Here is a 54572-nt window from a genome sequence, read left to right as displayed (position 1 = left end):
CCGTCCAGGTGCCGGCCTGCGCGGCGGTCACCGTCCGGGTCACGGACTGCGTGCCGGCCAGGCCGCCGATGCCGACCGACGGCAGGTTGAGGTCGGACGGGTCGACCGGGGTCACGCCCAGGTCGCCCGCTCCCGAACCCTGCACGTAGGCCTTCCAGTCGTCGAGCCCGGCGAGGTAGAGCAGGCCGGGACGCAGGTAGGACGCCGGGACCACCTGCCCGTTGCCCTGCGCCGCGGGGTCGGGTTGCGGCGCGCCGTCGGGACCCACGGTGTCGACGGCAGAGGTCATCAGGGCCGACTTCACCTCCGCGACCGAGGCCGTGGGTCGTTCCCCGAGGTACAGCGCTGCCAGGCCCGCGACGTGCGGCGACGCCATCGACGTGCCGGACATGAAGACGTGCGCTCCCGGCGCGCCCGCCGGGTTGGCGCCGGCGGCCAGCACGTTGACGCCGGGTGCGGCGACGTCGGGCTTGACGAGGTCGCCGCCGTCCACGGTGACGGGACCCCGCGACGAGAACCCGGCCACCTGGGGCACGGGGGTGGTCTCCTGACCGGTGGTGTTGCCGTCCTCCAGGGTCACCGTGGCGTCCCCGGTGGCCGCGTACTCGCTGAGCGCCGCGAGGGCCGAGCTGTCCACGTGGACCGTCGGCACGCTGTGGGCGTCCAGGTCGAGCGAGCTCGGCTCGGGGTTGACGAGCACCATGCCGATGCCGCCCGCCCGCGCGACCTCGGCCGACTTGGCGACGCGGTCGACCGTGCCGCGCCGGCACAGGACGACGGCTCCCGCGGTGCGCCGCGGGTCGAGCGTGCCCGGACCGCAGAGCTCCGGCTCGTCGGCACCGGCCAGGGCGACGTCGGCGGCGTCGACGAGAGGCCCGGTGACACCGCCCTCGGGGACGGTCACCGAGGCGCCGACGAACGCGTCGCCGCTGCCGGTCCGCACCGTGGCCTCGGACGACGGGTACGTGGTCGCGGCGACCGTCGTGATCCACGGGGCGAGGTTGTCGACCGTCGACTCGTCGGGTCCGGAGTTGCCCCCGGCCGCGGCGACGAAGACGCCGGCCGCCGACGCGGCGAGGAACGCCTGGTCGGTCAGCGAGAAGGTGCTGCCCGGCGCGCCGCCGATCGAGTAGTTGAGGACGTCGACGCCGTCGGCCACCGCGTCGTCGATCGCGGCGAGCAGGTCGGCCGTCGCGCAGCCGTCGTCGTCGGTGGACGCCGGGTCCGGGCCGGACCAGCACGCCTTGTAGACGGCGATCCGGGCGGCCGGTGCCACACCTGAGACGACGGCGGGGACGGGCGAGGTCACCTCGACCCCCGCGTTGCCCGCAGCGGTGCTCGCGGTGTGCGACCCGTGTCCGGCGCCGTCCCGCGGCGACAGGTACTCCGCCACGGACTCGTCACCGATGAAGTCGGCGCCGAAGCCGTCGACGTAGTACCGGGCGCCGATCACCTTGGTCGAGCACGCGTCGGCGTCGAACTGGGCTCCGGTGGTGCACCGCCCGGTGAACGTGCCGCCGTCGGACCGCTCGTACGTGACGGTGTCGCCGTCGAGGTAGGGCTCGTCCCCCGGGTCCGTGCCCAGCGGCTCGCCCGCGAACGACGGGTTCTCGGGCGCGATGCCGGTGTCGACGACGCCGACCACGGTGCCGGCGCCGGCCTCGTCGGGGCCGCCGACGGAGGCCCACACGCCGTCGTCCCCGGACAGGCCGAGGTAGTCGGTCGAGGTCGCCATGCCGGACGCGCCGGCGGCGCCCGCTGCCTCGTCCGCGACGTGCAGGATCTCGTTGGGCACGACGTCGGCCACCCGCGGGTCGGTCAGCAGCGCCGCGGCCTGCTCTCCCGTGAGCTCGGCCGCGAAGCCGTTGGTGGTCGTGGTGTACGACGCGAACGCCTCGACGCCCAGGTCGCGCGCCACGTCCTCCTGACGGCCCGTGAGGTAGCGGTCGTAGGCCTGCACGTCGGGGCTGCTCGCCCGCAGCCGGGCGCCCTCGGGCACCGCGGTCGCGCGCAGCCCGGCGATGCCGCCGTCGTAGGTCGCGGCGGCCGGGTCGCGCAGGACCACCACGTACCGTCCGTCGCCGAGGTCGGGGTCCTGGTCGCCTGCGGCCCCGGCGGCGGACGTGCCCACGGCGTCGTGGGGCGGCTCGGCGTCGTCGTCGAGGCCCGCGGCCGGCACCGCGGCGCCGCTCAGGACCAGCGCGGCGGGCAGCACGGCGGCCGCCAGACGGGTGAGGAGGTGCCGGGAGGGGGGTGGTGGTACGCGCACGCGGAGTCGTCCTTCGCAGGGGGGTGCGGACGGCGGTGCTCGCCGTCGCTCGACTCGTTGGTACAGATCGCGACACTGCGGGCGCAATGCCCCGGCGTGTCCGGTACCCGACGCTGGCAGGGATCGGCCACGCGCGAAACACTGTCGTCACCGCGGGGAAACCGGCCGCGGCGGACCGGCGGCCGGGCTAGATCCAGCCGCGCCGGGCCGCCTCCGCCCCGGCACGGAACCGGCTCGTGGCCCCGAGGGCGTCCATCAGGTCGCGCAGCCGGCGCCCGAGCGTCCGCACCGAGATCCCCAGCTCGCGGGCGATCACGTCGTCCTTGACCTCGGCCGTCAGCAGGGCGAGCAGCTCCCGCTCCTCGGCCGTGGGGGCACGGCCGTCGCGGGCGCGGCCGGTACCGGGCCGAGGTTCGTGCGCGACGTCGGACCGCCACTGCCGCAGCGGCTGCGCCCGCTCCCAGTAGCTCTCGAACATCAGGCACAGCGCCTCCACCAGGGGCGGCGACTCGGTCAGGAGCGCCTCGGGCGCCTCCTCCGACAGGTTGAGCGACACGAGCGCGAGGCGCCGGTCGATGATGGCGAGCTTGACCGGCACCGCCGCGGTCACGCGGGCACGCTCCCCCATCGCGACGTCCCGGCGCACCCGGTCCAGCCGGCCCGGCAGGTCGAACGACGCCGCGCCGTAGACCGAGCGCCACACCACGCCGCGCGAGATCGCGAGCTCTTCCAGCGCGTCGGTGGGGGTGACCACGTACGGTGGCCGGTCGAACCCGAGGAACTCCTGCTCGACCTCGTGCCCGAGCCGGCCGTACCAGTCCGCGATGTCGCTGTGCCCCGCCAGCAGCCGCGTCAGCGTCGGGGCGTCCGAACCCCGGCGGGCGTCCTCGAACACCGACGCGAGCTCCGGGATGTGCTCGCGCAGCCGGTTGAGGTCCATGGTGTGGCTGTCGGTGAGCGAGCGGAGCGCGCTGCGCGGATCGACGGACGCGAAGCAGGTGGTGCCGTCGACGGGCAGGATCAGCCCCAGGTCCTGGAGGCGCTCCAGCCAGGCCGCCGCCACCGGCTCGGCCACCTCCATCGCCGCGGCGAGCTGGGTGACGGTGACGGAACCGACGGACAGGACGTGCCGGTAGGCGAGCTCCTGCGTCGGGTCGAGGCCGAGGACGCCGAACAGGCCGGAGGTCGTGCTCAGCCGGCGTGCCATCGTTCGCTCCTGTCCGCGGCCACGTTCCCGTGCGCCCGCGGGCGTCGACTCTATCAATGTGCATACAGTTCTCGGAGCCGCCGAATCTGTTTTCACCCCACCCCGGCCCGCCCGGCCCCGGGCGAGACCTGGCATCCCGCAGCCGCGTGCCCCCGCAGGCTCTACGCTGCCTGTCGTGTCGGACAGAGCGCTGGAGAAGCTGGAACCGGTCCCCGTCATCGAGACCGCGCGGCGCCTGTGCGACCGCATCGGCGCGCGGTTCCCCGACCGGGGGATCCACCGGGTCGCCCAGGAGCTGGCCGCACTCACCGAGCAGGTGGCGGACACGTCCGCCGAGTCGCGCCGGCGCAGCCGCCTGGTCCGGGCCGGGTCGCACGGGCTGATCACCCTCGTGGTGCTCGTCGCGCTGGTCGCGTTCGGCTTCGCCGTCGACTCGGCCTTCACCGAGGCCCCGGACAACGGCCTGGACTGGCTCCCGCTCATCGAGAGCGCCGTGAACGACCTCGTGTTCGTCGCGATCGCCGTCGTGGTGCTGCACTCCATGCCCCAGCGCGTCCAGCGGTCCGACCTGCTCACCAAGCTGCACCGCCTGCGCTCCCTGGCGCACATCATCGACATGCACCAGCTCACCAAGGAACCTGAGAGCCTCCGGGACGCCTACGCGGGCAGCCTGGACGAGCACGACGTCGACCTCACGCCCGAGCAGATCGAGTACTACCTGGAGTACTGCACCGAGCTGCTGTCCATCGTGGGCAAGGCGGCCGCGCTGTGCGCCGAGGAGTCGCAGGACGACATCGTGCTGAACACGGTGTCCACCATCGAGACGCTCACCATGAGCATGTCCCGCAAGGTGTGGCAGAAGATCTCCGTGCTCAACGACGAGCGCACCGAGCCCTGACCGGCTCGGGGCCGGCCGGGCGCCCGTCAGGCGCCCGTCGCGACCTCGCGGACCGGGTCGTTCGACCACTGCGACCAGGATCCCGGGTACAGCGCGGCGGGCACGCCGGCGACCGCGAGCGCAGCCACCTCGTGCGACGCGGTCACGCCCGAGCCGCAGTACACGCCGACGGACGCGCCGCCCTCGTCGCCGCCGCTGACCCCGAGGTCCGCGAAGCGGCGCCGCAGGTCGGCCGTCGAGAGGAACCGCCCGTCCGGGCGCAGGTTCTCGGTGGTGGGCGCGCTGACCGCGCCGGGCACGTGCCCGGCCTGCGGGTCGACGGGCTCCACCTCGCCGCGGTACCGCTCGCCGGCGCGCGCGTCCAGCAGCACGCCCTCGCCGTCGGCCAGGGCGGCCGCCTCGTCGGCGTCCAGCACGGGCATCCCACCGGGGCGCACGACGACGTCGCCCGGCTCCGGCGTCACGTCGCCCGGCTCGAGGGCGAGCCCCTGCGCGGTCCATGCGGCGAGCCCGCCGTCGAGGATCCGCACGTCGGCGACGCCGAAGTAGCGCAGCAGCCACCAGGCGCGCGCCGCGGACGTGCCGCCGACGGAGTCGTAGACGACGACACGCGAGCCCGCCGACACACCCCAGCGCCGCGCGGACTCCTGGAACGCGGCCGACGACGGCAGCGGGTGCCGGCCCTGCGCGGGTGACGCGTGTGCGGCGAGCTCGGTCTCGAGGTCGACGTAGACCGCGCCGGGGAGGTGCCCCGCGCGGTACCGGTCGTGGCCGTCGGTCATGCCGAGCGCCCAGCGCACGTCGAGCACGACGGGGCGCCCCTCGGCGGGGTCCGCACCGGCGCCGACCTGCAGGTCGGCGGCCAGCGCCGCGACGTCGACCAGAACTCGTTCCCTCACGCCGCGTCCCCTGCCCGGTCGTCCGGTCCGTCCGCCGTCGTGTCCGGGGCGGCCGAGAGGTCCAGGCGCATCGTGTAGGCGTCCTTGTCCTCCGGCTGGTAGTAGCGCTTGCGCACGCCGAGGACCTCGAACCCGAAGTCGCGGTACATCTCGATGGCGGGCTGGTTGTCCACGCGCACCTCGAGCAGCACCGCACCCGCCTTGAGCGTGCGGGACCGCTCGATCAGGGCGGTCATGAGCTGCCGGCCCACGCCGTGCCGCTGGACCGCCGGGTCCACGCCGATGGTCATGATCTGCGTGACGTCGCCGTCGAACCAGAGCCCGGCGTAGCCGACCACGGGCTGGTCGCCCGCACGGTCGAGCCGCTCGGGCTCCGCCACGACGTACCAGCGGCCGAGGCCGGCGAGCTCGTCGGCGAGCATGCCGTAGGTCCAGGCGCCCGCTCCGAAGATCTGCCGCTCGAGCTCCAGCACCCGGTCGAAGTCGGCGCTGCGCAGGGGGCGCAGGCGCACCTCGGTGATCACGCTGCGCCTCCCGCCGCGGGCGGCACCGGGGTCGCGCGAGCCGGCTCGTGCACGTCGGGGCGGCGCAGGTAGAGCGGTTCGGACGGCTGGTCCTCGCCCGCGGCCCGGCGCACGAGCGCCAGCCGGGCCAGGACGGTCGCGTCGGGGACCACGGGGGCGTCGTCCGCCGCGGAGAGGAACTCGGGGTAGAGCATGGCCCCCTCGCCGACGACGACGGGCTGCTCCCCCGTCTCGGTGCCGGCCCCGGAGAGCTGGGCCTGGGCGACGAAGCCCGCACGGTCGACGCCGGGGCCCGCGAGCCGCTCCACGACCGGGACGCCGTGCGGGCCCTCGTGCGCGACCACGCGGTACCGGGCCCAGTAGACCTCCTTGCGGCGTGCGTCCGAGGTCGCGAGGACCTCCGTGCCGGGCCGCAGGCCCAGGTCGCTGACCGCCTGCGCGGCGAGCGCGTCCAGGCTGGGCACGCCCAGCACCGGGATGCCCAGCGACAGCGCGAGCGTCCGGGCGGTCACGAGCCCGACCCGCAGGCCCGTGTAGGGCGCGGGCCCGGTGCCCGCGACGACCGCCGTCAGGTCGGTCCGCTCGGTCCCCGCCTCGGCGAGGACCTCGGTGATCAGGGGCGCGAGCGACTCGGCGTGCCGGCGGCGCTCGTCCGACGAACGGGACGCGAGGCGCGCGCCGTCCTCGTCGACGAGCGACACGGCGACGGCTGCTGAGGTGTCGAGAGCGAGTACGGCCACGTCACCAGGGTATTACGGCGCCGGGTCGACCCGGCCCGTCACGCACCGAGCGTGCGCAGGTCCACACCGGCCCAGCGGGGGCCGACCGCGCGCAGCGTCGCGGTCCGCGTCCCTGCCTCGGGGTCGTCCGCCGGGTCGTCGCCGTCGACGGCGCCCCCGCGGGGACGCTCCAGGTCGATCTCCAGGCGGTCCTCCGCCAGCGCCTCGGCCAGGCCCCGGCCCCACTCGACGACGGTCACGGAGTCCGCGAGCGACGAGTCGAGGTCGAGCGCGTCGAGCTCGCCGAGTCCGCCCAGCCGGTAGGCGTCCACGTGCACGAGGCCTGGGCCGCGGGTGCCGTCGGCGTGCGGCAGGGGCGGGTGCTCGCGCGCCACGATGAACGTGGGCGAGGCCACCTGGCCGCGCACGTTCAGCGCCGCGCCGATGCCCTGGGTCAGGGTGGTCTTGCCGGCGCCGAGGTCGCCCGTGAGGATCACGAGGTCTCCGGCGCGCAGCAGCCCTGCGATCGCGGTGCCGAGCGCGCGGGTGGCGTCGGCGTCCGGCAACCGGAGCGTGATGTCGGTGCTCGTGGTGGTGCTGACCGGTTCAGTCACCGGTGGTCTCCCTTCCTGCCGTGCCCGCGTAGACGCGGGGCACGCGCGCCCCGAGGCGCGTCACGATCTCGTAGCTGATGGTCCCCGCGGCCTGCGCCCAGTCCTCGGCGTTGGGCGCCCCGGCCCGGGTGAGCCCGTCCGAGGCCCCGAACAGGGTGACCACGTCACCGGCCTGCTCCGGAGCGTACGGGCCCAGGTCGAGCACGATCTGGTCCATGCACACGCGCCCGGCGATGCGCAGCACGCGGGCGGTGCCGAGCCCGGCGTCGGGTGCGGCGACGTCGCCCACGCCGCCGCCGACGAGGACCGGCCCGCCCGGGCCGAGCGTGCCGCCGGAGGCGTGCCGGGGGATCCCGTCGCCGTAGCCGAGCGGGATCACACCGAGCACGGTCTCCTGCGCGGTCGTGTAGAAGTGGCCGTACGAGACGCCGTGGCCCGCCGGCACCCGCTTCACGGTGGCGAGGCGGGCCTCCAGCGTCATGGCCGGGCGCAGGCCGTAGTCCCCCGGGGCGCCGAGCTGCGGCACGGGCGAGAGCCCGTAGACGGCGATGCCGGGGCGCACCAGGTCGTGGTGCGTCGCGGGGTTGGTCAGGGTGGCCGCGGAGTTGGCGATGTGCCGCACCTCCACCGGCAGGCCGGCGGCCTCGACGGCGCGGATCGCCTCGTCGAAGGCGTGCGACTGCATCTTGACGGACGGGTCGTCCGGCTCGTCCGCGAGCGCGAAGTGGGACATGACGCCGACGACGCTGACCGAGCCCTCGGCCTGCAGCGCGGCCGCCCGGTCGAGCACGCCGGGCAGGTCGCCGGGCATGATGCCGTTGCGGCCCAGGCCGGTGTCCACCTTGAGGTGCACGCGCGCGCCGCGGCCCGCGGCGCGGGCGCCGTCGGCCACCTCGTCGAGGGCCCAGGCGGCGGCGACGGCGATGTCGACGTCCGCGCGGACCAGGTCCTCGAAGGGCGCGCCGGGTGCGTAGAGCCAGGTCAGCACCCGTGGTCCGGGTCCGACGGCGGCGCGTGCCGCGAGCGCCTCCCGGGTCTGCGCGGCGCCCAGCCAGGTCGCGCCGCCCGCGAGGGCCGCCCGGGCGGCGGGCGCGAGCCCGTGCCCGTACGCGTCGGCCTTGACGACGGCCATGACCTGCGCGGTCGGCGCGATCGTCCGCAGGGCGCGCACGTTGTCGCGGATCGCGTCGAGGTCGACGACCGCGCGGGCGGGGTAGACGGGGGTGGTGCTCATCCGTTCGATTCTCGCACCAGACCCGCCCACTCGGAGAGCGTGCGGCGGGACTCGAAGCGCCGGGGCCGTCCGGACAGCGGGTCGGTGAGCTCGAGGGAGCGGGCCAGGAGCTGCAGGGGCCGGTCGTGGTCGTCGGGGTCGGTGGCGCGCAGCTCGGGCCAGAACGGGTCGTGCAGGATCGGCAGCCCCAGGGACGCCATGTGCAGCCGGAGCTGGTGGGTCTTCCCGGTGCGGGGTTCGAGGCGGTACAGGCCCAGGCCGCGGGCCTGGTCGGCGGCGGCGAGGGTGACCACCGACTCGGCGTTGGGCTGGCCGGGCTCCTCCTCGGCGCGGGTCACTCCGCGGTGCTTGACGATGCGGCTGCGCACGGTCAGCGGTTCGCCCGGGGCGACCGGGACGCCGTCGGGCAGCGAGCCGCCTGCCGAGACGAGGGGGGCGACCGCCTCGTAGACCTTGCGGACCTGCCGGCGGGCGAACGCCTCCTGGTAGGCGCCGCGCACCTCGCGGCGCACGGTGAGCACGAGCACGCCCGCCGTGCCGCGGTCGAGGCGGTGGGCCGGGGAGAGCTCGGGCAGGTCGAGGGCGGTGCGCAGGCGCACCAGGACGGTCTCGCGGACCCAGCGGCCGCGCGGCGTCGTGGCGAGGAAGTGCGGCTTGTCCACGACCAGCAGGTCGTCGTCGCGGTGCAGCACCTCGGGCTCGAACGGGATCCGCTCCTCGTGGGCGGGCGGGTCCCGGTAGAGGTAGAGGAAGCCGCGCGGCTCGTACGGGGTGGTGGGGCCGACGGGCTCCCCGTGGCCGGTGACGACCTCGCCCTGGGCGAGCTTCTCGCGCAGGCGCACCTCGTCGGCGGCGAACCGGTGCAGGAGGTAGTCGAGCGCGAACGGGAACCGGGCGACGGTGCCCGGGTCGTGCGGCAGCACGATCCGCGTGGGGTTGAGGCCGTCGCGCACCGGGAGCGGGGGCCGGTGGGGGGCGGGGCCGCGACGGGAGACGGTCACCGGGCCACGGTAACCCGCGCGGTGGCACAGGGTTCCGCAGGCCTGTCGTCGGGTGGAGGATGGGCGGGTGACCCTCTACGACATCCCGTTCAAGACCATGGACGGCACCGAGATCTCACTGGCCGAGCACAAGGACGACGTCGTGCTCGTGGTCAACGTGGCCTCGCGGTGCGGTCTGGCACCGCAGTACGCGACCCTGGAGGAGCTGCAGAAGAAGTACCAGGACCGCGGGTTCACGGTGCTGGGCTTCCCGAGCAACCAGTTCCTGCAGGAGCTGAGCTCGAACGAGAAGATCGCCGAGTTCTGCTCCATGACGTACGGCGTCACGTTCCCGGTGCTCGACCGGATCCGCCTCAACGGCCGGCACACGCACCCGCTGTACGCCGAGCTCAAGAAGACGGCGGACGACACGGGGCACTCGGGCAAGATCCGCTGGAACTTCGAGAAGTTCCTCGTGCTGCCGGGCGGCGAGGTGCGGCGGTACGCGCCCAAGACCCTGCCGGACGACCCGGCGATCATCGGCGAGATCGAGACGCACCTGCCGCGCTGACACGGCACGTACCCGGCACCCCGAGACCGGGCGCGGCTGAGCGCGGGCGCCGCGCTCAGCCGTCACCCGCCGCCACCGTGAGCCGCATGGTGACCGGGGCGACGTCGGACGCCTCGCCGAGCCACCCCGTCCACACCCGGGTCAGGCCCAGCTCCCGGCCCGGCTGAGGGTCCTGCTCGACCAGCCGGTGCCGCCGAACCAGCTCCGCGGCCGTGAGCTCCGAGATGGTCAGGACGTCGATGACCAGCACGTCGACCCGGTCGAGGCCGAACGCGAGCCAGTCCTGGCTCACCCGCAGGGAGAGCGTGTCGAGTGCCGACAGGCGGGACATCACCGCGCCGAATGCTGTATCCGTCATGCACCCTTGACGCACGAACCGCGCCGAGGTCACAGCACTTCGCGAGAATGTTGCACATCACTTCGCATGGACCGTGCGGGCGGCCGTGCCGTGCCGTGCCGTGGGCCTGCCCGTAGGCTGAGAGCATGGACCCCGACCGGTTCCGGCAGGCCACTCCCGAGGACGCCCCCGCGCTCCTCGACGTCGAGCGTGCCGCCGGGATCGCGGCGCTCGGCCACATCTTCCCGCCCGGTCTGTACCCGTTCCCGGCGGACGAGGTCCTGGCCAAGTGGCAGACGGCGCTCGCCGAGCCGGACGTCCGGGTGCTGGTCCTGGACGACGACGACACCGGGCGGCTGGCCTGCTTCGTGGCCCACGACCGGCGGCTGCTGCGGCACCTGGCCGTGCACCCGTCCCGCTGGGGCTCCGGCCTGGCCCGCGCCGCGATGGACGCGGCGGTCGCCGGGATGGAGGACCCCCGGCTGTGGTGCCTCGCCGACAACGACCAGGCCATCGGCTTCTACGAGCACCTCGGATGGCAGCGCACGGGCCGCAGGCAGGCGGCGGAGTACCCGCCGTTCCCCGACGAGGTCGAGATGGTCCTGCCCCGCGGCTAGAGCTCGACCAGACCCGCCCGGTACCCGAGCACCACGGCCTGGGTACGGTCCCGGGCCCCGAGCTTGGCGAGCACGGACGCCACGTGCGTGCGCACCGTCTCGACCCCGACCACGAGCTCGGCCGCGATCTCCGCGTTCGTCATCCCCTCGGCCACCAGGCCCAGCACCTCCCGTTCGCGCGGGGTCAGCGCGGGCGCGCCGGCCGCGGCCCGCGGCCGCGTCCGGACCAGCTCGCGCAGCGCCTGCGGGTACAACAGGCTCTGCCCGACGGCGACCGTGCGCACCGCCTGCACCATCTCGTCGGCGCCGGCGCGCTTGAGCAGGAACCCCGACGCCCCCGCGGTCAGCGCGTCGAGCACGTAGCCGTCGTGCTCGAACGTGGTGACCACCAGCACGCGCGGCGGGTCGGGCAAGCGCAGCACGAGCTCCGTGGCCCGCAGCCCGTCCACGCCCGGCATGCGCACGTCCATGCAGACGACGTCGGGCCGCAGGGCGCGGGTCAGCTCCACCGCCCGCGCACCGTCCCCGGCCTCACCGACCACCTCCAGGTCGGGCTCGGCGTCCAGGATGAGGCGCAGGCCGCTGCGGACGAGGGGTTCGTCGTCGGCGACGAGCACCCGGACCGGCGCGTCAGGCATCGGGGTCCTTTCTCACGGGGGCCGGTCTCACGGGCGCGGGGGCAGGCAGCGTGGCCCGCAGCACCCAGCGGTCGCCGTCGGGACCTGCGGTGACCGTACCGCCGAAGAGCGCGACCCGTTCGCGGACGCCGGCCAGGCCCCGTCCGCCGGACGGACGGCCGCCGCCGCGCGCCGCGAGCGGGTTCGCCACCTCGACCCGCACCTGGTCGCCGTGCCGGTCCACCTCGAGCGTGACGGGACCCGGCCCGCCGTGCCGGTGGGCGTTGGTGAGCGCCTCGGTGACGATCCGCCGCACGGTCCGGCCAAGCAGGGCCGGCAGCCCGGGCGGCAGGTCGACGCGGTCGCGCACGTCGAGCCCGGCCCGCCGGTGCGCCTCCACGACGTCGCCCAGGGCGGGGCCGAGGCGCATCGGCGCGTCGTCGGCGGCGTCGTCCCGCAGCACCGCCAGGAGCTGGTCGAGCTCGGCGAGCGCCGTCCGGGCGGTGTCCTCGATCGCGGCCAGGGCGCCGGCCGCCGCGTCGGGGTCGGCCGCCACGACGCGCCGTCCGGCGGCCGCCTGCACGCTGACGACGGTGAGCGCATGCCCGATGCCGTCGTGCAGCTCGCGGGCCAGGCGCGTGTGCTCCGCCTCGCGGCGCGCGCGGGCCAGGGCGGTCTCCATCCGGTCGTGCGCCGTGGGGCCGAGCACCCGCCGGGCGAGCGTTCGGGCCGCCACGCCGAGGGGCCACGTGGCACCCGCGGCGAGGAGGCCGCCCGCGACGCACAGGGCGAGCCGCGCGACGACCTCGCCCGCACCCGACGGCAGCGGCAGCCCGGAGCCCAGGGACCGGCCGGCGACGGCCTCCAGGCCGATCAGCACGGCGGCCGGCACCAGGCCGAACAGGCCGAACGCCACCACGAGGCCGGTGACCAGGTGCAGCACCACCCAGGCGGCGGTCCGGGCCCGGTGCGCGAGGCGGGGCTCGTCCGGCGCCACGAGCTCCGCGTCCACGTCCAGCAGGGCACGCGCCGCCGTGACCTCCAGCTCCCGCGCGCCCGGTACCAGGCCGAGCGCGACGGCCGCCGCCACGGCGACGGCCGCCACCACCCACTCCGGGACCCCGCCGGTCGCCGTGCTCAGCAGGCCGTGGACGAGCAGCACCAGAGCCAGCCCGATCGCCGCGCCCAGCATGTGCCAGGCGAACCTCCGGGCGAGGGCTCGCACCAGCCGCCGCGTCGTCGCCATGACGTCATCCTCTCCGCTCGCCGGGGGCGCCCGCCAGGGCGGGGTCCTGCGTCCGACCCACGGCCCGCTCGGCCCGCACGCGGTGCGCCACGTACCCCCAGACGGCGAGCGCCAGGGCCGGACCCCAGTACCAGCAGGGGAACACCAGGGCGCCGACCACCGCCTGGGTGGGCGTCTGGCTGCCGAACAGCACGAGCATGGGCACGATCGAGAAGATCAGGGTCACGGCGATCAGGCCGCCGGGCACGGCAGCCGCCGCGACCGGCACGCGGCGGCCGGCCAGGCCCGGCATCCACCGCGGGAAAACCTCGCCCCAGGGCCGGATCAGGCCGAGCGTGAGGATCGCGCCGAGCCAGGCACCGCTGGACAGGGTCAGTCCCCAGATGCGGGTCGACAGGTCCAGGTCGAAGCCGAGCTGGGGCCACGGCGTGAACCAGGTGAGGCGGACCAGCGCGTACGGGAGCGGCCCGGTGGCGGCCACGACCGTGAGGGCGGTGCGGTGCCGCAGCACCCAGCCGGTGGCACGTGCGGCGGCGGACGTCCCGGCGAGCGCCTGCACCCCGACGGCCGCCCACAGGGTGCCGGTCACCAGCACGAGGAGCGAGAGGAGCAGGCCGGCGCGGTGCTCGGCGAGCCCGGCGCCGAGCATCCGGACGATCCCGGCGAGGGCGTCCCGGGCCACGAACCCGCCCACGAGCAGCAGGGCCAGGCCCGGGACGCCGATGGTCCAGCGCGCCACGCGGTAGCGGCGTACCACCTGCACGAGCAGCACCACCACGGCGGCGGGCATCGCCATGGCGACCAGGTAGCCCATGGTGGACAGCGGCCCGGTGCCCTGCAGCACGAGGCCGAGCACGACGAGCTGGAGCACGGCCGTCGCCGCGCGGCCCCGCGCGCCGAGCGCCCCCGCGAGGGCGGCGATACCGGCGGCGACACCGGTCAGCGTGGTCACGACGTGCACCACGGTGGCGACGTCGGGACCGGCCAGCTGGGCGAGGAGCGCGGCCCCCGTGACGGCATAGGCGTTGGGCCCGAGCCCGAGCAGCCAGGCCAGGCCGAGCAGCGCGGTGGCGCCGCTCGCGACGGTGGCGCCGACGAGCGTGGCGCGGGTGAGGTGTGACATGACGATCCCTCTCGGTCGGTCGTGCGGTGTGCCTCCACACTTCCGCCGGCCGCCCGCGCGCCCCTCCCCCGGCCGGGGGATATCGGCTGGCACCCGGGGGATCCCGGTGGTTAGCGTCGCCGCATGACGATCGACGCCACCGGGTTCGAGGCTGCCGGGTTCGACGCTGCCGGGTTCGAGGCTGCCGGGTTCGAGGAACAGCTCGCCGAGGGCGCGGCCGTACCCACCGACGGCTGGGACTTCTCGTGGTTCGCGGGCCGGGCCACCGAGGAGCGCCCCGGCTGGGGCTACGTGGGCCTGTGCGGCGAGCGGCTCGGCCGGGCAGGAGCGGCGCTCGACGTCGACACCGGCGGCGGCGAGGTCTTCGCGGAGGCGCTGGGGCGCGCCGGGCGGGTGCCCGCCGTCGTGCGGGCCACCGAGGGCTGGGCGCCCAACCACCGGCTGGCCGCCGCGGCGCTCGCGCCGTTCGGCGGCGAGGTGGCCCTGGTCGACACCGCCGGTCCGCGCCTCCCGTTCGACGACGGCACGTTCGACCTGGTCACGAGCCGCCACCCGGTCTCGTTCCCCTACCGCGAGGCGGCCCGGGTGCTGGCCCCGGGCGGCACGCTCCTGGTGCAGGAGGTGGGCGCCGGCTCCAACCGCGCTCTGTACGAGTTCCTCATGGGGCCGCAGGAGAACCACGACGCCGGCTACGTCGACGCCCTCCGCGCGCGGGTGACCGGGGCCGGCCTGGACGTGGTGCGGGTCGAGGACGCGCTGACCCGGGTGGAGTTCTTCGCCCTGGCCGCCGTCGTGCACTTCCTGCGCAAGGTCCTGTGGACGGTGCCGGACTTCTCGGTGGACCGCTACCGGGAGCGCCTCCGCGCGCTCCACGACCACATCGAGGAGCACGGCTCCTTCGTGTGCCACAGCCGCCGCACGCTGCTGGAGGCCCGCGCAGCCGGATCCGGCGGGGCGTGAGTCAGCGGGGCGGCGACGGCCGGCCGTTGACGTCCTGGCGAGCCGGCGGCGGGTCGGCGCGCTGCGCGGTCAGGTCGCGCGGCGTCAGGGTGAAGCCCTGCCAGTGCATCTCCATGGGGCTCTGGTCCTCGTCGCGCGCCACGTGGTGGAAGCCGACGGCGACCCAGGTGACGACGTCGGACAGCGCGGCCCCGTCCTGCGCGAAGTCGAGCACGCCCGCCCCGCAGGTGCCCTCCTTGTTGGACGTGGCGAACAGCTGGCAGTCGTCGGCCTCGGTGAACGCGACGGCGTAGCCGGCGGCGTCGTCGCTGCCGCCGTCGGTGTGGTGGTGGTCCTGCGTGAGCTGGAACGGCGTGGTCGCACCCAGGTCCACCTGGTACGAGATCGGGTGCCCGTCCTCGTTGAGCACGTCCGGGTTGACGACGCGCCACCAGCGGCGGTCGGCCGCGCGCGCCGTGCCCTCGTGCGAGATGCGGGTCAGGCCGCCCTCGACGAGGGGCGCGCGCGGCCCCTGCTCACCGGTCGGCGCGGCGTCGTACTGCTCGACCACCTGGCCGCCCGGCCCGCCGAGCGCCCAGTGCACCCGCCACACCGCGTTGTGCGAGTGGCTGGTGGCGTAGTCCGACTCGCCGGGGCCGACCGGCCAGCCGTGCGCCGGGTCGTCCGCGTAGTCCTCGGGCGAGAGGTCGCCCGTCGCGCCCAGGTCGGACCGGACGGTGCCGTCGCTGCCGAACGAGTACTGGCTCACGTACTCGTACCAGCCCACCTTCGAGACGGTCGCGAGCCGCAGCTCCGTGCGCCGGGCCACCTCGGTGGCGGCACCCGTGCCGTCGTCGCTGCGGTAGGCGATGCCGCCGTCGACCTCCTCCTGGCAGAGCACGGGCCGCCGCTCGCCCCCGCCGCCCACCGAGCCGTCGCCGATCTTCGGCACGTACGTCTCCAGGCGGTCGCCCAGGCACTCGGTCTCGCTCAGCGACATCATGTGGCTGCCGCCGAACCCCTGCGTGGTAATGTCCTCGGTGTTGCGCAGGCCGGTGTCGTACGGCACCTCGAGCTGCCCGATCGACAGCTCGGCCAGCACCTGCACGGGCCGGGCGCCTGGAGGCGTGAAGTGCACGTCCTCGAGCACGAGCCCGCGTGCCGCGTCGACCCGCCAGCACATGGTCCACGTGGCACCGTTCCCCAGCTCCTGCGCCACCGGGTCGTTCTCGGCGCAGTCCACGTCGGCGGCACCCGAGGCCGCCGGGTCCTGCACGCGGGGCGCCGGCGCCGCGGGTATCGCGCGCTCCACGATCAGCACGGCGGTCACGACGAGCGCGAGGATCGCCGCGGCCGCGACCACCGTCGGCAGCATCCTGCGCCTCGGCGAGAGCTCTGGCACGTCCCTCTCCCCCTTCGGTCTGGTCCCCTACGGAAACCGGCCCGGTGCGACGAGGTCGCACCGGGCCGGCCTTGCTGTGCCGGGTTCACCGGGTCAGCGACCCGGTGAACCCGACGGGATCACGCGGAGCGCGAGTCGGTGAAGCGACCCATCGCCGTGGCGAACGCCTGGCTGATCTCCCGGCGACGCTTGATCATGACCGCACCGGCACCGAGGAGCAGGACCGTGGCGGCGATGAGGGCCGTCACGTTGGCGCCCGTGCTGGCGAGCGGGCCGTCGCCGGCCCCCGCGCCGTCACCGTCGCCGTCGCCGTCACCGACGCCCGCGGCAGCGGCGACCACGTCGAACGTGGCCATCGCCGAGTCGCCGGCGACCGTGCTGACCGCGAGGCCCTGGTGGCGACCGACGTCGAGCCGCTCGTCGACCGTGAAGGTCCACTGGACGTTGCCGTCCTCGTCAGCGGCCTGCGCCTGCAGCGCGAAGGACGTCGAGTTGATGAGACCCACGACCTCCTCGCCCGGCTCGAAGCCCGACGCGTAGAACGTCTGCTCCTCGCCCTGCGTGACGGTCGGCTTCTCGAAGCGCGCCGTCAGGTCGCGGCCGTCGCCGCCACCGGTGTTCTCGGTGACCACGATCGGGGTCTGCGCGCCCTCGCTGCCGTCCTCGGGCTCCGCGTCGACGATGATGACGCCGGGCTCGGTGCCCTCGGGGACGGTGATCGGGGTGGTGAAGCCGCAGTCCTCGTCCACCTTCACGGTGACCGGCTCGCCGATCTTGTTGCCCTCGGTGTCGAAGAGCTGCACGACCACGTTCACGCCGGCCGGGAAGCCGGTGCCCGTGACCTGGACCTCGTCGCCCGCCTGGACGACGGTCGGCTCGGCCGTGATGGTCGGGTCGGTGCACTCACCCGGGTTGTTGGTGTTCGGGTCGAGCACCTCGAGCGGCGCCTCGGCACCCTCGCTGCCGTCCTCCGGCTCGGCCTCCACCGTGTGGTCGCCGGGCTCGGCGTCCTCGGGGATGGTCAGGTCGGTGATGAAGCCGCAGGCCTCGTCCGGGGTGACCGTGATCGGGTCGCCGACCGGGTTGCCCTCGGCGTCGCGCAGCTGGACCGTGACCGGCACGCCGGCCGGGAAGCCCTGGCCCACGACGGAGACGGTGTCGCCCGGGTAGCCCGCGCTCGGCTCGACCGTGAGGGTCGGGTCCATGGCGCAGATGTCCGAGCCGGCGACGACGGCCAGCGGAGCCTCGGCGGCCTCGCCCGTCGTGTCGTCGGTGCCGACCACGGTGTAGTCACCGAGCTCGGCGTCCGCCGGGACCGTCACCGGGGTGCTGAAGCCGCCCTCGGAGTCCGTCTCGACCGGGATGGGGTCGCCCACGGGGTTGCCCTCGGGGTCGACGAGCTGGACGGTCGCGGTCGAGTCGGGCGTGTAGCCCTCACCGGTCGCCACGGTCGACTGGCCGGGGGCCACCGAGTCGGGGTTCACGGACAGGGTCGGGTCGATCTCGCCCGGGCCGCTGCCGTCGCCACCGATGCGCACGGCGGCGTTGCCCAGGTTGATCCGGGCGACCTCGTTGGCGGGCAGCAGCGCGATGCTCAGCGCCGACAGCTCGAACGACGTCTCCGCGGCCGCGGCGGCGGTGGAGGTCTGGGTCACGCCCTCGGAGGTGACCTGACGGTTGATCGTGATCGAGAGGACCTGGGCCAGCACGTCGAAGACCGGCGAGAGCAGCTCGCGGATCGGGGCGGTGACGGAGTCCGTCTTCAGGTCGTTGATCAGCAGCTCGAAGATGTTGTCACCCTCGTCGCTGATCACCAGGTCGTACACCGGGCCCAGGATCGGCGCGAGGGCCGGGCCGAGCGTGTTGATGGTGTTGACCAGGACCGTGGCGACCGGCGCCATGGTGCCCGTGCTGTTGTCGACGACCTCGGGGAAGTTGCCGTTCACGGCGTCCGCCAGGGGCAGCGACCACGACACGTCGAGGGTGCCGAGCGGGCCCTCCTCGTAGAACGCGATGTTGACCGTCACCGAGTTGAGGGAGTCCTCGATCGCACCGATGAGGATGCGGGTGACCTCCTGCATGAGCTCGTGCACGGTCTCCGCGATCAGCGGGTAGGTCGTGTCGTCGATGAGCTCGAAGTTCGGGGGCAGCTCGTTGAGGCCGCCCTCGGTCTCGTCCGGGTTGTCCACCAGCTTGTCGAGGTGGATCTCCAGCTGACCGGTCGACAGGTCGATCGTGATGAGCTGGTTGGCCGAGGTGATCGGCTCACCCACGACGGACTGGAAGAGGTTCTCCTGCATGTTGCTGTCGACGGTGATCGACGGCGTCGGGACGCCGGGGACCGCGTCGAACAGGCCCGTCAGGGCGCTGTCGTCGAGGTTCTCGTTGATGAGGTTCTCGACGGCGGTGTCGATGCTGCCGCCGATGTCGTAGATGGAGGACGCGGCGTCCTCGATCACCGGGGAGTGCAGGAAGAGGTCCAGGTCGGCCACGCGGTACTGGCCGAGGCCACCCACGCCGTCCTGGTCCAGGATCACGCCGTTCTCGGCCTTGACCTCGGCCGCACCGGCGCCCGCCTCCAGCAGGAGCTGGTCGACGATCTGGTCCGTGAGGCCGTCGACGCCCAGCAGGCGCGCGACCGACAGGACGTCCACGGACGCCTTGCCGAAGTCCTCGGTCTCGCCGTCCAGGGTCACGCCGCCGTCGGCGCCGGCGAGGCCGGACACCGCGTACGCGTCGAGCGAGGACGACGCCTCGCTCTTGCTGGCGAGCGCGCCGAGCTGACCGAAGTCGAGGATCTCGTCGAGGGGGACCTCGACGTCACCGAGACGGATGAGCTCCGAGCCGAGCAGCTCGACGTTGAGGTTGCCCTCGTTGGGGCCGGGGTTCGACTCCGAGCCGGCGTCCGAGTAGGCCGCTGCGAGCAGGGCCTTCTGGAAGAGCGTCGAGTCCAGCACGCTGGCGGCGGCCTCGGCCGGCTCCTCCGGGTAGTTGTCCACAGCAGCGACCGCGGGAAGTCCGGTGGCCGTGACCACGACTGCCGATGCCGCGGCCGTCGCCAGGGTACGGCGCCACGGGACGCTTCCCCTCCGGCGCCGGGACGGTACTTGCGTTCGGTTCAAAAGAACTCACTCCTCCATATTCACGCTTCAAGAAAAGCGTCCGGATCGGTACGTGATCACGTCCGGATCGGTCGGGGCGGTGGCACGTGCACACCGAAGGCCCGGGGTTCAGGGAACAGTGGTTCACAGGGACCTGCCAGGCAGGGCGGTAATCGTGCGTTGACGCAACACAACGCACATCCGGGTGCGTTCAGGACATACCGAGGCGTGACAAAGACATTGATCGGTGCGAGTGCGCAAGAAGTGAGTCTCGTCCGGAATGCCGGGTGAAATCCGGACCTGGCCGCGGGTGAAAAATCTGCGTTGCGGCGGCGGTCAACTACCGGCGAGCCACGCCGGCGGACGTGTCTCGGCGAGCCGCACGAGGTCCCGGCGGTCCCGGATCCCCAGCGTCGCGTAGGCCCGGCGCAGCCGGTTCACCACGGTCCGCTCCGAGACGAACGTCGCCTGGGCGATCTGCGAGTTGGTCGCGCCGTGCACCGCGAGCCGCACCATCTCCCGTTCGTGCCCGCCGAGCACCTCCCACTCGGGGCCGGCTCCGCCGTTCGCCTCGGTCTCGGCGAGGAACGTGTCGATGCCCTTGATCCACCCGGTCATGCCGGCCAGGCGCACCAGGGTGCGGGCCTCGTCGAGCATGGCGACACCTGCGGTGCGACCGCCGCGCGTCACGGCGTACCGGCCGTACGCGACGAGCATGCGCACACGCTGCCACGGCGACATCGGCGCCGGAGGCGTGTGCAGCGCGGCCTCGAACGCGGTCGAGCGCGCGCCCTCGTCGGCGAGCAGCGCGCAGAGCCGGGACCAGGCGGCGGCCACGTCCGGCGCGGCGCGCTCCTCGGGGGCGACGGGCGGGTCGATGAGCCGCTGGGCCCGCGGGCCCACCTGTCCGGGCGGCGTCGAGGTCAGGACGGCCTCGACGAGGTCGCAGCGCACCTGCACCCGGCCGCGGTACGGCCAGGCGCAGTGCTCGAGCGCGATGGTCAGCAGCGCCACGGCGCCCTCGGCCTGCCCGACGACGAGGTGCGCCGCGCCGAGGTCCGCCGCGTACTCACCAAGGGCGCGCGCCGACCAGCTGCCCGCCTGCGCCGGCATCGTGCTCACGGGCACGGTCCCGTCGACGACGGCGTCCGCCGCCGCGCGCATGCCGCGCGCGGGCAGCCACCCGTCGACCGACGGACGCAGCTCGGCCGCGTGCGCGAGGTGCGCACGGACGTCGGCCGCCCGGCCGTCGAACGCGGCCACGCGGGCCGCCGCGAGGTCACGGGCGACGATCTCGGCGACCGTCCGGTCCGCGGCCGGGCCGGAGTGGTCGGCGAGCAGCGCACGGGCGCCCACGACGTCCCCGAGCAGGAGCAGCGCGCGCACCTGGGTCTCGACGCCCACCCAGTCCTGACCCGGCGTCGGTCCGATCAGCCGCAGGTCGGCCCGCAGCGCGGCGGGGTCGGCCAGCGAGCCGGACTCCTCCAGCCGCAGCAGCGCCGCCGCGGCTCGCGCGCCCGCGGCGCGCACCGGCTCGGCGATGCCGTCGGGATCCCGCCACCAGAGGTGGTCGGTCCACTCGGGGCCGACGCCGGACGGCACCAGCGGGCCGGCGGCGTGGTCGGTCCACGCGCGGCCGGTCAGCAGGGACACCCCGACGGCACGCGCGGCCACGCGCGGGCGGCGCGACGCCGCCACCACGGCCCAGGTGCGCGCGGGCAGCTCGTCGAGGTGCAGGCCGTCGAGCGCGTCCTGGGCCACGCGGGGCCGGCCGGCCACCGCGACGGGGGTCTCCGCCTCGCGTGCGCCGAGGCTGTCCGCCTCCCGGGCCTCCCGGCAGAGCAGCGCCAGCAGCGGGTGCCGCACCGCCCGCTCGTCCCGGTGGGCGGACGTCGGGCTCAGCGGGGCCGCCGCCAGGGCCGCCGTCGTGGCCGGGTCGAGCCCGGCCAGCAGCGCCCGGTAGGCACGGCGCGCTGCCGAGCCCACGCCGTCGGGACCGGCCCAGGCGGCGTCCCCGCGCAGCTCGGCGGGGCTCAGCGACCCGGCGAGCTCGAGCGCGAGCCGCGGGTTGCCGGCGCTCCACCAGCGCAGGTGCTCGACGACGTCGGCGGCCACCGGGGTGCTGAGCTCCAGGTCGAGCACCCGGCGCAGGGAGACCCGGTCCAGGGGGCCGAGCTCGAGCACCTCCACGTCGTCCGAGAGCGGCTCGGCGGCGATGCTCCGCACGGCGGCGATCACGCGCCAGTCGAGGCTGTACGCCTCGTCGGCGAGGTGCTGGAGCCAGCGCGCGCGGTCGGCGGTGAGCACCCCGACGTCGTCGACGAAGAGCACGCGCGGGCCGGAGGTGCCGTCCGTGGCCCCGGCCGAGACGGCGCGCAGGAAGCCCGCCGCGTCGAAGTCGGCGTCGTGCTCCAGGTGGTCCGGCACGGACCACGCGGACAGGTCGATGCGGCGGTTGTTGTCGAGGTCGTGGGCCGAGGGCCGGGTCGAGCACGGCCGGACGACCCGCACCGCCGACGACCCGGCGCCGACCTGCCTCAGCGCCTGCAGCACCGTCGCGGTCTTGCCGATCCCGCTCAGCCCGCGCACGACCAGGACCGTCGGGTCCAGGTCGGTCGCGAAGTGCCCGATGACCCGCAGCTCTCGATCACGCCCGTGGACCACGTGGTCCCTCCCCCTGCTTCCTCCCTGGACCGCGACGTTCTCCGGCAATGCCGGGGGCACGGCCACGGAAGGCCCGTAGCTTGATGGCACGCAAACCCCAATTCGCGACTTCCATGAATATTGATGAGCAGCGCGTCAGGAGTCTATGGCAGGAGATGAATCGTGCAGATTGTGACTGTGGTACGGAAGTAATTCCGGAATGCCCTTTTCATTACATCAAACGAGCGGGCCCGGCATCTTCAACCGGGGCCCGCTCGTGTCTCGCCTGATCAGTCCGGTCAGGCGGGGTCCGCTCCGGCCAGCAGCTCCGCGACGACCGCGGGCACCGCCCGGGCGATCTCCAGGGCGGCCACCGGGCCGCCGGCGGACGCGCGGGCGGCGGCCCGCCCGTGCACCAGCACGGCGGCGGCCGCGAGGCGCGCGGCCAGCGTCTCGTCCTCGACCACGGCCCGCGACCGGCCGGCGAGCAGCGTCCCGAGGATGCCCGCGAGCACGTCGCCCGCACCCGCAGTGGCGGTCCACGCGGGCGCGTCGGCCTGCGCGTACACGTCACCCGGTCCGGCGACGACGGTCACGGCACCCTTGAGCAGGATCGTGCCGCCCGTCGCCTGGTGGGCCGTGCGCGCCCAGTGCAGGGGCCGGGCCTCCACCGCGGTTCGGTCCACCTCGTGCCCCAGCCCGCGCAGCAGCTCGGCCAGCTCGCCGGCGTGCGGGGTCAGCACCACCGAGGGCGGGAGCCGGTGCTCCAGCATCGTGAGCGCCCCCGCGTCGACGACGGCGGGCATCCTCCCGCCCGTCACGTCCTCGGACAGCACGCCGGTCACAGCCGCGAGCGCCCCGAAGATCCGGCGGGCCTGGCCGTCGTCGTCCGGGCCCTCGTCGTCCGGGTCGAGCGCGGGGACGCCGGGCCCGAGCACCCAGGACTGGACCCGGCCGCCGGCCACGACCACCTCGGGCCGGGCCAGGAGCACGCGCGTGCCGACCACCTCGGGCCCGAGGTAGCGCACCATGCCGGCGCCGGACAGGACGGCGCCCGAGGCGGCCAGCACCGCCGCGCCGGGGTAGGTGCTCGTGCCGGCGACCACGCCGACCGCGCCCCGCGTGTACTTGTGGTCGCGCGCGCCGGGCGCGGGCCACAGCGCGGCCACGTCGGCGGGCTCCAGGCGCAGCACGCGGCCCGCCGCCGGGTCCGTCGTGCCCCAGGCGTGGCGGGCCACACCGTTGCGCCGCGCCGCGCCGGAGGCCGGGGAGGCGGGGAAGCCGACGTCGACCAGCTCGACCTCGCCTGCCGTCTGCGCGGCGGGCGGCAGGAGCAGGCCGGGCTTGAGCGCGCCGAACGTCACGGTCCGGTCGGCGCGCAGCACGGGGCCGGGCACCGCGCCGTCGTCCACGCCGATGCCGCTGGGGATGTCCACCGCGACGGTGTACGGCCACCGGTCGGCGGCGGCGTCCCGGGCGTCGGCGAGCGCCCGGACCAGGCCGCCCGCGGGTGGCCGGAGGGCGCCGCGCGCGCCGACCCCGACGAGGCCGTCCAGGATCACGTCGGCGCCGAGCGCGAGCTCCACTACGGCGGGCACCCGCACGTCGGCGAGGCTCGCCGCCCGTCCGCCGGCCGCGCGGAAGGCGGCGAGGCCCGCCTCGTGCGCACGCGCCGAGGCGAGCACGGCGGTCACCGTCATGCCGCGCCGGACGAGGTGCGCGCCGGCGAACAGGGTGTCGCCGCCGTTGTTCCCGGGCCCGACGAGCAGCACGGCGTGCGCCCCGCGGACGTCACCCCGGCCTCCGGGCGCGCCAGCGTCCGCGGTGCGGCGGCCGACCACCCGGCCCGGCCGCACCCGGGCCTGCCCGGGCAGCCCGTCCGAACCGAGGCTGCCCCGCAGCCTGGCCCGGCCCTGCCGCGCACCGTCGGCCGTACCGGCCCTGCCCTCCGCACGCCGGAGCGCCACCTCCCGCAGCACCACCTGGGCCAGCCCGTACGCCGCCCGTGCCATGAGCGGCTCGCCGGCAGCGATCAGCGGCTCCTCCGCCTTGCGTATCTCGTCCGAGCTCCACGCGTCCTTCACGGTCCTATAGTGCCGCCTCCACCTCTGTCGCCGGTACAGAACCGGGTAACGATGCGACACCGGGCACCGCCGGCCCGACTGCCGGGATGGACCGTCCTGCCCCGCACGGGCAGGTCGGCATAGGGTCGGACCAGGCGATTCGGACTCTTCATCCCGCAGGGCTGGCGCCACGACCTCGTCGGCGTCGCGCCCGCCGACCAGTGGGCCACCATGCTGTCCCTCGTCCACCGCGCCGAGAACCAGGCCGCGGGCGAGGCCGTCCCGGGCGGCGAGTTCGCCTGGGAGTCGGCCTGGGTGTACGACCACTTCCACACCACACCCGTGCCGTCGACCGAGGCCACGCACGAGGCCTGGTCGCTCATGGCGGCGTTCGCGGCCGCGACGCAGCGCATCCGGCTGGGCCAGATGTGCACCTGCATGGCGTACCGCGAGCCGACGTACCTGGCCAAGGTCGCCTCCACGATCGACACGATCTCGGGCGGCCGCATCGAGATGGGCATCGGTGCGGGCTGGTACGAGCACGAGTGGCGGGCGTACGGGTACGGCTTCCCGAGCGCGGGCGAGCGCCTGCGCGCGCTCGACGAGGGCGTGCAGATCATGGCGAACATGTGGCGCACCGGATCCTCGGGCACGTTCGAGGGCACGCGCTACCAGGTCGACGGCGCGCTGTGCTACCCGCAGCCGCTGCAGCAGCTGCCGGTCGGCGACGGCGGCGCCGAGGTGCCCTCGATCCCGCTGTGGATCGCCGGCGGCGGCGAGCAGAAGACGCTGCGCATCGCCGCGCGGCACGCCCAGTACACCAACTTCGTCGGGACGCCGGAGGGCTTCGCCCACAAGTCGGGCGTGCTGGAGGGGCACTGCAAGGACCTGGGGCGCGACTTCGGCGAGATCACCCGCTCGGCCAACTACAACGTGGTGATCGGCGAGACCGAGGCCGACGTCGCCGAGCGGATGGCGTGGGTCGAGGCACACCTGCGCGCGACGACGCCCGACCAGGCCGAGCGGGAGATCGCCACCTGGCGCGGCGGTCTCCTCGTCGGCACGCCCGAGCAGCTCGTCGAGCGGCTGCAGGGCATGCGCGACCTGGGCCTGGGGTACGCGATCACGTACTTCCTCGAGGCGGCCTACGACCAGAGCGGCATCGAGCTGTTCGAGAAGCAGGTCATCCCGCACCTGCAGTGACGGCGCCGCCGGGCGGGACCGTGCGCTCCCGCCCGGCGCGCTCGCTGCCCCGCGATCACCCCTGCGCGATCACCCCTCCGCGATCACCATCGCCGACGCGATGCCCGCGTCGTGCGAGATCGTGATGTGCCAGGTGCGCACGCCGAGCTCGGCGGCGCGGGCGGCGACGGTGCCGGTGGCGTCGATCCGGGGCGGGCCCCCCACGGTGCGGTGCACCGTGACGTCGTGCCAGCGCAGGTTCCCCGGCGCGCCGAGCGACTTGGCGATGGCCTCCTTGGCGGCGAACCGCGCGGCCAGCGACGCGGCCGGCAGCTCCCGCTCGACCTCGGTGAACAGCTTCTCGCGCAGCCGGGGCGTGCGGTCGAGGGTCTCCATGAACCGGTTCACGTCGACCACATCGATGCCCGTCCCGATGATCATGGGCCCAGCCTAGGCCGGGCGCACCACAGCGACGGCCTTGCGTGACATGACCGTTTTGCGGCACCATATGCGCGTAATGCAGAGGTAAAGGTGGCGCCTGCACTGCGCAGCGCGCCACTTTTCATGCCGAGATTCCTGTTCACGCCGCGGAGGTTGCCATGCCGGAGGACGACGACAAGCTCCCCTTCCCCGTGGTCATGGTCGTCGTCTTCGGCGTCGTGATCGCCGCGATCATCACCCTCCTGGTCTTCGTCGCGACGGCGAGCTGAGGGCGACGCACCTGCGCCGTCACTCCGCGAGCGCCCCCTCGACGCGGTCCAGCCACTCCTCGACCAGGGCCCCGAAGAGGTCTGGCTGCTCGAGGTGCAGGGCGTGACCGGCACGGTCCAGCACGGCGTAGGTGGCGTGCGGGTAGTGCTCCAGGAGGCCCCAGGCGTCGCGGTACCCCGTCACGGAGTCCTGCCGGCCGACCAGCACCAACGCCGGGTTCTCGAACGGCTGCGCCTCGACCGCGAACGTGCCCGCGTAGTCCGCCGCGATCCGGGCGACGGCCTCCGGGTCGGCCGCGGCCTCCCCCGGATGGACCTCCTGGCGGGTCCGCTCCCAGGTGGTGCCCGTCTGCACCACGAGCACGTCCTCCGCGTCGAGCACGGCCGTCCCCACCTGTTCGGTGAGGGCGGGCTCCCGCACCAGCACGCGGTGCGCCGGGACGTCCCGGCGCTCGTGCACCGGGTCGACGACCGTCACGAGCACGGCCAGGCCCGCGACCCGGCCGGGGTCGGCCGCGGCCAGCCCGCGCGCCAGGTACCCGCCGTAGGACTGCCCGACCACCGCGTACGGCCCCTCGGGTACCAGCTCGCGGACCGCGCCGCGCAGCACCCGGAACACGTCGTCCGTCCCCGCGACGTCACCCGCCGCGGTGCGCCCCATGCCGGGCAGGTCCACGTAGACCCGGCGCCAGCCGGTCGCGCGGGCGCCGAACACCGGCTCGAACGCTCCCACCATCAGACGGTGGTCCACCGGGAACCCATGGACCAGCACCGCCGTCGGCACGCCGGCGCCCCGCGGCGGGCCCTCCTCCACGTAGTGCACCGTGACCCCGTCGACCTCCACGTACGGCATACCGCCCCTCTCGTCGGACCCGAGACTAGACGGAGCCACCGACATCCCGGATCCCCGCGGTGTCCTCCGGCCGTACGAGGTGCCGCCAGCGGAACCACTTGCGCTCCAGCTCCTCGCCGAGGTCCACGTCGAACCGCCGGGCCACGAGCAGCAGCTGCGCCAGGGCGTCCGCGACCTCACCGCGGAAGGCCGTGCGCATCTCGTCCTCGGTGAGCCCCCGGTCCCGCGAGCGCCCGGACAGGGTCAGGAACGCCTGCGTCAGCTCGCCGATCTCCTCCTGGAGCTTCAGCACGAGCCAGTCGTCGGTGCGTTCGACGCCGTGCACGCGCGCGTAGACCCGGCTGATGACCTCGACCTCGTCGGAGAGCTGCTCAAGTTCCACGCCGACGAGGGTGCCACAGCCAGGCCGACGGGCTCACTCGACGGTGACGGACTTCGCGAGGTTGCGCGGCTGGTCCACGTCCAGACCCTTCGCGGTGGCGAGCGCCATCGCGAAGATCTGCAGCGGCACCACGGCCAGCAGCGGCTGGAGCAGCGTGGGCGCCTGCGGGATCCAGAAGATCTCGTCGGCGTACTTCCGCACCTCGTCGTCGCCGTCCTCGGCGATGACCAGGGTGCGCGCCCCGCGCGCCCGGATCTCCTGGATGTTGGAGACCACCTTCGAGTGCAGCGAGTCCCGTCCGCGCGGGGAGGGCACCACGACGAACACCGGCTGGCCCTCGTCGATCAGCGCGATCGGGCCGTGCTTGAGCTCGCCGGCCGCGAAGCCCTCGGCGTGGATGTACGCGAGCTCCTTGAGCTTGAGCGCACCCTCCAGCGCCACGGGGAACCCGACGTGCCGGCCGAGGAACAGCACCTTGTCGGACTTCTCCATCGACCGCGCCGTCGCGCGCACGTACTCCCCGCGCTCGATGACCGTCTGGATCTTGCGCGGCATGGCCCGCAGCTCGTCGAGCAGCGCGCCGATCTCGTCGGGGAACTTGTTGCCGCGCAGCTGCGCCAGGTAGAGGCCGAGCACGTAGGCGGCGGTGATCTGCGCCAGGAAGGCCTTGGTCGAGGCGACGGCGATCTCGGGGCCCGCGTGCGTGTACAGCACGGCGTCGGACTCGCGCGGGATGGTGGAGCCGTGGGTGTTGACGATCGAGATGACCTTGGCGCCCTGCTCGCGCGCGTGCCGCACGGCCATCAGGGTGTCCATGGTCTCGCCGGACTGCGTCACGGCCACCACGAGCGTGCGCTCGTCGACGATCGGGTCGCGGTAGCGGAACTCGTGCGCCAGCTCGACCTCGACGGGGATGCGGCACCAGTGCTCGATCGCGTACTTCGCCACGTGCCCGGAGTAGGCAGCGGTGCCGCACGCGACCACGATGATCTTGTTCACGGCGCGCAGCACGGACTCGTCGATGCGCAGGTCGTCCAGCACCAGCGCGCCCGCGGCGTCCGTGCGGCCCAGCAGCGTGTCGGCGACGGCCTGCGGCTGGTCGTGGATCTCCTTGTCCATGAAGGAGTCGAAGCCGCCCTTCTCGGCGGCCGCGGCGTCCCAGTCCACGGTGTAGCGCTTGGCCTCGGCGGGCCTGCCGTCGAAGTCGGTCACGGTCACCGACGCGGGCGTGATGGTCACCACCTGGTCCTGGCCGAGCTCCAGCGCCTCCTTGGTGTGCGCGATGAACGCGGCCACGTCGGAGCCCAGGAAGTTCTCGCCCTCGCCCAGCCCCACCACGAGCGGGGAGTCGTGCCGGGCCCCGACCACCGTGTCGGGCGCGTCGGCGTGCACGGCCAGCAGCGTGAAGGTGCCCTCCAGGCGGCGGGCCGCGGCGGTCATGGCGGCCGTGAGGTCCTTGGTCTCGCGGTAGGCCTTGGCCACGAGATGGGCGGCCACCTCGGTGTCGGTCTCGGAGCGGAACACGACGCCGTCGGCCAGCAACTCGGCGCGCAGTCCGCTGAAGTTCTCGATGATGCCGTTGTGGATCACGGCGAGGCGGTCGCCGTCGGCCAGGTGCGGGTGGGCGTTCGCGTCGGTGGGTCCACCGTGCGTGGCCCAGCGGGTGTGCCCGATCGCCGCCGTCGCGGCGGGCAACGGGTCCTGGTCGAGCACCTCGATCAGGTTGGCGAGCTTGCCCGACTTCTTGGCCCAGGCGACGCCGTCCAGGCCGGGCGCGACGAGCGCCACACCGGCCGAGTCGTAGCCGCGGTACTCGAGGCGCCGCAGGCCCTCGATCGCGACGTCGAGAGGCGTGCCCGACGGCGCGAGGGCGCCGCCTGCCGCGGCGGCTGCTGTTCCGGTGTAACCGACGATCCCACACATGAGCGCGAGTCTATCGACCGCCCGGCACCGCCCCCATGACCGCGCTCACAGGCCGGCGACCCGTGGCCCGTGGCGATCCCCGCGCCGGCGTGCGGCACAATGCTGCAGGTGGTTTCCCAGTTCTCGTCGACGGACCTCAGCGAGCACCTGCTCGCCCTCGCTCCGTCCTCACCCTACGTGGACCTCGACCGGGCGGCGTGGAGCCGCCTGTCGGCGTCCACCCCGCTGCCGCTGACCGACGACGACGTCGAGCGCCTGCGCGGGCTCGGTGACCCGATCGACCTCGCCGAGGTCGACGCGATCTACCGCCCCCTGTCGCGCCTGCTCAACCTGTACGTGCAGGCCACCGGGGGCCTGCACGACGCGACGTCGACCTTCCTGCACGAGGAGCCGCCCCGCACGCCGTACGTCATCGGGGTGGCGGGCTCGGTGGCCGTCGGCAAGTCGACGACGGCGCGCGTGCTGCGCGAGATGCTCGCCCGCTGGCCCGAGACCCCGCGCGTCGAGCTCATCACGACCGACGGCTTCCTCTACCCGAACGCGGAGCTGGCCCGCCGCGGCCTCATGGAGCGCAAGGGCTTCCCGGAGTCGTACGACCGGCGGGCCCTGATCCGCTTCCTGTCGCGCATCAAGGCGGGCCAGGACGAGGTCCGTGCCCCGGTGTACTCGCACACCATCTACGACATCGTCCCGGGCGAGGAGGTCGTGGTGCGCAAGCCGGACGTGCTGATCGTCGAGGGCCTCAACGTGCTCCAGCCGGCGCGGCCCAGCGCCGTGGACGAGTCCACCGTGGCGGTGAGCGACTTCTTCGACTTCTCGATCTACGTCGACGCCCGCACCCGGAACATCCGGCAGTGGTACGTGGACCGGTTCCTGGAGCTGCGGCGCACGGCGTTCACCAAGCCGGACTCCTACTTCCGGCGGTACGCCTCGCTGTCCGACCAGGAGGCCACCGCCAAGGCGCTGTCGATCTGGGAGTCGATCAACGCGCCGAACCTCGAGAAGAACATCCTGCCCACGCGGGGCCGCGCCACGCTCGTGCTCACCAAGGGCTCCGACCACGCGGTGCAGCGGGTCCGGCTCCGCAAGCTCTGAGACCGCCTGTACGTACCCGTGAGGCTCAGGCGGCGGACGGCGGTACGGGCACCTTCACCGGGTCCGCCTCAGTAGGGTCCGGCGCGGCGGAGTCCGGGTCGACGGGTCCCGGGCCCGTGGGCTCCGGGTCGACGGGACCCGGGTCGAGGGGACCCGGTCCGGCCGCGCCGGGCTCCAGCACGACCTCCCGGTGCGAGAACCAACCGACCACCTTGTCGACCAGGAAGCCCATCGCGACGCCGAGCACCACGCCGATGACGATGGCGAGCAGCGGCTCGTGACCCAGCCACTGCGCCGCGACCAGTCCGATCCCCGCGGAGTACAGCGCCCACATGACCGCGGCGATCGCGGCGATCACCATGAACCGCCGCCGCGGATAGCCGAGGGCGCCCGCCGTCATGTTCACGGCCACCCGGCCGATCGGCACGTAGCGCGCCGCCAGGATGAACGAGGCACCGCGACGGGTCAGGGCCCGCTCCGCCCAGGCCACGGCGCGCCGTCCGCGCGGGCCGCGCAGGAAGGGCACCCGGTCGGTGCCGATCATGAGGCCGATCTGGTAGGCGATCTGGTCACCCACCCAGGCGCCCGCGGCCGCCGTCAGGAGCACCAGCCACATCCACGGCGTCCCTGTCGTGTGCGCCGAGACCGTCAGCGTGATCACCACGGACTCGCTGGGCAGCGGCGGGAAGAAGCCGTCGATGGTCGCGAACGCGAACATGGCCGGGTAGATCCACGGCGAGGCCGCCATCGCGAGGATCCATGCCTCGGTGGCGCTCAGGATCGTTGAGATGAGTTCGAGCACGGGACCTCTGAAGTCTCGGCCGGGCACTACCCGGGTGCGGGACGGCACCTCTTAGTGCCTGCGGCCAGCCTACGCACGGGGGACCCCTGAACGGCATCAGGGGTCCCCCTGGAAGAACCCCGCTTCCCAAGGTTTCACGCGGTGTTCACGGCTGGGCCTAGAGAGCCAGCCGCTCCCGCACCACGGCGGCCAGGTCCTCGGCCACCTTGTCCGCCTCGTCCTGCGACGGCGCCTCGACCATGACCCGCACCAGTGGCTCCGTGCCGGACTGCCGCAGCAGCACCCGGCCCGTGTCGCCCAGCAGCGCCGTCGCGCCGGCCACGGCCTCCTGCACGCCCTCGTCGGTACCGGCCCGCGACTTGTCCACGCCGCGCACGTTGACGAGCGTCTGCGGCAGCCGCTCGATCTCACCCGCGAGGTCGGCCAGGCGCTTGCCCGAGGCCTTGACCCGCGCGGCGAGGTGCAGCGCGGAGAGCACGCCGTCGCCCGTCGTCGCGTGGTCGGCCAGGATGATGTGCCCCGACTGCTCGCCGCCCAGGCTGTACCCCTGGGCTCGCATCTCCTCGAGCACGTACCGGTCGCCCACGGCGGTCTGCACCGTGGTGATCCCCCGCTCCCGCATGGCGAGGATCAGGCCGAGGTTGCTCATCACGGTGACCACCAGGGTGTCACCGGGCAGGCGACCCTCCTCCTTGAGCGCGGTGGCCAGGATCCCGAGGATCTGGTCGCCGTCGACGATGGCTCCCGTGTGGTCGACGGCGAGGCACCGGTCGGCGTCGCCGTCGAACGCGACGCCGAAGTCCGCCTCGGACGCCACGACGACGGCCTGGAGCTGCTCCGGGTGGGTGGAGCCGCACTTCTCGTTGATGTTCCGGCCGTCGGGGCTGGCGTTCATCACCACGACGTCGGCGCCCGCCGCGCGCAGCGCCTCGGGGCCCACCTCGCTGGCCGCGCCGTTGGCGCAGTCCAGCGCGATGCGCAGCCCTTCGAGCGGACGGCGGTCCGGGGTGGTGCCGACGCTGTCGGTGAGGTGCCGTACGTAGCGCTCCGCGGCGGCCTGGCCGTCGGTGCGGATCCGCCCGACGTCGGCGCCCGTGGGCCGCTCCCACTCCTCGCCGAGCGTGGCCTGGATCGCGTCCTCGACCGCGTCGTCGAGCTTGAGCCCGCCGCGCGCGAAGAACTTGATGCCGTTGTCGGGCATCGGGTTGTGCGAGGCGGAGACCATGACCCCGAGGTCGGCCTCCAGCTCCGTCACGAGGTAGGCCAGCGCGGGCGTGGGCAGCACGTTGAGCATCACCACGTCCACACCCGCCGACGCCAGCCCCGCCGCGACGGCGCCCGCGAGGAACTCGCCCGACGCCCGGGTGTCCCGCCCGACGACGGCCCGGGGCCGCGGGCCCAGCAGCTCGCCCTGCGCGGTCAGCACCCGCGCTGCGGCGACGCCCAGCTCCAGCGCCAGCTCCGCCGTGATGTCCTTGTTGGCGAGACCCCGAACCCCGTCGGTGCCGAACAGCCTGCCCATACCGCTTCTCCTCAGATCGTCCGCGTCCCACCGTAGTGGGCGTTCAGTGCGTGCAGAAATGCGGATGGCCCCGGGGAAACAGTGTCGACACTGTTCCCCGGGGCCGTCCGAGCAGGCGCTGCGATCAGCGCTTGCTGTACTGCGGAGCCTTGCGGGCCTTCTTGAGACCGGCCTTCTTGCGCTCGACCTTGCGGTCGTCGCGGCGCAGGAAGCCGGCCTTCTTGAGCTCGGGGCGGTTGGCCTCGGCGTCGATGGCGTTCAGCGCGCGGGCGATGCCCAGGCGCAGGGCGCCGGCCTGGCCCGACGTGCCACCACCCGTGATGCGGGCGATGACGTCGAAGCGGCCCTCGACCTCGACCAGCGTCAGCGGGGAGTTGACCAGCTGCTGGTGCACCTTGTTCGGGAAGTAGTCCTCGAGGGTGCGGCCGTTGATCTTCCAGGTGCCGGTGCCGGGGACCAGGCGCACGCGCGCCACGGCCTCCTTGCGGCGCCCGAGGGCCTGGGCCGGGGCGGTGATGGACGAGCCGCGCGTTGCGGGCGCAGCCGTCTCGGTGGTGTAGGTGCTGGGCGTCTCGGCGCCCTGCTCGATGTCGACGGTGGTCTCAGCCACTGTGGTGTCCTCGCGTCCTTCGCGTTGCGATCCGGCAGCGGCCTCAGGCCTGCTGCGAAACCTGGGTGATCTCGAACGGCTTGGCCTGCTGCGCCGTGTGCGGGTGCTCAGGGCCTGCGTAGACCTTCAGGTGGGTCAGCTGAGTCCGACCGAGCGAGGTCTTGGGGATCATGCCGCGCACTGCCTTCTCGATGGCGCGCTCCGGCTTGGTGTCCAGCAGCTCGCCGTACGGGGTGGCCGTGAGGCCACCCGGGTAGCCCGAGTGGCGGTACGCCAGCTTGGTCTGACGCTTGTTGCCGCTCAGCGCGACCTTCTCCGCGTTGATGACGATGACGAAGTCACCGCCGTCGACGTGCGGGGCGAAGGTCGGCTTGTGCTTCCCGCGCAGCAGATTGGCGACCTGGCTGGCCAGGCGGCCCAGGACGACGTCGGTCGCGTCGACGACGTACCAGTCGCGCTGGACGTCGCCGGGCTTGGGGGTGTACGTACGCACGGTTCGTAACCTTTTCGTTTGCGGTGTCGTCGGGCGAGAAGCGGCGCCCGATGAGTCAGGTCGTTGTGCGCGGGAGTCAGGTTGGCGTCCGGGCCGGACGTCGGCACGCGAGTGGGCGCGGTGCAGACGCAGGAACACCGTGACAGAGCACAACGACTCAATAGGATACCCAGCGCTCTCCCCGGGGGTCAAAGCGAGAGGGCCCGCGCACGCGCCAGGGGACCATGACGTTCACCACGTCGCCACCGGGACGGCGGCACTGTGGCGTCCGCGGGGAACTGGTGCCACCGTAGGACCATGACCGAGGAAACCCCAGCCACCATGCCGGAGCCGGGCGGGATCGCCGAGGGCGACACCGACCAGCTCCCGGCCGAGGACACCCTGTACAGCCGCGGTCCGAAGGACCACCTCGACGAGGGCTACTCCCCGCCGGACCGGCCCCGCTCGAACCACTGGGGCGAGACCTCGTGGGAGGAGCGCAACCGCGAGCCCATGGACCAGCGCCTCAGCGAGGAGGAGCCGGACGTCTGGCAGGCCGACCCGCTCGAGCGCACCGACACGTCCCGCGCGGGCCGCCTGATCTCCGACCCCGACGCCGACCCGGGCAGCTACGCGGCCGAGGACGGCACCCGCGAGAACGACCTGTACGGCACGGACGCCGGCATCGACGGCGCGGGTGCGAGCGCCGAGGAGGCCGCGGTCCACTGGGTCGAGGAACCATAACCCTCCCGCCGAAGTAGAACTGCAGCGAGATAGAACTCTGGCGTACCCCCTGGTCAGGGGGTACGCCAGAGTTCTATCTCGCTGCAGTTCTACTTCGGCGGGGCCGGCGCGGCTCGTCCCAGACCTCCTCGTCCATGCGCTTGGCCCGCACGGCGTCGGCCCGGGCGGCGAGCTCGGCGTCGGGCGGGAACGTGATCTCCTCCAGGCACAGCCCCTCGGGCGGCACGACGAAGACCCCGGCGTCCCGCCGTCTGCTCGCGAGGAGCTCGGCGGGCCAGCCCGCGGGGCGCCGCCCCTCCCCTACTGCGATCGACGCACCGACCAGCGCCCGCACCATGTTGTGGCAGAACGCGTCGGCCACCACGTGCGCGACCGCCAGCCCGGCGTCGGGCCCGTCGGCCGGGCGTTCCCAGGCGATGCGCTGCAGCTCGCGGATGGTCGTCGCCCCCGGGCGCGGCTTGCAGTAGGCCGCGAAGTCCCGCAGCCCGACCAGGGGGCGCACCGCCGCGTCCATCGCGGCGACGTCGAGCGCCTTGCGGGTCCACAGCACGTGGTCGCGGCGCAGCGGGTCGCGCAGCCCGGGCGCGTCGGCGATGCGGTACGTGTAGCGCCGGCGCAGCGCGGAGAACCGCGCGTCGAACCCCTCGGGCGCGGGCGCCGCCCGGCGCACGACGAGGTCCCCGGGCAGCACGCCACCGAGCCGCGTCACGAGGGACTCCCCGGGCGAGCGGTCGGACCGGCCGGGCAGCGCGGCCCAGCCCTCGGGGTCGACGTCGACGTGCGCCACCTGGCCCCGTGCGTGCACGCCGGAGTCGGTGCGCCCCGCGACGGTCAGCCGAGGCGCGGGCAGACCGCGCTGCTCGCTACGCAGCACCTGGGCCAGGCCGGCCTCCAGCGTGCCCTGCACGGTGCGCAGGTCCGGCTGGCGGGCCCAGCCCGCGAAGCGGGTGCCGTCGTAGGCCAGGTCGAGGCGCACCCTGATGAGCTCGTTCACGGCCCCATCCTCCCCGATTCCCGCGGCGACCTCCGCGCGGCGCGGGGTGCCGGGGCTCGTACAGTGACGTCATGGCAGACACCCTCACGCTCGCCGTGGACTGCGGAGGCGGCGGGATCAAGGCAGCGGTCCTGGACGCGTCGGGCACCGCGCACGCGACGCCGGTCCGCGTGCCGACGCCCTATCCCCTCCCGCCGGAGCTCCTCGTCGACACGATCGCGAAGATCGCCACGGACCTGCCCGAGGCCGCCCGCGTGACGGTCGGCATGCCGGGCATGATCCGCAGCGGCGTCGTCGTGCACACGCCGCACTACATCACCCGGTCCGGACCGCGGTCGCGCGTCGTGCCGGCGTTGGCGGAGGCGTGGCACAACTTCGACATGCGTGCCGCCGTGGCCCGGCGGCTGGGGCTGCCCGCGCTCGTGCTGAACGACGCCGAGGTGCACGGCGCGGGCGTCGTCGCCGCGTCGGGCCTGGAGCTGGTGATCACGCTCGGGACGGGCCTGGGGACCGCCATGTTCCACGGCGGCCGCATCGCCCCGCACCTGGAGTGGTCGCACGCCCCGGTGCGCCGGAGCCTCACCTACGACCAGTACATCGGCGAGCCCGAGCGTCGCAGGCTCGGTGACGGGCTCTGGTCACGACGGGTCGTCACCGTCGTCGACGGCCTGCGGCCGGTGTTCCACTGGGACCGGCTCTACATCGGGGGTGGCAACTCGCGGTGCATCACGCCGTCCGCGCTGGCCCGCCTGGGCGACGACGTCGTCATCGTGCCCAACTCGGCGGCCCTGGTCGGCGGAGCGCGTGCCTGGGACCTCCCCCCGTCCTGACCCCGCGCCCACCCCCGCCCACCCAGCCATCGTGCCCAGATTCACGGGCTGGGGTGGGCACAATGACTGGGTCGGCGGGGACCACCGCGCCCCTCCCACGCACGACGACGCCGGGCCGCACCCTCCGTACGGAAGGTGCGGCCCGGCGTGGTGCAGGGAACCCGCAGGAGGCGGGAGGCTCAGGCCTCCTTCTTCTCCTCAGCGGTGTCCTCGGTGGCGGCGTCCTCGGCCGGGGCGTCGGTGGCGTCCTCGGCGGGGGTCTCCTCGACCGGGGCGTCCTCGACCTTGGCGTCCTCGACCGGCGCGGCCTTCTCGGTGGCCTTGGTGGCCTCCTTGACGACGGCCTGCTTGGGGCTCACGGGCTCGGTGATGAGCTCGATGACCGCCATCGGAGCGTTGTCGCCCTTGCGGGTGCCGATCTTGGTGATGCGCGTGTAGCCACCGTTGCGCTCGGCCATGGCCGGGGCGATCTCGGTGAAGAGCGTGTGCACCACGCCCTTGTCGCGCACGACGGTGAGGACACGGCGGCGGGCGGACAGGTCGCCCTTCTTCGCGAACGTGATCAGGCGCTCGGCCAGCGGACGCAGGCGCTTGGCCTTGGTCTCGGTGGTCGTGATGCGGCCGTGCTCGAAGAGCGAGGTCGACAGGTTCGCGAGGATCAGACGCTCGTGAGCGGGGCTACCGCCGAGCCGCGCGCCCTTGGTAGGGGTAGGCATTGCTTTTCTCCTTGGAAGTGGTTCCGCGCGCCTGGCCCGAGGGCCGGGCGCGGGACGTCAGTACGACTGCTCGTCGCCGCTGTAGGCAGCCGCGTCGCCGGCCTCGAAGTAGGAGGCGCCGGCCGGGTCGAAGTCCAGCGGCGAGTCCTTGAGGCTGAGGCCGAGCTCCGCCAGCTTCTCCTTGACCTCGGTGATCGACTTCGCACCGAAGTTGCGGATGTCGAGCAGGTCCGCCTCGCTGCGGGCCACGAGCTCGCCCACCTGGTGGATGCCCTCGCGCTTGAGGCAGTTGTACGAACGGATGGTGAGGTTGAGCTCCTCGATCGGCAGCGCCAGGTCCGCGGCCAGCGCGGTGTCCGTCGGCGACGGGCCGATCTCGATGCCCTCGGCCTCGACGTTCAGCTCACGTGCCAGGCCGAACAGCTCGACCAGGGTCTTGCCTGCCGAGGCGAGCGCGTCGCGAGGCGTGATCGCCTGCTTGGTCTCGACGTCGACGATGAGCTTGTCGAAGTCGGTGCGCTGCTCGACTCGGGTGGCCTCGACCTTGTACGTGACCTTGAGGACCGGCGAGTAGATCGAGTCGACCGGGATGCGCCCGATCTCCGCGTCGAACTGCTTGTTCTGCGCGGCGGACACGTACCCACGACCCCGCTCGACGGTCAGCTCGATCTCGAGCTTGCCCTTGTCGTTGAGGGTGGCGATGTGCAGGTCGGGGTTGTGCACCTCGACCCCCGCCGGCGGAACGATGTCCGCGGCGGTCACGGCACCAGCACCCTGCTTGCGCAGGTACATCACGACGGGCTCGTCGTTCTCCGAGGAGACCACGAGGTTCTTGATGTTGAGGATGATCTCGGTGACGTCTTCCTTCACGCCCGGCACGGTGCTGAACTCGTGCAGCACACCGTCGATGCGGATGGACGTGACGGCTGCGCCCGGGATGGACGACAGCAGGGTGCGACGCATCGAGTTGCCGAGCGTGTAGCCGAAGCCCGGCTCGAGCGGCTCGATGGAGAAGCGGGAACGGCTCTCCGAGATGACCTCTTCGGTCAGCGTGGGGCGCTGTGCGATGAGCACTGTGGGTGTCCTTTCAGTGTGCGTCCGCTATATGACGCATCACGGCCTGCGATCTCTCGCGGCCCGGACGGATCTCTGTCACCGTCCGGGCGGTGCTCACCTCGCGAGGTGAGCGGATGCCGCGATCCGGTCCCGGTCGCGGCCCCAGGGCCGCGACCGTGACCGGCCGCAACAGATATCAGACGCGGCGACGCTTCGGCGGACGGCAGCCGTTGTGCGCCTGCGGCGTCACGTCCTGGATCGAGCCGACCTCGAGGCCGGTGGCCTGGAGCGAGCGGATGGCGGTCTCGCGACCGGAACCCGGGCCCTTCACGAAGACGTCGACCTTCTTCACGCCGTGCTCCTGCGCGCGACGGGCAGCCGACTCGGCGGCCATCTGCGCGGCGTACGGCGTGGACTTGCGGGAGCCCTTGAAGCCGACGTGGCCGGCAGAGGCCCACGACACCACGGCACCGGACGGGTCGGTGATCGAGATGATCGTGTTGTTGAAGGTGGACTTGATGTGCGCCTGGCCGAGCGGGACGTTCTTCTTGTCCTTGCGGCGCGGCTTGCGGCCGGCGGCGGCGCGAGTCTTGGGAGGCATCTGTTCTGTAATCTCCTGGTCTGATCGGACCGGGGCGGTCTAGCTCAGCGAGCGACCGCTCCACGGACTGCTGTCAGCGGGCCTTCTTCTTGCCCGCAACGGTGCGCTTGGGACCCTTGCGGGTGCGCGCGTTGGTCTTGGTGCGCTGACCACGCACCGGCAGGCCGCGACGGTGGCGCAGGCCCTGGTAGGTGCCGATCTCGACCTTGCGGCGGATGTCGGCCGCGACCTCACGGCGGAGGTCACCCTCGAGCTTGTAGTTGCCCTCGAGGTAGTCGCGGAGCGCAACGAGCTCGGCGTCGCCGAGGTCCTTCACGCGGACGTCCGGGCTGATGCCCGTGGCGGCCAGGGTCTCCTTCGCGCGGGTACGACCCACACCGAAGATGTACGTGAGCGCAACCTCAAGCCGCTTGTCGCGGGGGAGGTCGACGCCGATAAGACGTGCCATGTGCCTTCCGGCTCCTGTACTGCTCGTCGGAGGTCTGCCGCACCGCCATCCCGTGGTTCTCACGGGCCCCGGCCTCCGGACCGAGGGTTCCCCGCCCCGCGTCACGCGGAGTGGTTCGAGGTGGTGCGCTGGTGGTGGCCTCAGCCACCGGCCCGGGCGGGTGCCCGGAGGATGATCAGCCCTGGCGCTGCTTGTGGCGCAGGTTGTCGCAGATCACCATGACGCGACCGTGCCGGCGGATCACCTTGCACTTGTCGCAGATCTTCTTGACGCTCGGCTTGACCTTCATCGGATTTTCCTCCGCCACGTCCGTCCGGTGTCCCGGCGCGGGCGTAACAGTGTCGTGGGTGGTCGATCGTGCGGCGACGTCACCTCTGGCCAGGCCGTGAGTGACATAGCCCCAGACCGGGGACTGACTACTTGTAGCGGTAGACGATCCGGCCGCGGGACAGGTCGTACGGGCTGAGCTCCACCACCACGCGGTCCTCGGGAAGGATCCGGATGTAGTGCTGACGCATCTTTCCCGAGATGTGCGCGAGAACCTTGTGACCGTTCGACAACTCCACGCGGAACATCGCGTTCGGCAGAGCCTCGATCACGCTGCCCTCGATCTCGATGACACCGTCCTTCTTTGCCATATCCTCCGCTAACTCTCGTCGTGACTGCTTCCACGCCCACGCCGTCGCAGAGATGAACTGCGCGACCGGCGGTCGGGTGTGGATGTCGTGTGCGTCCGCGTGCCGCCTACCACGGCGCCCGGCCTGCGCCCCGCTCGCGCGGGGACCGGCAGGCACTGCTGGCGCCTTGTCAGGAACTGGAGGCGTTGAACGGACTACACCCAACGGTCAAGCCTACGCCACTTCGGAAAGCATTCAAAGCGCAGGCACCCGTCCACGGCCCCGGCAGGCGGTGAGACTCGCCACGTGCCACCGGGTCGCAGCGGTCAGAGGTCGTACTCGACGCCGGGCGGGCCGATCATCGTGTGCGGCAGGCTGGCGACGAAGAAGAACAACATCGGGAGCCAGCCGAGCACGACGCCGAGGCCCAGCGCGACCAGCACGGTGCTGCCCCGTGCCGCCCAGAGCCAGACCCCGGCCAGCCAGAGCAGGATCCCGAGCACGAGCACCGATTCCCAGACCAGCAGCGACGTGCCGAAACCGAGCACGATGCCCACCCACAGGAACGGGCTGGTCACCAGGCGACGGGCCCACGCACCGGCCCAGCGCCCGAGGCGCCGCAGCCCACGGCCGACGGCTGACGCCGCCCGGCGGTACCACGGGGCGCGCGGCTCGGCACCCGCCGCGTGCGCAGGCGCCGCGTACGTCGTGTCACCACTGCCCCGCGACGCAGGCGTGACGGGGCCGGAGGCGGGCGTGTGCGCATCGTCGGTCACCCGGCCGATCGTAGCCAACTGACTCCGAGTTAAATAGACCCGCGGGTGACGTTCTTCAGGCCGGCTCGACCGGGGTCACCCCGAAGACACCGAGGCGCTCGGCTCCCCCGTCGGCCGCGGTGAGCACCACGATGCCGTCCTCGGTGATCGCGGTCGAGTGCTCCCAGTGCGCCGCGCGGGACCCGTCGGTGGTGACGACGGTCCAGCCGTCCTCCAGCACCTGAGTCTCCGCTCCGCCCCGCGTGATCATCGGCTCGATCGCCAGGCACATGCCGGACCGGAGGCGCGGACCCGACCCCGACGTCCGGTAGTTGTGGACGTCCGGCGGCTGGTGCATGGCACTGCCGATGCCGTGCCCCACATACTCCTCGACGATGCCGTACTCGACGCCGACGAACTCACCGGCCATCTCGACGGCCGCCTCGACCGCCTCGCCCACGGCGTTCAGCCGCTTCGCGGAGGCCAGCGCGGCGATACCCGCCCACATGGCGGCCTCGGTGGCCCGGACGAGCGCGATGTCGGCGAGGTCCGCGCCGGCGGCGACCAGGTCGTCGTCGGGCAGCCTGTGGTCGAGGGCGCCCTCGGCGCCCAGGACGAACGAGACCGCCGAGTCACCGTGCCAGCCCTCGACGACGGCACCGCAGTCGATGGAGACGAGGTCCCCGGCAGCGAGGACCCGGCTGCCCGGGATCCCGTGGATGACCTCCTCGTTGACCGAGGTACAGATGACTCCGGGGAAGCCGTGGTAGCCGAGGAACGACGGGGCGGCACCGGCGTCCTCGATGGACCGGGCGGCCACCGCGTCGAGCTCAGCCGTGGTGAGACCGGGCCGGGCGGCCGCGCGGACCGCGGCGAGCGTGTCCGCGACGACCAGACCGGCGCGCCGCATGAGGCGCACCTGGTCCGGCGTCTTGTACTCGATCCGCTCCCGGCCGAAGACCACGCCTCAGCCCAGCTGCGTCGCGAGCGAGGCGACGATGCGGTCGGTGACGTCCGAGATCTCGCCCAGGCCGTCGACCCGCACCAGCAGGTTCCGCTCGCCGTAGGCCGCGGTCAGCGGAGCGGTCTGCTCCGCGTAGATGTCGAGGCGCCGCGCGATGGCCTCCTCGGTGTCGTCCTCGCGACCCTCCTGCTCCGCGCGCCTGGCGATGCGGGCCAGGAGCTCGTCGCGGTCGGCCGTCAGCTCGATGACACCGTCCAGCTCCCAGCCGAGGTCGGCCAGGATCTGGTCCAGCTCGGTCACCTGGGCCGCGTTGCGCGGGTACCCGTCCAGGATGAAGCCGTTCTTGACGTCGGCCTGCCCGAGGCGGTCGCGGACCATGGCGTTGGTGACCTCGTCCGGGACCAGCTCGCCCTTGTTCGTGTACTCCTGTGCGGTCTGGCCCAGCTCGGTCTTCCCCGCGATGTTCGCGCGGAAGATGTCACCCGTGGAGATCGGGACGATCCCGAAGACCTCGGCGAGGCGGGCCGCCTGCGTACCCTTGCCCGCGCCCTGCGGGCCCATGATGACCAGGCGCGTGACCTGGCCCTCCTGGTCCGGACGAGCGTGCAGCTCGCGGCGAGAGGTGGTGGTGGGAGTCTGGCTCAACGGAGGAATCCTTCGTAGTGGCGCTGCTGCAGCTGGGAGTCGATCTGCTTGACCGTCTCCAGCCCGACGCCGACCACGATGAGGATCGAGCTGCCTCCGAAGGGCAGGTTGGTGGTGACGCCCAGGAAGACGAGCACCAGCGTCGGGATCAGCGCGATCAGCGCGAGGTACAGGGAACCGGCGGAGGTGATGCGGGTGATCACGAAGTCCAGGTACTCCGCCGTGGGGCGGCCGGCCCGGATGCCGGGGATGAAGCCGCCGTACTTCTTCATGTTGTCCGCGACCTCGTCCGGGTTGAACGTGATCGACGTGTAGAAGAAGCAGAAGAAGATGATCATCAGCGTGTAGATCGCGATGTAGAGCGGCGACGACTGCTGGACCAGGTTGTTGGAGATCCAGATGACCCACTCCTCCGTCTGGTCGCCGAACTGGGCGATCAGGCCGGGGATGGCGAGGATCGACGCCGCGAAGATCACGGGGATCACGCCGGACATGTTGATCTTGATCGGGATGTAGGTGCTGGTGCCGCCGTACATGCGGCGACCCACCATGCGCTTCGCGTACTGCACCGGGATGCGGCGCTGCGACTGCTCGACGAAGACCACGAGGCCGATCACCAGGATGATGACCAGGATCATGATCGTGAAGTTCAGGACGCCGTTCGCGCCACCGGCGATCGACCACAGGGAGGTCGGGAAGCTCGCGGCGATCGACGTGAAGATGAGCAGCGACATGCCGTTGCCGACGCCGCGCTCGGTGATCAGCTCGCCGAGCCACATGACCAGGCCCGTACCCGCGGTCATGGTGATGACCATGAAGACCGAGGTGAGGATGCTGTCGCTCGCGATGACGTCGAGGTCGCAGCCCGTGAACAGCAGACCCTGGCGCGCCGTCGTGATGACGGTCGTCGACTGCAGGATCGCGAGCGCGATCGTGAGGTAGCGCGTGTACTGGGTCAGCTTGGCCTGGCCCGACTGGCCCTCCTTGTGGAGCGCCTCGAAGCGAGGGATGACCACGCGGAGCAGCTGCACGATGATGCTCGCGGTGATGTACGGCATGATGCCGAGCGCGAAGATCGACAGCTGCAGCAGCGCACCGCCGCTGAAGACGTTGATCAGGCCGAGCAGCGTGTTGTCACCCGCCAGGGCGATACATTGCTGCACGTTCGCATAGTCCACACCGGGGGTCGGGATGAACGACCCGAGCCGGAAGATCGCCATGATCGCGATCGTGAACAGCAGCTTGCGCCGCAGGTCTGGCGTCCGGAAAGCCCGGCCGAAAGCGCTGAGCACCCTATCCTCCTGGCCCGCCGTTGCGGGATCTAGTGTCGCCGGCAGGACGCCGGCGAGGTGTGTCGAACGTGGGCCAGACCACAACGGTGCAGCCAGACCGTGTCGGATTCTACGTTGCTCACGCCGGTCCGTGGACCACGTTCGCTCCGGGAAATACTCAAGAGAGCACACAGGGCCGGCCGCGCTCACGCGCCGCCGGCCCTGTCAGCTGTCTCAGGCCTCCGAGACCGTACCGCCGGCCGCCAGGATCTTCTCCTTGGCGGACGCCGAGACGCGGTCCACCGCGACCTCGAGCTTGACGTCGATCTCACCGTTGCCGAGCACCTTGACGGGCTGGCCCTTGCGGACGGCCCCCTTGGCGACGAGGTCCTCGACGGTGACGGTGCCACCCTCGGGGAACAGCGCCGAGAGCTTGTCCAGGTTCACGACCTGGAACTCGACGCGGAACGGGTTCTTGAACCCACGCAGCTTCGGGAGGCGCATGTGCAGAGGCATCTGCCCACCCTCGAAGCCCGCGGGGACCTGGTAACGAGCCTTCGTACCCTTGGTACCACGACCCGCCGTCTTACCCTTCGACCCCTCACCGCGACCCACACGGGTCTTCGCGGTCTTGGCGCCGGGAGCCGGACGGAGGTGGTGGACCTTCAGCGGCTTGTTCTCCGCCATGATCACTCGACCTCCTCGACGGCGACGAGGTGCGCCACCGTCTTGACCATGCCACGGATCTCCGCGCGGTCCTCCTTCACGGCGGTGTCGCCGATCCGCTTGAGGCCGAGCGTCCGCAGCGTGTCACGCTGGTTCTGCTTGCCGCCGATGGCGGACTTGGTCTGGGTCACCTTCAGACGAGCCATCACGCACCAGCCTTCGCTGCCGACTCGGCACGACCGGCGGCCTGGGCGCGCAGGAGCGCGGCCGGGGCCACGTCCTCCAGCGGGAGCCCACGGCGAGCGGCCACAGCGGCCGGCTCCTCGAGGCCCTTGAGGGCCTCGACCGTGGCGTGCACGATGTTGATCGCGTTGGACGAGCCGAGCGACTTGCTCAGGACGTCGTGGATGCCCGCGCACTCCAGCACGGCGCGCACCGGACCACCGGCGATCACACCGGTACCCGGCGACGCCGGACGCAGGAACACGACACCGGCGGCGGCCTCACCCTGGATGGGGTGCGGGATGGTGCCCTGGATACGAGGGACGCGGAAGAAGTTCTTCTTCGCCTCCTCGACACCCTTGGCGATCGCCGCGGGCACCTCCTTGGCCTTGCCGTAGCCGACGCCGACGGTGCCGTCGCCGTCGCCCACCACGACCAGCGCGGTGAAGCTGAAGCGGCGGCCGCCCTTGACGACCTTGGCGACGCGGTTGATGGTGACGACCTTCTCGAGGAAGGCGCTCTTCTCCTCGCGCCCGCCGCGACGGTCGTCCCGACGACCGCCACCACGACGGTCGTTACGGTCCTTGTTCTCGGTGGCGGCACCCTGGGGGGCGCCGCTGCGCTGCCCTGCAGCCATCAGAGAGTCCTCTTCTTCCGTGCGTAGGTCATCACAGGGCCAGACCACCCTCGCGGGCGCCGTCGGCCACTGCAGCGACACGACCGTGGTACTTGTTGCCGCCGCGGTCGAACACGACGGTGTCGACGCCGACAGCCTTGGCACGCTCGGCGACGAGCTCGCCGACCTTGCGGGCCTTGGCCGTCTTGTCGCCGTCGAACGCACGCAGGTCGGCCTCGAGGGTCGACGCGGAGGCGACGGTCTTGCCCACGGTGTCGTCCACGACCTGCGCCACCATGTGGCGCGAGGAGCGGGTGACGACCAGACGCGGACGGACGGCGGTGCCGGTGATCTTCTTGCGCAGGCGCGAGTGGCGACGCTGGCGAGCGACGGACTTGCCCTTGCCCAGGATCTTGATAGCCATCGTCACTTACCAGCCTTTCCGACCTTGCGGCGGACGTTCTCGCCGGCGTAGCGCACGCCCTTGCCCTTGTAGGGCTCGGGCTTGCGGATCTTGCGAATGTTCGCTGCGACCTCGCCGACCTGCTGCTTGTCGATGCCGGAGACCGAGAACTTGGTGGGGCTCTCGACCGCGAACGTGACGCCCGCAGGGGGCTCGACGACAACGGGGTGGCTGAAGCCGAGCGCGAACTCGAGGCTCGAGCCCTTCGCCACGACGCGGTAACCAGTACCGACGATCTCGAGCTTCTTCTCGTAGCCCTCGGTCACACCGGTGATCATGTTGGCGATCAGGGTGCGGGTCAGGCCGTGCAGCGCACGGGAGTTCCGCTCGTCGTCCGGACGGGACACCACGAGCTGGGCGTCCTCCTGGGCGACATTGATGGGTGCGGGCACGGTGTGCTCGAGAGAACCCTTGGGGCCCTTCACGGTCACCAGCGCGCCGCTGACGGTGATGTCCACGCCGGCCGGGACCGGAACGGGAAGCTTGCCGATTCGAGACATTGGCGTTTTCTCCTTTCCGGATTACCAGACGTAGGCGAGGACTTCGCCGCCCACGCCCTTGGCCTGTGCCTGCCGGTCGGTCAGGAGGCCGGAGGACGTGGACAGGATCGCCACGCCCAGGCCGCCGAGGACCTTGGGCAGATCGGTGGACTTGCGGTAGACGCGCAGGCCGGGCTTCGAGATGCGGCGAACGCCCGCGAGGGCGCGCTCCCGGTTCTGGCCGTACTTCAGCTCGATCGTGAGGGACTTGCCCACCTGGGCGTCCTCCACGGACCAGCCGGCGATGTAGCCCTCGGCCTGCAGGATCTCAGCAATGTGCGTCTTCAGCTTCGACGACGGCATGGTGACCGTGTCGTGGTGCGCCGAGTTCGCGTTCCGCAGACGGGTCAGCATGTCTGCGATCGGGTCGGTCATAGTCATGTCGGGCTCGTGCCCTTCCTCGCCGGGGTATCCGGGCGGCCAGGTGGCCGGACGGACCTACGGCGTAGTTGTGTTACCAGCTGCTCTTGGTGACGCCGGGAAGCTCGCCGCGGTGGGCCATCTCCCGCACGCAGATGCGGCACAGGCCGAACTTGCGGTAGACGGAGTGCGGGCGACCGCACTTCTGGCACCGGGTGTAGGCGCGGACCGCGAACTTCGGCTTGCCGGCCGCCTTGTTGATCAGGGCCTTCTTCGCCATGTCAGTTCTCCTTGAAGGGGAAGCCGAGACGGCGCAGCAGGGAGCGGCCCTCGTCGTCGGTCGTCGCCGTCGTCACGACCGTGATGTCCATACCGCGGACCCGGTCGATCTTGTCCTGGTCGATCTCGTGGAACATCGACTGCTCCGTGAGACCGAAGGTGTAGTTGCCGTGCCCGTCGAACTGCTTGGGCGACAGGCCGCGGAAGTCGCGGATACGCGGCAGCGCGATCGCCAGCAGGCGGTCGAGGAACTCCCACATCCGGTCGCCGCGGAGCGTCACGTGCGCGCCGATCGGCATGCCCTCGCGCAGCTTGAACTGCGCGATCGACTTGCGAGCCTTGGTGACCTGCGGCTTCTGACCGGTGATCGCCGAGAGGTCGCGGATGGCGCCCTCGATGAGCTTCGAGTCCTTGGCCGCGTCGCCCACACCCATGTTCACGACGATCTTGGTCAGACCGCCGGCCTGGTGCAGGTTGGAGTGGCCGAACTCCTCGATCAGCGCCGGGAGGATCTCCTCGCGGTACTTCTGCTTGAGGCGCGGCTGGGCCGGGGCCTCGATGGTCGTCTCGGTCATCAGATGTCCTTCCCGGAGCGCTTCGCGACGCGGATCCGGACGGTCTTGGTACGACCGTCACGCTCCACCTGCTCGAGGCGGTACCCGACGCGGGTGCCCTTCTTGGTCTCCGGGTCGACGATCATCACGTTGCTCACGTGGATCGGCGCCTCGACCGTCTCGATGCCACCGGTGCGGGTGCCGCGCTGCGACTGGCCCACCTTGGTGTGCTTCGTGACGCGCTGCACGCCCTCGACCACGACACGGTCGGAGTCCTTGAGGACCTCCAGCACGCGGCCGGTCTTGCCCTTGTCGCGACCCGAGATCACGATGACCTGGTCGCCCTTCTTGATCTTCGCCATGGTCAGAGCACCTCCGGAGCCAGCGAGATGATCTTCATGAACCGCTTGTCGCGCAGCTCACGGCCGACCGGGCCGAAGATGCGGGTGCCGCGAGGCTCGCCGTCGTTCTTCAGGATGACGGCGGCGTTCTCGTCGAACTTGATGTAGGAACCGTCCGGACGACGGCGCTCCTTGGCGGTCCGGACGACGACAGCCTTGATGACGTCGCCCTTCTTCACGTTGCCGCCCGGGATCGCGTCCTTGACGGTGGCGACGATGGTGTCGCCGATACCGGCGTAGCGACGGCCGGAGCCACCGAGAACGCGGATGCAGAGGATCTCCTTGGCACCCGTGTTGTCGGCGACCCGAAGTCGCGACTCCTGCTGGATCATTTGAATGAACTCCTGACGTCGAACTGGTTCTCGCGCGGACTGCTTCCGGCGAGCCTGGTCGAACGGATAGTTGCTGTGCCGGGGGCGCCACGCGTACGTGTGTCACGCACCGCCCCCAGCGGGATGAGAAGTCTTACTTGGCCTTCTCGGCGATCTCCACCAGGCGCCACCGCTTGGTCGCGGACAGCGGGCGGGTCTCCATGATGACGACCAGGTCGCCGATGCCGGCGGTGTTCTGCTCGTCGTGCGCCTTGACCTTGTTGGTGCGACGGATGACCTTGCCGTAGAGCGGGTGCTTCACCCGGTCCTCGACCTCGACCACGATGGTCTTGTCCATCTTGTCGCTGACCACGTAGCCACGGCGCACCTTGCGCGTCGTGCGCTGGGCCTGCGCGGCCTCAGCAGTCGTGTTCTCGCTCATTGCCTCACTCACTCACGCTCGGAGCCGTACGGATACCGAGCTCGCGCTCGCGCAGGATCGTGTAGATCCGGGCGATGTCACGACGCACGGCCTTCAGTCGGCCGTGGCTCTCGAGCTGGCCGGTCGCCGACTGGAAACGGAGGTTGAACAGCTCCTCCTTGGCTTCCTTCAGCTTGGCGACGAGAGTCTCGTCGTCCATGCCATCCAGATCGATCGGGGCGAGCCCCTGCGTACCGATAGCCATCAGACACCACCCTCGCGCACCACGAAACGGCACTTCATCGGGAGCTTGTGCATCGCGCGGCGCATGGCCTCGCGAGCAAGGGACTCGTCAACACCGGCCAGCTCGAAGACGACGCGGCCCGGCTTGACGTTGGCGACCCACCACTCCGGCGAACCCTTACCGGAACCCATGCGGGTCTCGGCAGGCTTCTTGGTCAGCGGACGGTCCGGGTAGATGTTGATCCACACCTTGCCGCCACGCTTGATGTGGCGAGTCATTGCGATACGCGCCGCCTCGATCTGGCGGTTGGTGACGTACGCCGGCTCCAGAGCCTGGATGCCGAAGTCGCCGAACGCGATCTGGGTGCCACCCTTGGCCGCGCCGGAGCGCGACGGGTGGTGCTGCTTGCGGTGCTTGACCCTGCGCGGGATCAGCATGGTCAGGCCTCCGTTCCGGTCTCAGCGGCCGGAGCAGCAGCCTCCGCCGCGGGGGCGGCGGTCTCGGCGCTGCGCTCGGCCGGACGCTCGTTGCGACGGCCGCCACGACGCTCGCCGCCACGCTCACCGCGGTCACCACGGCCACGACCCTGACGGGGAGCGGCGGTGGCCTGCTGAGCGGCGAACTCCTTCTCGGTGACCTCGCCCTTGTAGATCCACACCTTGACGCCGATACGGCCGAAGGTGGTGCGGGCCTCGTAGAAGCCGAAGTCGATGTACGCACGGAGCGTGTGCAGGGGCACGCGGCCCTCGCGGTAGAACTCCGAGCGGCTCATCTCGGCGCCACCGAGGCGGCCCGAGACCTGGACGCGGATACCCTTCGCGCCGGCGCGCTGGGCGGACTGCATGCCCTTGCGCATCGCACGACGGAACGAGACACGGCTCGCGAGCTGCTCGGCGATGCCCTGAGCAACCAGCTGCGCGTCGATCTCCGCGTTCTTGACCTCGAGGATGTTGAGCTGGACCTGCTTGCCCGTGAGCTTCTCGAGCTCGCCGCGGATGCGGTCGGCCTCGGCACCCCGGCGGCCGATCACGATGCCCGGACGCGCCGTGTGGATGTCCACGCGGACGCGGTCACGGGTGCGCTCGATCTCGACCTTGGAGATGCCGGCCCGCTCGAGGCCGGTGCCCATGAGCTTGCGGATCTGCACGTCCTCGCGGACGTAGTCGCGGTACCGCTGACCAGGCTTGGTGCTGTCGGCGAACCAGCGCGACCGGTGGTCGGTGGTGATACCGAGGCGGTACCCGTGCGGGTGAACCTTCTGTCCCACTATCGGGCCCCTTCCTTGACGGTCTGCTTGTCGGCGAGCACCACCGTGATGTGGCTGGTGCGCTTGAGGATGCGCGTAGCACGTCCCTGAGCCCGCGGGCGGAACCGCTTGAGGGTCGGGCCCTCGTCCACGAACGCGGCGGAGACGACCAGGTCGCCCTCGTCGAAGCGCTCGCTCGCGCGGTCGGCCTTCACCCGTGCGTTGGCGATCGCGCTCTCCACGACCTTGCGGATCGGCTCACTGGCGGCCTGCGGTGCGAACTTCAGCACCGCGACGGCCTCAGAGGCCTGCTTGCCACGGATGAGGTCCACGACGCGCCGGGCCTTCTGGGGCGTGACACGGACGAACCGCGCCTGCGCCTTGGCTTCCATTGCTGTCCTGCTTCCTTTTCTCAGACAGTCCGGGTCATCACTGCTTCAGCGAGGGGAAACCCCACGCCTCAGCGGCGACGGCCCTTCCTGTCGTCCTTCACGTGGCCGCGGAAGGTCCGCGTGGGAGCGAACTCGCCGAGCTTGTGGCCGACCATCGACTCGGTCACGAAGACCGGGACGTGCTTGCGACCGTCGTGCACGGCAAAGGTGTGACCGAGGAAGTCGGGCGTGACGACCGACCGACGGGACCAGGTCTTGATGACGTTCTTGGTCCCCTTCTCGTTCTGCGCGTCCACCTTCTTCTGGAGGTGGTCGTCGACGAAGGGGCCCTTCTTCAGGCTACGAGGCATGTTTCAGGCTCCTATCAGCGCTTCTTGCCGGTACGACGGCGACGGACGATCATCCGGTCGCTCGACTTGTTCGGACGGCGGGTACGACCCTCCGGCTGGCCCCAGGGGCTCACCGGGTGACGACCACCGGACGTCTTGCCCTCACCACCACCGTGCGGGTGGTCGACCGGGTTCATGGCGACACCGCGCACGGTCGGGCGCTTGCCCTTCCAGCGCATGCGGCCGGCCTTGCCCCAGTTGATGTTCGACTGCTCGGCGTTGCCCACCTCGCCGACCGTCGCGCGGCAGCGCAGGTCGACGTTGCGGATCTCACCGGACGGCATGCGCAGCTGCGCGTACGGGCCGTCCTTGGCGACGAGCTGCACGGACGCACCGGCCGAGCGGGCGATCTTCGCGCCGCCACCGGGCCGGAGCTCGATGGCGTGGATGACCGTACCGGTCGGGATGTTGCGCAGCGGCAGGTTGTTGCCGGGCTTGATGTCGGCACCCGCACCGGCCTCGATGCGGTCGCCCTGCGACAGCTTGTTCGGCGCGATGATGTAGCGCTTCTCGCCGTCCGCGTAGTGCAGGAGCGCGATGCGCGCCGTGCGGTTGGGGTCGTACTCGATGTGAGCGACCTTCGCGGGCACGCCGTCCTTGTCGTGACGACGGAAGTCGATGACGCGGTAGGCACGCTTGTGCCCGCCGCCCTTGTGACGCGTCGTGATGCGGCCGGTGTTGTTGCGGCCACCGGTCTTGCTCAGCGGGCGGACCAGCGACTTCTCCGGCTGCGAGCGCGTGACCTCGACGAAGTCGGCGACGCTGGAGCCACGACGGCCGGGCGTCGTCGGCTTGTACTTACGGATTCCCATGGAAACCTGTCCTCAATCGTCTCTAGTCAGCTCAGCCGACCGGACCGCCGAAGATGTCGATCGTGCCCTCGCGGAGGGTGACGATCGCACGCTTCGTGTCCTTGCGCTTGCCGAGGCCGAAACGCGTACGACGCGTCTTGCCCTTGCGGTTGATCGTGTTCACCGAGGCGACCTTCACGCTGAAGACCTTCTCGATCGCGATCTTGATCTCGGTCTTGTTCGCGCTCGGGTCCACGATGAAGGTGTACTTGCCCTCGTCGAGAAGGTTGTAGCTCTTCTCGGAGACGACCGGCGCGATCAGGATGTCGCGCGGGTCCTTCACGGTGACGCTCACTTTGCGGTCTCCTCGGTGATAGCAGCCTCGGACCCGATCTCCGACTCGGCGGCGACAGCCTTCGCGCCCTTGGCCGGGCCCTCGAGGAACGCTGCGAGCGCACCCTCGGTGAAGATGACGTCGTCGGAGACGAGCACGTCGTAGGTGTTCAGCTGGTCGGCGACCAGGAGGTGCACCTCGGGGACGTTGCGCAGCGACTTGATCGTGATCTCGTCGTCACGCTGCGTCACGACGAGCACGTGCTCGCGCGTGGTCAGCTTGGCGATCGTGCCGAGGGCCGTCTTGGTCGAGGGCGTGCCGTCCAGGCCGAAGCCCGTGACGACGTGCACACGACCGGCGCGGGCGCGGTCCGAGAGGGCGCCACGCAGGGCGGCGGCCTTCATCTTCTTCGGGGTGCGCTGGTCGTACTTGCGCGGCTGCGGGCCGTGGACGGTGCCACCGCCGGCGAACTGCGGGGCGCGCGTCGAACCCTGGCGGGCGCGGCCGGTGCCCTTCTGCTTGTACGGCTTCTTGCCACCACCGCGGACGTCGCCGCGGGTCTTGGTGGCGTGCGTCCCCTGGCGGGCGGCGGCGCGCTGGGCGACGACGACCTGGTGGATCAGCGGGACGTTCACGGCGACGTCGAACACCTCAGCGGGGAGCTCGGCCGTGCCGGACTTCTTGCCCTGGGCGTCGACGACGTCCACGGACAGCGCGGTCTGCGTGGTCATGGCTGCGGTCACGCTCCCTTCGCGGCGTTACGCACGAGGACGACGCCACCCTTGGGGCCGGGAACCGCGCCCTTGACGAGCAGCAGACCCTTCTCGACGTCGACCGCGTGAACGGTCAGGTTCTGGGTGGTCTGACGGGCGTTACCCATCCGACCAGCCATCCGCAGGCCCTTGAAGACTCGCGACGGCGTCGATGCGCCACCGATCGAGCCCGGCTTGCGGTGGTTGCGGTGCGCACCGTGGGAGGCGCTCACGCCGGCGAAGCCGTGACGCTTCATGACACCGGCGGTGCCCTTGCCCTTGGTCGTGCCGACCACGTCGACCACGGCACCGGCCTCGAACACCTCGGCGGTGATCTCCTGGCCGAGCGTGAACTCGGACGCGTTCTCGGTGCGGATCTCGGCGACGTGACGACGCGGCGTCACACCGGCCTTCTCGAAGTGGCCCTTGAGGGGCTTGGTGACCTTGCGCGGGTCCACCCGGCCGGCCGCGAGCTGCACAGCCGCGTAGCCGTCGGTGTCGACCGTGCGGATCTGGGTCACCACGTTCGTGCCCACGGAGACCACGGTCACCGGCACGAGGCGCCCGGCCTCGTCCCAGAGCTGGGTCATGCCGAGCTTGGTCCCGAGCAACGCGGTCACGTTCTTCTGCTGGTTGGTCATGATGTCCTCCAGCCTCAGAGCTTGATCTCGATGTTCACGTCCGCCGGCAGGTCGAGTCGCATGAGCGAGTCGACGGCCTTGGGCGTGGGATCGATGATGTCGATGAGCCGCTTGTGCGTGCGCATCTCGAAGTGCTCGCGGCTGTCCTTGTACTTGTGAGGCGACCGGATCACGACGAAGACGTTCTTCTCCGTCGGCAGCGGCACCGGACCCACGACCGTCGCACCAGCGCGAGTCACCGTGTCGACGATCTTGCGCGCCGAGCTGTCGATGACCTCGTGGTCGTAGGACTTGAGCCGGATGCGGATCTTCTGTCCCGCCATGGCGTCGTCTGACTCTCTCTCTCGAACCGCTACTGACCGACCCACGCGCTCGGGCGTGTCGCATGAAGCGGCACAGCCGGGCGCAGAGCACCATTCCTGGTGCCGGGGCCGTTGGGAAGTGATCTGCCCTGGTGTGAACCGGGACCGACCACGACGTTTGCCGAGCCTGCTCGGAACAGTGCCTCCGGAAGACCGGAGAACGTGTGCTCCGCGGGGCGCCCTGTACAGATCGAAACAGGCGACAAACCCCACGACCCCTCACCCGGAACTCTCCCCGGGAGGGTGACCGCTCCAGCCTCTGTCGGCCCGACTGACCGGACCGAGGACTGCGGTTCTGCACACTGTTCGACACTTGAAAGAGCGCGCCTGTTACAGGCAACTATGCAATCTTGCCACACGTCCTGGCATCGGCCAAACGGAGGACGTGTGACGCCTGCTACGTACGCGAGGGGGCCCGGACGCCGAAGCGCCCGGGCCCCCTCGTGTCAGCTGACTTCCGTCAGATGAGCCCGTGCTCCAAGATCACTTGAGGATCTTGGTGACACGGCCGGAACCGACCGTGCGGCCACCCTCGCGGATGGCGAAGCCGAGGCCCTCCTCCATGGCGATCGGCTGGATCAGCTCGACCGTCATCTCGGTGTTGTCGCCGGGCATGACCATCTCGGTGCCCTCGGGCAGCGTGATGACGCCGGTGACGTCCGTGGTACGGAAGTAGAACTGCGGGCGGTAGTTCGAGTAGAACGGGTTGTGACGGCCACCCTCGTCCTTGCCCAGGATGTAGACCTGAGCCTCGAAGTTCGTGTGCGGGGTGATCGAACCCGGCTTCACGACGACCTGACCGCGCTCGACGTCCTCGCGCTTGATGCCACGCAGGAGCAGGCCGGTGTTGTCGCCGGCCTGAGCCTGGTCCATCTGCTTGTGGAACGTCTCGATACCGGTGACCGTGGTCTTCTGCGGCTCGCGGATACCGACGATCTCGACGTCGGAGTTGATGTCCAGCGTGCCACGCTCGACCTTACCGGTGACGACGGTGCCACGACCGGTGATCGTGAAGACGTCCTCGATCGGCATGAGGAACGGCTTGTCGAGGTCGCGCTGCGGCTCCGGGACGTTCTCGTCCACGGCCTCCATCAGCTCGATGACCTTCTCGACCCACTCCGGGTCGCCCTCGAGAGCCTTCAGGCCCGAGACGCGGACGACAGGAGCGTTGTCGCCGTCGAACTCCTGCGACGACAGCAGCTCACGGACCTCCATCTCGACGAGCTCGAGGATCTCCTCGTCGTCGACCATGTCGGACTTGTTGAGCGCCACGAGCAGGTAGGGCACGCCGACCTGGCGGGCGAGCAGCACGTGCTCACGCGTCTGGGCCATCGGACCGTCGGTGGCGGCGACCACCAGGATCGCGCCGTCCATCTGGGCGGCACCGGTGATCA

Annotated in this window: 65 protein-coding genes (2 of these 65 cut by a window edge); 8 read left to right on the top strand and 57 right to left on the bottom strand. The window is 72.0% G+C overall.

The genetic code is table 11. The features are described from left to right. Together APR03_RS10990 and APR03_RS10985 are read right to left on the bottom strand one after the other, a co-directional pair. Positions 1–2269, bottom strand: partial view of a S8 family serine peptidase gene (locus tag APR03_RS10990; protein ID WP_253835622.1) — the start only. The gene continues 2396 nt to the left of window position 1, outside the view; the window shows 2269 of its 4665 coding nt (coding positions 1–2269); its start codon is at positions 2267–2269; the stop codon falls past the left edge of the window. 187 nt (positions 2270–2456) lie between these two features. Continuing rightward, entirely contained in the window at positions 2457–3476 is a 1020-nt protein-coding gene (locus APR03_RS10985) for a helix-turn-helix domain-containing protein (protein WP_253835620.1), read from the bottom strand. A gap of 175 nt (positions 3477–3651) precedes the next feature. Between APR03_RS10985 and APR03_RS10980 the strand changes: the two genes are divergently transcribed. Then, positions 3652–4374, top strand: a complete 723-nt coding sequence (locus APR03_RS10980; RefSeq protein WP_253835618.1) for a hypothetical protein — start codon at positions 3652–3654, stop codon at positions 4372–4374. Between the two features lie 26 nt (positions 4375–4400). Here the strand turns inward: APR03_RS10980 and APR03_RS10975 are convergent, their stop codons facing one another. The 6 genes from APR03_RS10975 to APR03_RS10950 are packed head-to-tail and all read right to left on the bottom strand — an operon-like array spanning position 4401 to position 9365. After that, positions 4401–5273, bottom strand: a complete 873-nt coding sequence (locus APR03_RS10975) for a sulfurtransferase (protein WP_253835616.1) — start codon at positions 5271–5273, stop codon at positions 4401–4403. Next, positions 5270–5797, bottom strand: a complete 528-nt coding sequence (rimI, locus tag APR03_RS10970; protein ID WP_253835614.1) for a ribosomal protein S18-alanine N-acetyltransferase — start codon at positions 5795–5797, stop codon at positions 5270–5272. Before rimI ends, APR03_RS10975 begins: the two co-directional genes overlap by 4 nt. Beyond that, entirely contained in the window at positions 5794–6537 is a 744-nt protein-coding gene (tsaB, locus tag APR03_RS10965) for a tRNA (adenosine(37)-N6)-threonylcarbamoyltransferase complex dimerization subunit type 1 TsaB (RefSeq protein ID WP_253835612.1), read from the bottom strand. Before tsaB ends, rimI begins: the two co-directional genes overlap by 4 nt. A 38-nt stretch (positions 6538–6575) precedes the next feature. Then, positions 6576–7130: a tRNA (adenosine(37)-N6)-threonylcarbamoyltransferase complex ATPase subunit type 1 TsaE gene (tsaE, locus tag APR03_RS10960; protein WP_253835609.1), complete on the bottom strand. Its 555-nt coding sequence runs from the start codon at positions 7128–7130 to the stop codon at positions 6576–6578. Then, on the bottom strand, positions 7123–8364 hold the full coding sequence (gene alr, locus APR03_RS10955) for an alanine racemase (RefSeq protein ID WP_253835607.1): 1242 nt from the start codon (positions 8362–8364) through the stop codon (positions 7123–7125). The genes tsaE and alr overlap by 8 nt, the downstream gene beginning before the upstream one ends. Beyond that, a complete protein-coding gene (locus tag APR03_RS10950) occupies positions 8361–9365 on the bottom strand; it encodes a pseudouridine synthase (protein WP_253835605.1) in 1005 nt (334 codons plus the stop codon). The genes alr and APR03_RS10950 overlap by 4 nt, the downstream gene beginning before the upstream one ends. A 67-nt stretch (positions 9366–9432) precedes the next feature. Here APR03_RS10950 and APR03_RS10945 point away from each other — a divergent pair, with 67 nt between their 5' ends. After that, a complete protein-coding gene (locus tag APR03_RS10945) occupies positions 9433–9915 on the top strand; it encodes a glutathione peroxidase (RefSeq protein ID WP_253835603.1) in 483 nt (160 codons plus the stop codon). Positions 9916–9970: 55 nt separating this feature from the next. Here APR03_RS10945 and APR03_RS10940 read toward each other — a convergent pair whose 3' ends face one another. Beyond that, on the bottom strand, positions 9971–10273 hold the full coding sequence (locus tag APR03_RS10940) for a hypothetical protein (RefSeq protein WP_253835601.1): 303 nt from the start codon (positions 10271–10273) through the stop codon (positions 9971–9973). A 125-nt stretch (positions 10274–10398) separates the two neighbouring features. Between APR03_RS10940 and APR03_RS10935 the strand changes: the two genes are divergently transcribed. Next, on the top strand, positions 10399–10869 hold the full coding sequence (locus APR03_RS10935) for a GNAT family N-acetyltransferase (RefSeq protein ID WP_253835599.1): 471 nt from the start codon (positions 10399–10401) through the stop codon (positions 10867–10869). Here APR03_RS10935 and APR03_RS10930 read toward each other — a convergent pair. From APR03_RS10930 to APR03_RS10920, 3 genes are read right to left on the bottom strand one after another with little or no spacing between them, the layout of a single operon-like run. After that, entirely contained in the window at positions 10866–11507 is a 642-nt protein-coding gene (locus APR03_RS10930; protein ID WP_253835597.1) for a response regulator transcription factor, read from the bottom strand. The genes APR03_RS10935 and APR03_RS10930 overlap by 4 nt on opposite strands. Beyond that, the gene (locus APR03_RS24840; RefSeq protein ID WP_275977409.1) at positions 11500–12732 is read right to left on the bottom strand and encodes a sensor histidine kinase; all 1233 of its coding nucleotides are present in this window, start codon (positions 12730–12732) and stop codon (positions 11500–11502) included. The genes APR03_RS10930 and APR03_RS24840 overlap by 8 nt, the downstream gene beginning before the upstream one ends. A gap of 4 nt (positions 12733–12736) precedes the next feature. After that, positions 12737–13855, bottom strand: coding sequence for a hypothetical protein (locus APR03_RS10920; RefSeq protein WP_253835595.1), 1119 nt, complete (start codon positions 13853–13855; stop codon positions 12737–12739). A gap of 123 nt (positions 13856–13978) precedes the next feature. On the opposite strand from APR03_RS10920, the gene APR03_RS10915 reads away from it, so the two are divergent. Beyond that, the gene (locus APR03_RS10915; protein WP_253835593.1) at positions 13979–14815 is read left to right on the top strand and encodes a class I SAM-dependent methyltransferase; all 837 of its coding nucleotides are present in this window, start codon (positions 13979–13981) and stop codon (positions 14813–14815) included. A gap of 1 nt (position 14816) precedes the next feature. On the opposite strand, the gene APR03_RS10910 is transcribed toward APR03_RS10915, so the two are convergent. The 4 genes from APR03_RS10910 to APR03_RS10890 form a co-directional block, all read right to left on the bottom strand. Next, on the bottom strand, positions 14817–16196 hold the full coding sequence (locus APR03_RS10910) for a copper amine oxidase (protein ID WP_253835591.1): 1380 nt from the start codon (positions 16194–16196) through the stop codon (positions 14817–14819). A gap of 119 nt (positions 16197–16315) precedes the next feature. Further along, a complete protein-coding gene (locus APR03_RS24835; RefSeq protein WP_308216485.1) occupies positions 16316–19195 on the bottom strand; it encodes a choice-of-anchor G family protein in 2880 nt (959 codons plus the stop codon). Positions 19196–19633: 438 nt separating this feature from the next. Further along, positions 19634–21961, bottom strand: coding sequence for a helix-turn-helix domain-containing protein (locus APR03_RS25225; protein ID WP_253835589.1), 2328 nt, complete (start codon positions 21959–21961; stop codon positions 19634–19636). A 278-nt stretch (positions 21962–22239) separates the two neighbouring features. Further along, the gene (locus APR03_RS10890; protein WP_253835587.1) at positions 22240–24024 is read right to left on the bottom strand and encodes a bifunctional ADP-dependent NAD(P)H-hydrate dehydratase/NAD(P)H-hydrate epimerase; all 1785 of its coding nucleotides are present in this window, start codon (positions 24022–24024) and stop codon (positions 22240–22242) included. A gap of 210 nt (positions 24025–24234) precedes the next feature. On the opposite strand from APR03_RS10890, the gene APR03_RS10885 reads away from it, so the two are divergent. After that, a complete protein-coding gene (locus APR03_RS10885) occupies positions 24235–25206 on the top strand; it encodes a TIGR03560 family F420-dependent LLM class oxidoreductase (RefSeq protein ID WP_253835585.1) in 972 nt (323 codons plus the stop codon). Between the two features lie 69 nt (positions 25207–25275). Here the strand turns inward: APR03_RS10885 and APR03_RS10880 are convergent, their stop codons facing one another. The 4 genes from APR03_RS10880 to glmS form a co-directional block, all read right to left on the bottom strand. Beyond that, positions 25276–25626, bottom strand: coding sequence for a holo-ACP synthase (locus tag APR03_RS10880; RefSeq protein WP_253835582.1), 351 nt, complete (start codon positions 25624–25626; stop codon positions 25276–25278). Between the two features lie 288 nt (positions 25627–25914). Then, complete coding sequence (locus tag APR03_RS10875) at positions 25915–26748, bottom strand: alpha/beta fold hydrolase (protein ID WP_253835581.1); 834 nt, start codon at positions 26746–26748, stop codon at positions 25915–25917. Between the two features lie 25 nt (positions 26749–26773). After that, the gene (locus APR03_RS10870; protein WP_253835580.1) at positions 26774–27130 is read right to left on the bottom strand and encodes a nucleoside triphosphate pyrophosphohydrolase family protein; all 357 of its coding nucleotides are present in this window, start codon (positions 27128–27130) and stop codon (positions 26774–26776) included. A 33-nt stretch (positions 27131–27163) separates the two neighbouring features. Then, positions 27164–29053, bottom strand: coding sequence for a glutamine--fructose-6-phosphate transaminase (isomerizing) (gene glmS, locus APR03_RS10865; RefSeq protein WP_253835579.1), 1890 nt, complete (start codon positions 29051–29053; stop codon positions 27164–27166). A gap of 99 nt (positions 29054–29152) precedes the next feature. Here glmS and coaA point away from each other — a divergent pair, with 99 nt between their 5' ends. Then, entirely contained in the window at positions 29153–30148 is a 996-nt protein-coding gene (coaA, locus tag APR03_RS10860) for a type I pantothenate kinase (RefSeq protein WP_253835578.1), read from the top strand. Positions 30149–30173: 25 nt separating this feature from the next. Here coaA and APR03_RS10855 read toward each other — a convergent pair whose 3' ends face one another. The 4 genes from APR03_RS10855 to rplM form a co-directional block, all read right to left on the bottom strand. Then, on the bottom strand, positions 30174–30950 hold the full coding sequence (locus APR03_RS10855) for a DedA family protein (RefSeq protein ID WP_253835577.1): 777 nt from the start codon (positions 30948–30950) through the stop codon (positions 30174–30176). A gap of 157 nt (positions 30951–31107) precedes the next feature. Next, positions 31108–32472, bottom strand: a complete 1365-nt coding sequence (gene glmM, locus APR03_RS10850) for a phosphoglucosamine mutase (protein WP_253835576.1) — start codon at positions 32470–32472, stop codon at positions 31108–31110. Between the two features lie 124 nt (positions 32473–32596). Beyond that, positions 32597–33082, bottom strand: a complete 486-nt coding sequence (rpsI, locus tag APR03_RS10845; protein ID WP_253835575.1) for a 30S ribosomal protein S9 — start codon at positions 33080–33082, stop codon at positions 32597–32599. 43 nt (positions 33083–33125) lie between these two features. Then, the gene (rplM, locus tag APR03_RS10840) at positions 33126–33575 is read right to left on the bottom strand and encodes a 50S ribosomal protein L13 (RefSeq protein WP_253835573.1); all 450 of its coding nucleotides are present in this window, start codon (positions 33573–33575) and stop codon (positions 33126–33128) included. 297 nt (positions 33576–33872) lie between these two features. Between rplM and APR03_RS10835 the strand changes: the two genes are divergently transcribed. Further along, positions 33873–34298, top strand: coding sequence for a DUF5709 domain-containing protein (locus APR03_RS10835; protein WP_253835572.1), 426 nt, complete (start codon positions 33873–33875; stop codon positions 34296–34298). A 73-nt stretch (positions 34299–34371) separates the two neighbouring features. Here the strand turns inward: APR03_RS10835 and APR03_RS10830 are convergent, their stop codons facing one another. Beyond that, a complete protein-coding gene (locus APR03_RS10830; RefSeq protein ID WP_253835570.1) occupies positions 34372–35292 on the bottom strand; it encodes a tRNA pseudouridine synthase A in 921 nt (306 codons plus the stop codon). 71 nt (positions 35293–35363) lie between these two features. Here APR03_RS10830 and APR03_RS10825 point away from each other — a divergent pair, with 71 nt between their 5' ends. Further along, positions 35364–36122, top strand: coding sequence for an ROK family protein (locus APR03_RS10825; RefSeq protein WP_253835568.1), 759 nt, complete (start codon positions 35364–35366; stop codon positions 36120–36122). Positions 36123–36301: 179 nt separating this feature from the next. On the opposite strand, the gene rplQ is transcribed toward APR03_RS10825, so the two are convergent. The 32 genes from rplQ to tuf form a co-directional block, all read right to left on the bottom strand. Then, positions 36302–36838: a 50S ribosomal protein L17 gene (gene rplQ / locus APR03_RS10820; protein ID WP_253835567.1), complete on the bottom strand. Its 537-nt coding sequence runs from the start codon at positions 36836–36838 to the stop codon at positions 36302–36304. Positions 36839–36895: 57 nt separating this feature from the next. Next, entirely contained in the window at positions 36896–37912 is a 1017-nt protein-coding gene (locus APR03_RS10815; RefSeq protein WP_253835565.1) for a DNA-directed RNA polymerase subunit alpha, read from the bottom strand. Between the two features lie 178 nt (positions 37913–38090). Next, complete coding sequence (gene rpsK, locus APR03_RS10810) at positions 38091–38495, bottom strand: 30S ribosomal protein S11 (RefSeq protein WP_020016139.1); 405 nt, start codon at positions 38493–38495, stop codon at positions 38091–38093. Between the two features lie 73 nt (positions 38496–38568). Continuing rightward, positions 38569–38943: a 30S ribosomal protein S13 gene (gene rpsM / locus APR03_RS10805; protein ID WP_119139878.1), complete on the bottom strand. Its 375-nt coding sequence runs from the start codon at positions 38941–38943 to the stop codon at positions 38569–38571. Between the two features lie 175 nt (positions 38944–39118). Then, positions 39119–39232, bottom strand: a complete 114-nt coding sequence (gene rpmJ, locus APR03_RS10800) for a 50S ribosomal protein L36 (RefSeq protein WP_003956441.1) — start codon at positions 39230–39232, stop codon at positions 39119–39121. A gap of 127 nt (positions 39233–39359) precedes the next feature. Further along, positions 39360–39581: a translation initiation factor IF-1 gene (gene infA / locus APR03_RS10795; RefSeq protein WP_020016137.1), complete on the bottom strand. Its 222-nt coding sequence runs from the start codon at positions 39579–39581 to the stop codon at positions 39360–39362. Between the two features lie 305 nt (positions 39582–39886). Beyond that, positions 39887–40336: a hypothetical protein gene (locus APR03_RS10790; RefSeq protein ID WP_253835563.1), complete on the bottom strand. Its 450-nt coding sequence runs from the start codon at positions 40334–40336 to the stop codon at positions 39887–39889. Between the two features lie 55 nt (positions 40337–40391). Next, the gene (map, locus tag APR03_RS10785; RefSeq protein WP_253835562.1) at positions 40392–41279 is read right to left on the bottom strand and encodes a type I methionyl aminopeptidase; all 888 of its coding nucleotides are present in this window, start codon (positions 41277–41279) and stop codon (positions 40392–40394) included. Positions 41280–41282: 3 nt separating this feature from the next. Continuing rightward, complete coding sequence (locus APR03_RS10780) at positions 41283–41840, bottom strand: adenylate kinase (protein ID WP_253835917.1); 558 nt, start codon at positions 41838–41840, stop codon at positions 41283–41285. An 80-nt stretch (positions 41841–41920) separates the two neighbouring features. Beyond that, positions 41921–43216, bottom strand: a complete 1296-nt coding sequence (gene secY / locus APR03_RS10775) for a preprotein translocase subunit SecY (protein WP_253835561.1) — start codon at positions 43214–43216, stop codon at positions 41921–41923. 213 nt (positions 43217–43429) lie between these two features. Beyond that, positions 43430–43882 carry a 50S ribosomal protein L15 gene (gene rplO / locus APR03_RS10770; RefSeq protein ID WP_253835560.1) on the bottom strand — a complete coding sequence of 151 codons (453 nt, stop codon included), beginning with the start codon at positions 43880–43882 and terminating at the stop codon, positions 43430–43432. Between the two features lie 2 nt (positions 43883–43884). After that, complete coding sequence (rpmD, locus tag APR03_RS10765; RefSeq protein WP_020016131.1) at positions 43885–44067, bottom strand: 50S ribosomal protein L30; 183 nt, start codon at positions 44065–44067, stop codon at positions 43885–43887. Then, on the bottom strand, positions 44067–44720 hold the full coding sequence (rpsE, locus tag APR03_RS10760; protein WP_253835559.1) for a 30S ribosomal protein S5: 654 nt from the start codon (positions 44718–44720) through the stop codon (positions 44067–44069). The genes rpmD and rpsE overlap by 1 nt, the downstream gene beginning before the upstream one ends. A gap of 31 nt (positions 44721–44751) precedes the next feature. Next, positions 44752–45123 carry a 50S ribosomal protein L18 gene (rplR, locus tag APR03_RS10755; RefSeq protein WP_253835558.1) on the bottom strand — a complete coding sequence of 124 codons (372 nt, stop codon included), beginning with the start codon at positions 45121–45123 and terminating at the stop codon, positions 44752–44754. A 2-nt stretch (positions 45124–45125) separates the two neighbouring features. Continuing rightward, positions 45126–45662 (bottom strand): 50S ribosomal protein L6, encoded by a 537-nt coding sequence (gene rplF, locus APR03_RS10750; RefSeq protein ID WP_253835557.1) that lies wholly within the window; start codon positions 45660–45662, stop codon positions 45126–45128. Between the two features lie 21 nt (positions 45663–45683). Further along, complete coding sequence (gene rpsH, locus APR03_RS10745) at positions 45684–46082, bottom strand: 30S ribosomal protein S8 (protein ID WP_253835555.1); 399 nt, start codon at positions 46080–46082, stop codon at positions 45684–45686. A 73-nt stretch (positions 46083–46155) separates the two neighbouring features. Next, positions 46156–46341, bottom strand: coding sequence for a type Z 30S ribosomal protein S14 (locus tag APR03_RS10740; protein WP_020016126.1), 186 nt, complete (start codon positions 46339–46341; stop codon positions 46156–46158). 1 nt (position 46342) lies between these two features. Next, positions 46343–46915 carry a 50S ribosomal protein L5 gene (gene rplE, locus APR03_RS10735; RefSeq protein ID WP_253835553.1) on the bottom strand — a complete coding sequence of 191 codons (573 nt, stop codon included), beginning with the start codon at positions 46913–46915 and terminating at the stop codon, positions 46343–46345. Further along, positions 46915–47256 (bottom strand): 50S ribosomal protein L24, encoded by a 342-nt coding sequence (gene rplX / locus APR03_RS10730; RefSeq protein WP_119139896.1) that lies wholly within the window; start codon positions 47254–47256, stop codon positions 46915–46917. Before rplX ends, rplE begins: the two co-directional genes overlap by 1 nt. Positions 47257–47258: 2 nt before the next feature. Further along, on the bottom strand, positions 47259–47627 hold the full coding sequence (gene rplN / locus APR03_RS10725; RefSeq protein ID WP_020016123.1) for a 50S ribosomal protein L14: 369 nt from the start codon (positions 47625–47627) through the stop codon (positions 47259–47261). A 133-nt stretch (positions 47628–47760) separates the two neighbouring features. Then, entirely contained in the window at positions 47761–48048 is a 288-nt protein-coding gene (gene rpsQ, locus APR03_RS10720; protein ID WP_253835551.1) for a 30S ribosomal protein S17, read from the bottom strand. A gap of 4 nt (positions 48049–48052) precedes the next feature. Next, a complete protein-coding gene (gene rpmC, locus APR03_RS10715; protein WP_116673593.1) occupies positions 48053–48292 on the bottom strand; it encodes a 50S ribosomal protein L29 in 240 nt (79 codons plus the stop codon). Continuing rightward, positions 48292–48708: a 50S ribosomal protein L16 gene (gene rplP, locus APR03_RS10710; protein ID WP_119139900.1), complete on the bottom strand. Its 417-nt coding sequence runs from the start codon at positions 48706–48708 to the stop codon at positions 48292–48294. The genes rpmC and rplP overlap by 1 nt, the downstream gene beginning before the upstream one ends. A 2-nt stretch (positions 48709–48710) precedes the next feature. Then, positions 48711–49538, bottom strand: a complete 828-nt coding sequence (gene rpsC, locus APR03_RS10705) for a 30S ribosomal protein S3 (RefSeq protein WP_253835549.1) — start codon at positions 49536–49538, stop codon at positions 48711–48713. Continuing rightward, complete coding sequence (rplV, locus tag APR03_RS10700) at positions 49538–49909, bottom strand: 50S ribosomal protein L22 (RefSeq protein WP_119139904.1); 372 nt, start codon at positions 49907–49909, stop codon at positions 49538–49540. Before rplV ends, rpsC begins: the two co-directional genes overlap by 1 nt. A 68-nt stretch (positions 49910–49977) precedes the next feature. Next, positions 49978–50259, bottom strand: a complete 282-nt coding sequence (gene rpsS, locus APR03_RS10695) for a 30S ribosomal protein S19 (RefSeq protein ID WP_253835547.1) — start codon at positions 50257–50259, stop codon at positions 49978–49980. Positions 50260–50273: 14 nt separating this feature from the next. After that, positions 50274–51110, bottom strand: a complete 837-nt coding sequence (rplB, locus tag APR03_RS10690; protein WP_253835545.1) for a 50S ribosomal protein L2 — start codon at positions 51108–51110, stop codon at positions 50274–50276. 31 nt (positions 51111–51141) lie between these two features. Next, positions 51142–51444 carry a 50S ribosomal protein L23 gene (gene rplW / locus APR03_RS10685; protein ID WP_253835543.1) on the bottom strand — a complete coding sequence of 101 codons (303 nt, stop codon included), beginning with the start codon at positions 51442–51444 and terminating at the stop codon, positions 51142–51144. After that, positions 51441–52154 carry a 50S ribosomal protein L4 gene (gene rplD, locus APR03_RS10680; protein WP_253835542.1) on the bottom strand — a complete coding sequence of 238 codons (714 nt, stop codon included), beginning with the start codon at positions 52152–52154 and terminating at the stop codon, positions 51441–51443. The genes rplW and rplD overlap by 4 nt, the downstream gene beginning before the upstream one ends. A gap of 8 nt (positions 52155–52162) precedes the next feature. Continuing rightward, the gene (rplC, locus tag APR03_RS10675; protein ID WP_253835540.1) at positions 52163–52816 is read right to left on the bottom strand and encodes a 50S ribosomal protein L3; all 654 of its coding nucleotides are present in this window, start codon (positions 52814–52816) and stop codon (positions 52163–52165) included. A gap of 14 nt (positions 52817–52830) precedes the next feature. Then, the gene (gene rpsJ, locus APR03_RS10670) at positions 52831–53139 is read right to left on the bottom strand and encodes a 30S ribosomal protein S10 (RefSeq protein WP_019146773.1); all 309 of its coding nucleotides are present in this window, start codon (positions 53137–53139) and stop codon (positions 52831–52833) included. 522 nt (positions 53140–53661) lie between these two features. Then, positions 53662–54572 carry the 3' portion of an elongation factor Tu gene (gene tuf, locus APR03_RS10665; protein WP_119139916.1) on the bottom strand. It continues 286 nt past the right edge of the window, so 911 of the gene's 1197 nt are visible here — the last part of the coding sequence; its start codon lies beyond the right edge, outside the window; its stop codon occupies positions 53662–53664.

The organism is Promicromonospora thailandica, assembly GCF_024171955.1.
GTDB lineage: Bacteria > Actinomycetota > Actinomycetes > Actinomycetales > Cellulomonadaceae > Promicromonospora > Promicromonospora thailandica.
The sequence above is the reverse complement of the archived record's forward strand: the minus strand, read 5'-3'. Positions and strand labels throughout refer to the sequence as shown.

Bases quoted from the DNA above. Each gene is read 5' to 3' on its own strand.
- rplX (WP_119139896.1), bottom strand. From the start codon at position 47,256: ATGGCGAAGATCAAGAAGGGCGACCAGGTCATCGTGATCTCGGGTCGC.
- rplD (WP_253835542.1), bottom strand. From the start codon at position 52,154: ATGACCACGCAGACCGCGCTGTCCGTGGACGTCGTCGACGCCCAGGGC.
- rplP (WP_119139900.1), bottom strand. From the start codon at position 48,708: ATGCTGATCCCGCGCAGGGTCAAGCACCGCAAGCAGCACCACCCGTCG.
- rpsE (WP_253835559.1), bottom strand. From the start codon at position 44,720: ATGGCTGCAGGGCAGCGCAGCGGCGCCCCCCAGGGTGCCGCCACCGAG.
- APR03_RS24840 (WP_275977409.1), bottom strand. From the start codon at position 12,732: ATGGCGACGACGCGGCGGCTGGTGCGAGCCCTCGCCCGGAGGTTCGCC.
- APR03_RS10920 (WP_253835595.1), bottom strand. From the start codon at position 13,855: ATGTCACACCTCACCCGCGCCACGCTCGTCGGCGCCACCGTCGCGAGC.
- APR03_RS10740 (WP_020016126.1), bottom strand. From the start codon at position 46,341: ATGGCGAAGAAGGCCCTGATCAACAAGGCGGCCGGCAAGCCGAAGTTC.
- rplN (WP_020016123.1), bottom strand. From the start codon at position 47,627: ATGATCCAGCAGGAGTCGCGACTTCGGGTCGCCGACAACACGGGTGCC.
- rplR (WP_253835558.1), bottom strand. From the start codon at position 45,123: ATGGCTATCAAGATCCTGGGCAAGGGCAAGTCCGTCGCTCGCCAGCGT.
- rplB (WP_253835545.1), bottom strand. From the start codon at position 51,110: ATGGGAATCCGTAAGTACAAGCCGACGACGCCCGGCCGTCGTGGCTCC.
- rpmJ (WP_003956441.1), bottom strand. From the start codon at position 39,232: ATGAAGGTCAAGCCGAGCGTCAAGAAGATCTGCGACAAGTGCAAGGTG.
- glmS (WP_253835579.1), bottom strand. From the start codon at position 29,053: ATGTGTGGGATCGTCGGTTACACCGGAACAGCAGCCGCCGCGGCAGGC.
- rpmC (WP_116673593.1), bottom strand. From the start codon at position 48,292: ATGGCTATCGGTACGCAGGGGCTCGCCCCGATCGATCTGGATGGCATG.
- APR03_RS10930 (WP_253835597.1), bottom strand. From the start codon at position 11,507: ATGCCTGACGCGCCGGTCCGGGTGCTCGTCGCCGACGACGAACCCCTC.
- APR03_RS10825 (WP_253835568.1), top strand. From the start codon at position 35,364: ATGGCAGACACCCTCACGCTCGCCGTGGACTGCGGAGGCGGCGGGATC.
- rpsS (WP_253835547.1), bottom strand. From the start codon at position 50,259: ATGCCTCGTAGCCTGAAGAAGGGCCCCTTCGTCGACGACCACCTCCAG.
- rpsH (WP_253835555.1), bottom strand. From the start codon at position 46,082: ATGACTATGACCGACCCGATCGCAGACATGCTGACCCGTCTGCGGAAC.
- APR03_RS10880 (WP_253835582.1), bottom strand. From the start codon at position 25,626: ATGATCATCGGGACGGGCATCGATGTGGTCGACGTGAACCGGTTCATG.
- alr (WP_253835607.1), bottom strand. From the start codon at position 8,364: ATGAGCACCACCCCCGTCTACCCCGCCCGCGCGGTCGTCGACCTCGAC.
- infA (WP_020016137.1), bottom strand. From the start codon at position 39,581: ATGGCAAAGAAGGACGGTGTCATCGAGATCGAGGGCAGCGTGATCGAG.
- rplF (WP_253835557.1), bottom strand. From the start codon at position 45,662: ATGTCTCGAATCGGCAAGCTTCCCGTTCCGGTCCCGGCCGGCGTGGAC.
- rpsQ (WP_253835551.1), bottom strand. From the start codon at position 48,048: ATGAGCGAGAACACGACTGCTGAGGCCGCGCAGGCCCAGCGCACGACG.
- APR03_RS10875 (WP_253835581.1), bottom strand. From the start codon at position 26,748: ATGCCGTACGTGGAGGTCGACGGGGTCACGGTGCACTACGTGGAGGAG.
- APR03_RS10935 (WP_253835599.1), top strand. From the start codon at position 10,399: ATGGACCCCGACCGGTTCCGGCAGGCCACTCCCGAGGACGCCCCCGCG.
- coaA (WP_253835578.1), top strand. From the start codon at position 29,153: ATGCTGCAGGTGGTTTCCCAGTTCTCGTCGACGGACCTCAGCGAGCAC.
- rplE (WP_253835553.1), bottom strand. From the start codon at position 46,915: ATGACCGAGACGACCATCGAGGCCCCGGCCCAGCCGCGCCTCAAGCAG.
- rpmD (WP_020016131.1), bottom strand. From the start codon at position 44,067: ATGGCTCGTCTGAAGGTGACCCAGACCAAGTCCGCCATCGGCGGCAAG.
- rplC (WP_253835540.1), bottom strand. From the start codon at position 52,816: ATGACCAACCAGCAGAAGAACGTGACCGCGTTGCTCGGGACCAAGCTC.
- rpsJ (WP_019146773.1), bottom strand. From the start codon at position 53,139: ATGGCGGGACAGAAGATCCGCATCCGGCTCAAGTCCTACGACCACGAG.
- APR03_RS10915 (WP_253835593.1), top strand. From the start codon at position 13,979: ATGACGATCGACGCCACCGGGTTCGAGGCTGCCGGGTTCGACGCTGCC.
- rplQ (WP_253835567.1), bottom strand. From the start codon at position 36,838: ATGCCTACCCCTACCAAGGGCGCGCGGCTCGGCGGTAGCCCCGCTCAC.
- APR03_RS10940 (WP_253835601.1), bottom strand. From the start codon at position 10,273: ATGACGGATACAGCATTCGGCGCGGTGATGTCCCGCCTGTCGGCACTC.
- rplO (WP_253835560.1), bottom strand. From the start codon at position 43,882: ATGGCGGAGAACAAGCCGCTGAAGGTCCACCACCTCCGTCCGGCTCCC.
- rplV (WP_119139904.1), bottom strand. From the start codon at position 49,909: ATGGAAGCCAAGGCGCAGGCGCGGTTCGTCCGTGTCACGCCCCAGAAG.
- rpsK (WP_020016139.1), bottom strand. From the start codon at position 38,495: ATGCCTCCCAAGACTCGCGCCGCCGCCGGCCGCAAGCCGCGCCGCAAG.
- APR03_RS10985 (WP_253835620.1), bottom strand. From the start codon at position 3,476: ATGGCACGCCGGCTGAGCACGACCTCCGGCCTGTTCGGCGTCCTCGGC.
- APR03_RS10835 (WP_253835572.1), top strand. From the start codon at position 33,873: ATGACCGAGGAAACCCCAGCCACCATGCCGGAGCCGGGCGGGATCGCC.
- APR03_RS10885 (WP_253835585.1), top strand. From the start codon at position 24,235: ATGCTGTCCCTCGTCCACCGCGCCGAGAACCAGGCCGCGGGCGAGGCC.
- glmM (WP_253835576.1), bottom strand. From the start codon at position 32,472: ATGGGCAGGCTGTTCGGCACCGACGGGGTTCGGGGTCTCGCCAACAAG.
- rpsM (WP_119139878.1), bottom strand. From the start codon at position 38,943: ATGGCACGTCTTATCGGCGTCGACCTCCCCCGCGACAAGCGGCTTGAG.
- APR03_RS10780 (WP_253835917.1), bottom strand. From the start codon at position 41,840: ATGGGCCCGCAGGGCGCGGGCAAGGGTACGCAGGCGGCCCGCCTCGCC.